The organism is Candidatus Aciduliprofundum sp. HYA1 (assembly GCF_056175085.1).
This window is the reverse complement of sequence record NZ_CM149694.1, coordinates 731,362-788,402: the sequence shown is the minus strand read 5'-3', so window position 1 is coordinate 788,402 and position 57,041 is coordinate 731,362. Positions and strand designations below refer to the sequence as shown.

Annotated in this window: 61 protein-coding genes (2 of these 61 only partly in view); 27 read left to right on the top strand and 34 right to left on the bottom strand. The window is 44.8% G+C overall.

All coding sequences use genetic code 11. The features are described from left to right. Positions 1–1,159 carry the 5' portion of a serine hydroxymethyltransferase gene (glyA, locus tag AC0S1O_RS04320; protein ID WP_475394467.1) on the bottom strand. It extends 146 nt beyond the left edge of the window, so the window shows 1,159 of its 1,305 coding nt (coding positions 1–1,159); its start codon is at positions 1,157–1,159; the stop codon falls past the left edge of the window. A gap of 29 nt (positions 1,160–1,188) precedes the next feature. Beyond that, a complete protein-coding gene (locus AC0S1O_RS04315; protein ID WP_475393113.1) occupies positions 1,189–1,698 on the bottom strand; it encodes a type 1 glutamine amidotransferase domain-containing protein in 510 nt (169 codons plus the stop codon). A 51-nt stretch (positions 1,699–1,749) separates the two neighbouring features. Here AC0S1O_RS04315 and AC0S1O_RS04310 point away from each other — a divergent pair, with 51 nt between their 5' ends. Then, entirely contained in the window at positions 1,750–3,684 is a 1,935-nt protein-coding gene (locus AC0S1O_RS04310; protein WP_475393112.1) for a molybdopterin-dependent oxidoreductase, read from the top strand. Here the strand turns inward: AC0S1O_RS04310 and AC0S1O_RS04305 are convergent. Next, a complete protein-coding gene (locus tag AC0S1O_RS04305) occupies positions 3,681–5,252 on the bottom strand; it encodes a B12-binding domain-containing radical SAM protein (RefSeq protein ID WP_475393111.1) in 1,572 nt (523 codons plus the stop codon). The genes AC0S1O_RS04310 and AC0S1O_RS04305 overlap by 4 nt on opposite strands. Further along, positions 5,253–5,717: a GbsR/MarR family transcriptional regulator gene (locus AC0S1O_RS04300; protein WP_475393110.1), complete on the bottom strand. Its 465-nt coding sequence runs from the start codon at positions 5,715–5,717 to the stop codon at positions 5,253–5,255. 89 nt (positions 5,718–5,806) lie between these two features. Here AC0S1O_RS04300 and AC0S1O_RS04295 point away from each other — a divergent pair, with 89 nt between their 5' ends. Next, positions 5,807–6,328 carry a 50S ribosomal protein L16 gene (locus tag AC0S1O_RS04295; protein WP_475393109.1) on the top strand — a complete coding sequence of 174 codons (522 nt, stop codon included), beginning with the start codon at positions 5,807–5,809 and terminating at the stop codon, positions 6,326–6,328. On the opposite strand, the gene AC0S1O_RS04290 is transcribed toward AC0S1O_RS04295, so the two are convergent. Further along, positions 6,321–6,908, bottom strand: coding sequence for a DUF835 domain-containing protein (locus tag AC0S1O_RS04290; RefSeq protein ID WP_475393108.1), 588 nt, complete (start codon positions 6,906–6,908; stop codon positions 6,321–6,323). The two genes, AC0S1O_RS04295 and AC0S1O_RS04290, sit on opposite strands and share 8 nt — an antisense overlap. A 34-nt stretch (positions 6,909–6,942) precedes the next feature. Beyond that, the gene (locus AC0S1O_RS04285) at positions 6,943–8,013 is read right to left on the bottom strand and encodes an RsmB/NOP family class I SAM-dependent RNA methyltransferase (protein WP_475393107.1); all 1,071 of its coding nucleotides are present in this window, start codon (positions 8,011–8,013) and stop codon (positions 6,943–6,945) included. Positions 8,014–8,122: 109 nt separating this feature from the next. Here AC0S1O_RS04285 and AC0S1O_RS04280 point away from each other — a divergent pair, with 109 nt between their 5' ends. Genes AC0S1O_RS04280 through rpsJ form a run of 5 tightly spaced genes read left to right on the top strand, consistent with a single transcriptional unit; the run spans position 8,123 to position 13,009 of the window. Continuing rightward, on the top strand, positions 8,123–8,551 hold the full coding sequence (locus tag AC0S1O_RS04280) for a 30S ribosomal protein S12 (RefSeq protein WP_015283478.1): 429 nt from the start codon (positions 8,123–8,125) through the stop codon (positions 8,549–8,551). Positions 8,552–8,556: 5 nt separating this feature from the next. Then, positions 8,557–9,120, top strand: coding sequence for a 30S ribosomal protein S7 (locus tag AC0S1O_RS04275; RefSeq protein WP_475393106.1), 564 nt, complete (start codon positions 8,557–8,559; stop codon positions 9,118–9,120). Positions 9,121–9,131: 11 nt separating this feature from the next. Then, positions 9,132–11,336: an elongation factor EF-2 gene (locus tag AC0S1O_RS04270; RefSeq protein WP_475393105.1), complete on the top strand. Its 2,205-nt coding sequence runs from the start codon at positions 9,132–9,134 to the stop codon at positions 11,334–11,336. A gap of 57 nt (positions 11,337–11,393) precedes the next feature. After that, positions 11,394–12,668, top strand: coding sequence for a translation elongation factor EF-1 subunit alpha (tuf, locus tag AC0S1O_RS04265; protein ID WP_475393104.1), 1,275 nt, complete (start codon positions 11,394–11,396; stop codon positions 12,666–12,668). Between the two features lie 26 nt (positions 12,669–12,694). Beyond that, on the top strand, positions 12,695–13,009 hold the full coding sequence (rpsJ, locus tag AC0S1O_RS04260; RefSeq protein WP_475393103.1) for a 30S ribosomal protein S10: 315 nt from the start codon (positions 12,695–12,697) through the stop codon (positions 13,007–13,009). On the opposite strand, the gene AC0S1O_RS04255 is transcribed toward rpsJ, so the two are convergent. The 16 genes from AC0S1O_RS04255 to AC0S1O_RS04180 form a co-directional block, all read right to left on the bottom strand. Then, the gene (locus AC0S1O_RS04255) at positions 13,006–13,803 is read right to left on the bottom strand and encodes a DNA integrity scanning protein DisA nucleotide-binding domain protein (RefSeq protein ID WP_475393102.1); all 798 of its coding nucleotides are present in this window, start codon (positions 13,801–13,803) and stop codon (positions 13,006–13,008) included. The two genes, rpsJ and AC0S1O_RS04255, sit on opposite strands and share 4 nt — an antisense overlap. Before the next feature lie 24 nt (positions 13,804–13,827). After that, a complete protein-coding gene (locus AC0S1O_RS04250; protein WP_475393101.1) occupies positions 13,828–14,439 on the bottom strand; it encodes a translin family protein in 612 nt (203 codons plus the stop codon). A gap of 26 nt (positions 14,440–14,465) precedes the next feature. After that, positions 14,466–14,837: a Mov34/MPN/PAD-1 family protein gene (locus AC0S1O_RS04245; protein ID WP_475393100.1), complete on the bottom strand. Its 372-nt coding sequence runs from the start codon at positions 14,835–14,837 to the stop codon at positions 14,466–14,468. After that, positions 14,834–15,622 (bottom strand): NAD(+) kinase, encoded by a 789-nt coding sequence (locus AC0S1O_RS04240; protein WP_475393099.1) that lies wholly within the window; start codon positions 15,620–15,622, stop codon positions 14,834–14,836. The genes AC0S1O_RS04245 and AC0S1O_RS04240 overlap by 4 nt, the downstream gene beginning before the upstream one ends. Then, the gene (locus AC0S1O_RS04235; protein ID WP_475393098.1) at positions 15,619–16,398 is read right to left on the bottom strand and encodes an inositol monophosphatase family protein; all 780 of its coding nucleotides are present in this window, start codon (positions 16,396–16,398) and stop codon (positions 15,619–15,621) included. Before AC0S1O_RS04235 ends, AC0S1O_RS04240 begins: the two co-directional genes overlap by 4 nt. Positions 16,399–16,434: 36 nt before the next feature. Beyond that, on the bottom strand, positions 16,435–17,703 hold the full coding sequence (locus AC0S1O_RS04230; RefSeq protein WP_475393097.1) for a Ni/Fe hydrogenase subunit alpha: 1,269 nt from the start codon (positions 17,701–17,703) through the stop codon (positions 16,435–16,437). Next, a complete protein-coding gene (locus AC0S1O_RS04225) occupies positions 17,685–18,431 on the bottom strand; it encodes an NADH-quinone oxidoreductase subunit B family protein (RefSeq protein WP_475393096.1) in 747 nt (248 codons plus the stop codon). The genes AC0S1O_RS04230 and AC0S1O_RS04225 overlap by 19 nt, the downstream gene beginning before the upstream one ends. Further along, the gene (locus AC0S1O_RS04220) at positions 18,428–19,288 is read right to left on the bottom strand and encodes an FAD/NAD(P)-binding protein (RefSeq protein ID WP_475393095.1); all 861 of its coding nucleotides are present in this window, start codon (positions 19,286–19,288) and stop codon (positions 18,428–18,430) included. Before AC0S1O_RS04220 ends, AC0S1O_RS04225 begins: the two co-directional genes overlap by 4 nt. Further along, entirely contained in the window at positions 19,237–20,259 is a 1,023-nt protein-coding gene (locus tag AC0S1O_RS04215; RefSeq protein ID WP_475393094.1) for a 4Fe-4S dicluster domain-containing protein, read from the bottom strand. Before AC0S1O_RS04215 ends, AC0S1O_RS04220 begins: the two co-directional genes overlap by 52 nt. Before the next feature lie 132 nt (positions 20,260–20,391). Further along, complete coding sequence (gene gltA, locus AC0S1O_RS04210; RefSeq protein WP_475393093.1) at positions 20,392–21,822, bottom strand: NADPH-dependent glutamate synthase; 1,431 nt, start codon at positions 21,820–21,822, stop codon at positions 20,392–20,394. Next, on the bottom strand, positions 21,823–22,653 hold the full coding sequence (locus AC0S1O_RS04205; RefSeq protein WP_475393092.1) for a sulfide/dihydroorotate dehydrogenase-like FAD/NAD-binding protein: 831 nt from the start codon (positions 22,651–22,653) through the stop codon (positions 21,823–21,825). A gap of 80 nt (positions 22,654–22,733) precedes the next feature. Next, entirely contained in the window at positions 22,734–24,077 is a 1,344-nt protein-coding gene (locus AC0S1O_RS04200; protein WP_475393091.1) for an FAD-dependent oxidoreductase, read from the bottom strand. Positions 24,078–24,095: 18 nt separating this feature from the next. Further along, positions 24,096–25,247, bottom strand: a complete 1,152-nt coding sequence (locus tag AC0S1O_RS04195; protein ID WP_475393090.1) for an NAD(P)/FAD-dependent oxidoreductase — start codon at positions 25,245–25,247, stop codon at positions 24,096–24,098. Next, positions 25,237–25,518 carry a (2Fe-2S)-binding protein gene (locus AC0S1O_RS04190; protein ID WP_475393089.1) on the bottom strand — a complete coding sequence of 94 codons (282 nt, stop codon included), beginning with the start codon at positions 25,516–25,518 and terminating at the stop codon, positions 25,237–25,239. The genes AC0S1O_RS04195 and AC0S1O_RS04190 overlap by 11 nt, the downstream gene beginning before the upstream one ends. Beyond that, positions 25,515–26,018, bottom strand: coding sequence for a 4Fe-4S dicluster domain-containing protein (locus AC0S1O_RS04185; RefSeq protein WP_475393088.1), 504 nt, complete (start codon positions 26,016–26,018; stop codon positions 25,515–25,517). Before AC0S1O_RS04185 ends, AC0S1O_RS04190 begins: the two co-directional genes overlap by 4 nt. Next, on the bottom strand, positions 26,011–27,447 hold the full coding sequence (locus AC0S1O_RS04180; protein ID WP_475393087.1) for an FAD-dependent oxidoreductase: 1,437 nt from the start codon (positions 27,445–27,447) through the stop codon (positions 26,011–26,013). The genes AC0S1O_RS04185 and AC0S1O_RS04180 overlap by 8 nt, the downstream gene beginning before the upstream one ends. A gap of 115 nt (positions 27,448–27,562) precedes the next feature. Between AC0S1O_RS04180 and AC0S1O_RS04175 the strand changes: the two genes are divergently transcribed. Then, the gene (locus AC0S1O_RS04175; RefSeq protein ID WP_475393086.1) at positions 27,563–27,805 is read left to right on the top strand and encodes a PRC-barrel domain-containing protein; all 243 of its coding nucleotides are present in this window, start codon (positions 27,563–27,565) and stop codon (positions 27,803–27,805) included. On the opposite strand, the gene AC0S1O_RS04170 is transcribed toward AC0S1O_RS04175, so the two are convergent. Then, positions 27,806–29,482, bottom strand: a complete 1,677-nt coding sequence (locus AC0S1O_RS04170) for a glutamate--tRNA ligase (protein WP_475393085.1) — start codon at positions 29,480–29,482, stop codon at positions 27,806–27,808. Between the two features lie 86 nt (positions 29,483–29,568). Here AC0S1O_RS04170 and AC0S1O_RS04165 point away from each other — a divergent pair, with 86 nt between their 5' ends. Beyond that, entirely contained in the window at positions 29,569–30,180 is a 612-nt protein-coding gene (locus AC0S1O_RS04165; RefSeq protein ID WP_475393084.1) for a hypothetical protein, read from the top strand. Then, complete coding sequence (locus tag AC0S1O_RS04160; RefSeq protein ID WP_475393083.1) at positions 30,177–30,314, top strand: hypothetical protein; 138 nt, start codon at positions 30,177–30,179, stop codon at positions 30,312–30,314. The genes AC0S1O_RS04165 and AC0S1O_RS04160 overlap by 4 nt, the downstream gene beginning before the upstream one ends. A 6-nt stretch (positions 30,315–30,320) precedes the next feature. Here the strand turns inward: AC0S1O_RS04160 and AC0S1O_RS04155 are convergent, their stop codons facing one another. Beyond that, entirely contained in the window at positions 30,321–31,274 is a 954-nt protein-coding gene (locus AC0S1O_RS04155) for an NOG1 family protein (protein WP_475393082.1), read from the bottom strand. A gap of 69 nt (positions 31,275–31,343) precedes the next feature. Between AC0S1O_RS04155 and metG the strand changes: the two genes are divergently transcribed. Both metG and AC0S1O_RS04145 read left to right on the top strand, forming a co-directional pair. Continuing rightward, positions 31,344–33,548 (top strand): methionine--tRNA ligase, encoded by a 2,205-nt coding sequence (metG, locus tag AC0S1O_RS04150; RefSeq protein WP_475393081.1) that lies wholly within the window; start codon positions 31,344–31,346, stop codon positions 33,546–33,548. Beyond that, positions 33,545–34,195, top strand: a complete 651-nt coding sequence (locus tag AC0S1O_RS04145; protein WP_475393080.1) for a PHP domain-containing protein — start codon at positions 33,545–33,547, stop codon at positions 34,193–34,195. Before metG ends, AC0S1O_RS04145 begins: the two co-directional genes overlap by 4 nt. Here the strand turns inward: AC0S1O_RS04145 and AC0S1O_RS04140 are convergent. Continuing rightward, complete coding sequence (locus AC0S1O_RS04140) at positions 34,192–34,524, bottom strand: roadblock/LC7 domain-containing protein (protein ID WP_475393079.1); 333 nt, start codon at positions 34,522–34,524, stop codon at positions 34,192–34,194. The genes AC0S1O_RS04145 and AC0S1O_RS04140 overlap by 4 nt on opposite strands. Before the next feature lie 97 nt (positions 34,525–34,621). Between AC0S1O_RS04140 and AC0S1O_RS04135 the strand changes: the two genes are divergently transcribed. Beyond that, on the top strand, positions 34,622–35,626 hold the full coding sequence (locus AC0S1O_RS04135; protein WP_475393078.1) for a calcium/sodium antiporter: 1,005 nt from the start codon (positions 34,622–34,624) through the stop codon (positions 35,624–35,626). Here AC0S1O_RS04135 and AC0S1O_RS04130 read toward each other — a convergent pair. After that, positions 35,617–36,138 (bottom strand): PDDEXK family nuclease, encoded by a 522-nt coding sequence (locus AC0S1O_RS04130; protein ID WP_475393077.1) that lies wholly within the window; start codon positions 36,136–36,138, stop codon positions 35,617–35,619. The two genes, AC0S1O_RS04135 and AC0S1O_RS04130, sit on opposite strands and share 10 nt — an antisense overlap. Positions 36,139–36,219: 81 nt before the next feature. Here AC0S1O_RS04130 and AC0S1O_RS04125 point away from each other — a divergent pair, with 81 nt between their 5' ends. Beyond that, a complete protein-coding gene (locus AC0S1O_RS04125; protein WP_475393076.1) occupies positions 36,220–36,726 on the top strand; it encodes a CBS domain-containing protein in 507 nt (168 codons plus the stop codon). Position 36,727: 1 nt separating this feature from the next. Here AC0S1O_RS04125 and AC0S1O_RS04120 read toward each other — a convergent pair whose 3' ends face one another. Beyond that, entirely contained in the window at positions 36,728–37,858 is a 1,131-nt protein-coding gene (locus tag AC0S1O_RS04120) for a tetratricopeptide repeat protein (protein ID WP_475393075.1), read from the bottom strand. A gap of 88 nt (positions 37,859–37,946) precedes the next feature. On the opposite strand from AC0S1O_RS04120, the gene AC0S1O_RS04115 reads away from it, so the two are divergent. From AC0S1O_RS04115 to AC0S1O_RS04105, 3 genes are read left to right on the top strand one after another with little or no spacing between them, the layout of a single operon-like run. Continuing rightward, complete coding sequence (locus AC0S1O_RS04115; RefSeq protein ID WP_475393074.1) at positions 37,947–38,687, top strand: glycerophosphodiester phosphodiesterase family protein; 741 nt, start codon at positions 37,947–37,949, stop codon at positions 38,685–38,687. Positions 38,688–38,726: 39 nt separating this feature from the next. Further along, positions 38,727–39,545 carry a bifunctional 5,10-methylenetetrahydrofolate dehydrogenase/5,10-methenyltetrahydrofolate cyclohydrolase gene (locus tag AC0S1O_RS04110; RefSeq protein WP_475393073.1) on the top strand — a complete coding sequence of 273 codons (819 nt, stop codon included), beginning with the start codon at positions 38,727–38,729 and terminating at the stop codon, positions 39,543–39,545. Beyond that, the gene (locus AC0S1O_RS04105; protein ID WP_475393072.1) at positions 39,542–40,465 is read left to right on the top strand and encodes a DNA methyltransferase; all 924 of its coding nucleotides are present in this window, start codon (positions 39,542–39,544) and stop codon (positions 40,463–40,465) included. Before AC0S1O_RS04110 ends, AC0S1O_RS04105 begins: the two co-directional genes overlap by 4 nt. A gap of 221 nt (positions 40,466–40,686) precedes the next feature. Here AC0S1O_RS04105 and AC0S1O_RS04100 read toward each other — a convergent pair whose 3' ends face one another. Both AC0S1O_RS04100 and AC0S1O_RS04095 read right to left on the bottom strand, forming a co-directional pair. After that, entirely contained in the window at positions 40,687–41,079 is a 393-nt protein-coding gene (locus tag AC0S1O_RS04100) for a hypothetical protein (RefSeq protein WP_475393071.1), read from the bottom strand. A 10-nt stretch (positions 41,080–41,089) separates the two neighbouring features. Continuing rightward, entirely contained in the window at positions 41,090–41,527 is a 438-nt protein-coding gene (locus tag AC0S1O_RS04095) for a winged helix-turn-helix domain-containing protein (protein ID WP_475393070.1), read from the bottom strand. 137 nt (positions 41,528–41,664) lie between these two features. Here AC0S1O_RS04095 and AC0S1O_RS04090 point away from each other — a divergent pair, with 137 nt between their 5' ends. From AC0S1O_RS04090 to AC0S1O_RS04075, 4 genes are read left to right on the top strand one after another with little or no spacing between them, the layout of a single operon-like run. Next, positions 41,665–42,192, top strand: a complete 528-nt coding sequence (locus AC0S1O_RS04090) for a zinc ribbon domain-containing protein (RefSeq protein WP_475393069.1) — start codon at positions 41,665–41,667, stop codon at positions 42,190–42,192. Then, positions 42,185–43,006, top strand: coding sequence for an NOP5/NOP56 family protein (locus AC0S1O_RS04085; RefSeq protein WP_475394466.1), 822 nt, complete (start codon positions 42,185–42,187; stop codon positions 43,004–43,006). The genes AC0S1O_RS04090 and AC0S1O_RS04085 overlap by 8 nt, the downstream gene beginning before the upstream one ends. Then, the gene (locus AC0S1O_RS04080; RefSeq protein ID WP_475393068.1) at positions 42,975–43,337 is read left to right on the top strand and encodes a molybdenum cofactor biosynthesis protein MoaE; all 363 of its coding nucleotides are present in this window, start codon (positions 42,975–42,977) and stop codon (positions 43,335–43,337) included. The genes AC0S1O_RS04085 and AC0S1O_RS04080 overlap by 32 nt, the downstream gene beginning before the upstream one ends. A 37-nt stretch (positions 43,338–43,374) precedes the next feature. Further along, positions 43,375–43,779, top strand: coding sequence for an OsmC family protein (locus AC0S1O_RS04075; RefSeq protein WP_475393067.1), 405 nt, complete (start codon positions 43,375–43,377; stop codon positions 43,777–43,779). 1 nt (position 43,780) lies between these two features. Here AC0S1O_RS04075 and thiE read toward each other — a convergent pair whose 3' ends face one another. Then, entirely contained in the window at positions 43,781–44,410 is a 630-nt protein-coding gene (gene thiE, locus AC0S1O_RS04070; RefSeq protein ID WP_475393066.1) for a thiamine phosphate synthase, read from the bottom strand. A gap of 49 nt (positions 44,411–44,459) precedes the next feature. On the opposite strand from thiE, the gene AC0S1O_RS04065 reads away from it, so the two are divergent. Both AC0S1O_RS04065 and AC0S1O_RS04060 read left to right on the top strand, forming a co-directional pair. Next, positions 44,460–45,110, top strand: a complete 651-nt coding sequence (locus tag AC0S1O_RS04065; protein ID WP_475393065.1) for a HesA/MoeB/ThiF family protein — start codon at positions 44,460–44,462, stop codon at positions 45,108–45,110. Beyond that, positions 45,107–45,340: a MoaD/ThiS family protein gene (locus AC0S1O_RS04060; RefSeq protein ID WP_475393064.1), complete on the top strand. Its 234-nt coding sequence runs from the start codon at positions 45,107–45,109 to the stop codon at positions 45,338–45,340. Before AC0S1O_RS04065 ends, AC0S1O_RS04060 begins: the two co-directional genes overlap by 4 nt. Here the strand turns inward: AC0S1O_RS04060 and AC0S1O_RS04055 are convergent. From AC0S1O_RS04055 to AC0S1O_RS04040, 4 genes are all read right to left on the bottom strand, one after another. Then, the gene (locus AC0S1O_RS04055) at positions 45,337–46,413 is read right to left on the bottom strand and encodes a M24 family metallopeptidase (RefSeq protein ID WP_475393063.1); all 1,077 of its coding nucleotides are present in this window, start codon (positions 46,411–46,413) and stop codon (positions 45,337–45,339) included. The two genes, AC0S1O_RS04060 and AC0S1O_RS04055, sit on opposite strands and share 4 nt — an antisense overlap. A 311-nt stretch (positions 46,414–46,724) precedes the next feature. Beyond that, positions 46,725–49,931 carry an outer membrane protein assembly factor BamB family protein gene (locus tag AC0S1O_RS04050; protein WP_475393062.1) on the bottom strand — a complete coding sequence of 1,069 codons (3,207 nt, stop codon included), beginning with the start codon at positions 49,929–49,931 and terminating at the stop codon, positions 46,725–46,727. A 53-nt stretch (positions 49,932–49,984) separates the two neighbouring features. Beyond that, a complete protein-coding gene (locus AC0S1O_RS04045; RefSeq protein WP_475393061.1) occupies positions 49,985–53,596 on the bottom strand; it encodes a right-handed parallel beta-helix repeat-containing protein in 3,612 nt (1,203 codons plus the stop codon). Positions 53,597–53,783: 187 nt separating this feature from the next. Beyond that, positions 53,784–55,100: a DUF438 domain-containing protein gene (locus AC0S1O_RS04040; RefSeq protein WP_475393060.1), complete on the bottom strand. Its 1,317-nt coding sequence runs from the start codon at positions 55,098–55,100 to the stop codon at positions 53,784–53,786. A gap of 109 nt (positions 55,101–55,209) precedes the next feature. Between AC0S1O_RS04040 and AC0S1O_RS04035 the strand changes: the two genes are divergently transcribed. The 4 genes from AC0S1O_RS04035 to AC0S1O_RS04020 all read left to right on the top strand — a co-directional run. Beyond that, complete coding sequence (locus tag AC0S1O_RS04035; protein ID WP_475393059.1) at positions 55,210–55,956, top strand: sulfite exporter TauE/SafE family protein; 747 nt, start codon at positions 55,210–55,212, stop codon at positions 55,954–55,956. 57 nt (positions 55,957–56,013) lie between these two features. Beyond that, the gene (locus AC0S1O_RS04030; RefSeq protein WP_475393058.1) at positions 56,014–56,313 is read left to right on the top strand and encodes a metal-sulfur cluster assembly factor; all 300 of its coding nucleotides are present in this window, start codon (positions 56,014–56,016) and stop codon (positions 56,311–56,313) included. A 38-nt stretch (positions 56,314–56,351) separates the two neighbouring features. Next, positions 56,352–56,933 (top strand): type-4 uracil-DNA glycosylase, encoded by a 582-nt coding sequence (gene udg / locus AC0S1O_RS04025; protein WP_475393057.1) that lies wholly within the window; start codon positions 56,352–56,354, stop codon positions 56,931–56,933. A gap of 62 nt (positions 56,934–56,995) precedes the next feature. Continuing rightward, on the top strand, positions 56,996–57,041 hold the 5' portion of the coding sequence (locus AC0S1O_RS04020; RefSeq protein WP_475393056.1) for a PAS domain S-box protein. It continues 4,658 nt past the right edge of the window; only the first 46 of its 4,704 coding nucleotides appear in the window; it begins with the start codon at positions 56,996–56,998; its stop codon lies off the right edge, out of view.

The window sequence follows — 57,041 nt, the reverse complement described above, 5'->3', positions numbered from 1 at the left end:
CTACGTATTTCATCTCACCTTCCTTCATTCCTATGCGCGTGAGTTCCTGCACACCCAGGCGTATTCCACTGGGATTCCTCGGCTTCTTGGGATCATCGTAGGGCAGAAGGTTGTAATTGCAGATTATGTTGGCCCTTTCCAAATCTTCGGCAACCTTGCGCCCTCCACCCTGGGCCACAACATCCACAAGCACAGTGTGGCTCTTTGTGAACCCATTCTTCTCTCCAAGAACCTTGAAGCCAAGTTCGTAAAGTTCCTGAGCAAGGGTTTGAGCATTTCTCACAACTTGTTCTGCATACCTCTTTCCAAACTCAATATGCTCTGCAAGTGTTATTGCCAAGGCAGCCATGTGGTGGAGATGATGATTGCTTATCACACCGGGAAACACGCCCCGCTGTATTTTCTTCCAGAACTTATCGCGCTTCTCCTCATCCCCCGGAGGATTTGCAAGTATCATTCCCCTCTGCGGTCCAGGCAGAGTTTTATGGGTACTTCCAGTCATCACATGGGCTCCCTCGTGGAGGGGATCCTGAAATTGCCCACCCGCTATGAGGCCAAGGACATGGGCACCATCGTACCAAACTGTTGTACCCGCCTCCTGAAAGGCGTCCTGCAATTCCTTTAGGGGTGCGGGGAAGAGGAAGACGCTCATGCCAAACAGGGCCAACTTGGGCTTTACAATCTTGATCAACTTTGCGCTGAGATCAACGTCGATGTTCATCTCCTCAACATCAAATGGATACTCGATCTTCGTAACTCCACGCATCCCAACGGCACCGAATTTAGCACTGCTTATATGGGCTCCACCCTGCAGGGGTGGGCCTGTGATAACGTCGCCGGGCTTTGTGAGGGCAAATAAAACCGCCTGATTCGCATTGGTTCCACTTATGGGCCTGACATCTGCATATGGCACATTGAAAAGTTTCTTGGCAAGCTCGGTTGTAAGCTCCTCAATCTGATCCACATATATGTTGCCCTGGTAATACCGCTTTCCGGGAAGACCCTCGGCGTACCTGTTGTGTAGATCTGAGATCAGAAATTCCATGGCCATGGGACTTATCAGATTCTCAGAGGCTATCATTGGCAATGAATCTCGGAACCATTCAGTATGCCTTTTCACTAACTCCCTAATCTTCATTGCATCATCCAAAGAGCTCATATCATTCACCCATCGGACATGGCAAGGATTTATAATAACTTTTTATCCCTGAGCAGAGAAACGAAACTCTTCATCCATTCTGCCAGATCTCCAGGGTGTCTGGCAGATACCAGATTTCCATCCACGGATACGCCGTCCACAAACTCTCCCCCTGCCGCTATTAGATCGTCCTTAACTCCGTACCAGCAGGCAATTTTTCTCCCCTTCACCACGCCTGCAGATATGAGAACCTGGACACCATGGCATATTATTGCAACGGGCTTCTTCTCTGCGAAGAAATGCCTGGTAATCTCAACGGCCCTGCCCTGCAACCTCACCCTCTCTGGAGATTTGCCTCCGGGAATTATGAGAATAGCAAATTCCTCTGGCTTAACATCCTCGTAATGCATATCTGCCTTTAGAGTGTATCCATGCTTTCCCCTGAGTTCGGATTGCGAAGAGGCCACCCTGACATCAATGCCCTCCTCTCTCAGGCGATGATAGGGATAGAAGAGTTCAAGATCCTCAAAATCGTTTTCCGCAAGGATCAGCGCCTTCATAATTTCAAAATTATCTTGCAATATTTAACCTTTGCAGTGGGATAATTATTTATGCCCCAGAGCATACTGCATTGTGTGGAGAGACACAACGTGTGTATGCGAGATTGCTACGATACCTGTTCCCTTTTAACAGAGTTCAAAGATGGAAAAATAAAAGTAAGGGCAAATCCTGCAAACAAGGTAACATACAACTTTCTATGTCCAAAGGGGGCCCTGCTGCCAAAGTGGTTTCACAGTGGGGAGAGGTTGAAGAGCCCTCTTGAAAGGGCAGGTGCCAAGCCCAGCGAAGATTTCAGGAGGATTTCCTGGGAAGAAGCAGTTTCAAAAATTGCAAGGAAAATGAAGGATGTGCAAAGAAACCACGGGAGCAGAGCCATTCTCCTCTACTATTATTACGGAGACAGGGGCCTCATAAATGCAAATTTTCCACACAGATTATTCAATTACCTAAATGCGAGCATTGTGGATGATGTGATCTGCGATCGGGCTGGAGAGGAGGCCCTGAAGGATATCTACGGCACCGCCCAGGGTATGGATCCAGAGTACTTGAAAAACGAGAAACTCATAGTTTACTGGGGCATAAATGCAGCGTGGACAAATATGCATGGGTTCTTCCTCGCCAAGAGGTTGGGACTGGAGATCTGGAGCGTGGATGTGGTGCGCAGCGCCACGGCGAAAAGGGCAGATAAATTCTTCATGCTCAGACCAGAGACGGATGTGCTCTTTGCCCTGGGAGTTGAAAAGATAATGGTTGAGGAGGGACTCTACGATGAGAAATTTGTGAGGGAAAACACCATAGGATTTGATAGGTTCAGGGAATATCTGGAAAAAATGGACATGGCCCGTATCTCAAGGGAGACGGGAATCCCATCCAGGAAGATAAGGGAATTTGCGGAGGAATATGCAGAAAAAAGGGGCATTGTACACATAGGATACGGGTTCCAGAGAAATCAAAATGGAGGCGAGGCGGTTCGCGCCATATCCATCTTACCCGCCCTTGTGGGAAAGAAAAGAGGATTCATATACAGCAACAGAATCTTGCCCAGAGAGTATGTGCGTGGAGAGTTTTTAAGAAGGAAAAAGGGATACAAAATAACCCAACTTGAACTGGCTGATTACATAGATGAGGGAAAAATAAAATTCATATTCATATATGGTGCAAATCCTCTTGCGACACTTCCAGAGCAGAAAAAATTGAGAGAGGCCATACTCAAAAACGATGTGTTCATAGCACTTCACGATATATTCTTCACGGATACAGCAAGGTTCTCCGATATTGTGCTTCCTGCAAATACCTTCTTTGAAAGGTTTGATATTGCAGACTCATACTACCACAGATACATTGCAATAAATGAAAAGGTCATTGATTCCCATGGGAAAAGCAATGTGGAGGTGGCAAAACTCATAGCGAGAGAGGTGGGCGCAGAGGAACCTTACCTCTACGAGGATGAGGAGGAAATAGCCAAAAAAGTGCTTCGTGCTCTTGGAGTGGATTTTGAAAAACTCAAAAGGAAAAAGGTTATGAAAATAAAGATGCACTCCTACGACCCCGTTACGGGTAGTGGAAGGATAGAAATACTCTCAGAAAGAGCCCTGAAAAGGGGCCTGTCCGCATTTCCCAGATTTGAAAAATTGAATATGAATGGCTTGAAACTCATCACACCCACCTATCTATTCACCATATCCTCCCAGTACCACAACACCTACGGGTACGCGGATGAGAATCTTTACATCAACCCGAAGGATGCCGAAGAAAGGAGAATAAAAAATGGGGATGCCGTGAGAATTTTCAACGAATACGGAGAGGTGAGAACAAGGGCGTTGGTAAGCGAGGATATTCAAAAAGGTACGGTGCTTCTATACAAGGCATTCTGGCCCTCCATACTCGGATGGAATGCCAATTACCTCACAACCGCCAGGGGAAATGAAAAGTATGGAAATGCAACTGTGCTTCACAGCGTATGGGTGGAAGTGGAAAAAATTTAAATTTCAATTTCCTCAATTTTTAGATCCATTGGCTCCAGGGGTTTATCCACATCTATCCCATGCTTCAGTGCCCATTTCCTTATGCTATGCACGAGCATTCTTGAGCCGAACTTGGCCAGGGGAGAGAATAGCAGGAAGGCAGGATTTCCCTTGGTTACCCTTTTCAATCCATGATCAACCTCCCAGGCCAGATGCCTCCAGGCATGGTATATGTGCAGAACCCTTCCAGGTGTGAGATTCTCCGTTACATCAAATCCTTCCTCTCCCTTCAGGGCAGCCATTGGAACAAAGGCCAGAGGTGTTACCGTGAAATGCGCCTGCTCGCCCAGCTTTTCTCTGAGTTTCTTTTCCATTGTAATTATGAGCCTTGCCGTGTCAATCTCATCCTCCTCCGTTTCCCAGGGAAGACCCACTATGCTTGTGTAGGCAGGAAACCAGAAAAATTTGTTAAATGCGTATGTTCCATTAAGCAGAACCCATGGCCACTCCTCCGGCGTGAAGGGTTTCATCTTGTTATTTGCAATCTTCTTTATAAGTTGGGGAGATGCAGTTTCAAATCCCACCTGTATGCCAACCCATCTATTCGGTCCCGCGTGATTCAGCTCTGCAATCCTCTTCAAGATTCTGGGGGCAGCCAGGGCTCCCGCAGCGGTGCCATGCGTTGGGTTTGCATACTCAACTCTCCTTAGAACCTCTTCAAACAAACCTATGACTGCATCCTCATTTGGGTAAAAATTCCTGCGGTCCTCAACCATGTAGTTGAATATATCCTCACTGTGCAACCATGCTGTTTTTTGCCCGGCCCTGACATTCACCTCCAGTTCGTCAAGGATCTTCTCAAGCGGATAAAATCTGGCAGTCCTCAAATTTGGAGAACAGAACCTGCATCCACGGCCACAACCACGCATGACCTCTATCATTCCCTTGAATGAGGGATTTACTATGTTGGGTATCTCTTCCAATTTTGGCCAGGTTTTTATTGTTATTATCTTCTCAGCATTTCCCGACTCAATATCTCTGAAAATATCCGCAATTACGTGCTCCGTCTCTCCAATCACCACGTGATCAACACCCAGTTCTTCCGTCAACTTGGGCCTTGCTTCAAGTTGCCAGGCACCGGGGCCACCCACCTCTATCTTAAATTTAAGGCCCTTCCTTTCACGATAATCTCTAATTCTCCTCAAAAGAGATATGAATTTGAACTTTGTGTATGATGTGAGTTTGCCTCCATCCGTGAACATCATCGTCACTGGCCCAAGTCCGTATGGGTCCATGGTGTTTATCCCCACAATCGTGGTTTTCTCATCTATGAACTTCTCAACATGGCGGGGATGCGCCACAACAACATCCTCGGGAGAGAAACCATCACGGAGAAGAGATGCCTCAACCTTGCGAAGTCCATAGGGGGCAAAGGTCAGTCTACCATTATCGTCCGGAACCTGCGTATCCAGTAGATTGTAAATCGGCTTGGGTACACGCTCAATGGGCGCACATCCCAAGAAATCCAATAGCGGTATGTGCCTGTAGGTGCTTGTTAGGGTTTCATCTGCTGTGAGCACTATCCTCATTCACACCACCTCCGAGTAATCCTCCAAGAGTTCAATGAGGGTTCCCAAATACTCAGCAGCCCTCTCCAGTTTTTTATCCAGTTCCCTTAAGATTCTCTCCTCCTCTCCCTTAAGTCCACCAATCTTTTCCTTCACCAGCCTCATAACCCTTGGAAGGTCATGATTGTATATGTCCTCCATCAGGCGAAGAAATACGGAGAGCACGTTGCTTTCAGACCTGTAGAGATACTTCTTCCCCTCCTTCTTTCTCACTATGAGGTGCAACCGCATCAATCTGTGCAAACTTCCAGTAACACCGGATACACTGTACCCAAGATTTTCTGCAATTTCCTGCACATCCATATCCCTGTCTCTGATTAGCAGTTCGGCAAGCACATTGGCATCGACCTCCCTTATGCCCGCCTTGTCAAATATCTTGGCCAGGGATTCTCGAACACTCCTCATGGCATTACTCTCAACTTTCACAAATTCGTGAAAGTTGTGAAATATATAAATCTTTTCCCCTGGCAAAAATATAAATAGGAATTCCCTAATCACGCCTAAAGGTGATATAAATGGTGAGAAAACCGGGGAGAATGTATCACAACATCGACGGTCCCGCTTACACAAGAAGGGAGTACATGGGAGGAGTTCCCAATCCAAAAATAGTTCATTTTGAAATGGGGAATGTGGACGCCAAGAACGATTTTACCCTTGAGGTTAATCTTGTGATAAATGAGGCGTGCCAGATCAGGCACACCGCTCTGGAGGCAGCCCGTATAATTGCCAACAAGTATCTGGGCAAGATCGGTACTGCCAATTATTATCTCTGGATCCGTGTTTATCCCCATCATGTGCTCAGAGAGCACAAAATGGCAACGGGAGCGGGTGCTGATCGTATATCCTCCGGTATGAGCCTCGCATTCGGTAAGCCTGTTGGAACGGCTGCAAGGGTTCGCGAAGGGCAAGTGATAATGACTGCCAGGGTAAACCCGCAGCATCTTGAAAGGGCGAAAAAGGCACTTAAGGAAGCATCCTACAAACTGCCTGCTCCCTGCAGCATTGTTGTGAGAGAATACAAAGGAGTGGCTAAATAGACCTCTTCAATGGAATCTCGTTTATTATCTCTTTTTTAAACAGAGCCTTATCCTGAGGGTTCAGGGTTTCCATATCTATGGATACTATCAAAATACCCTTTTTCTCACTCACCGCATCCCTCAATCTTTGAAGAAGGTGAAGCACCTTCAAGAAGGAGGTGTTGGTGATCATGGTCTCTATGCCCTCAATGACCACAACACCCCTCTCCTGCTCCTTGATAAAGTTGACCACAAGAGATTGAATCTTCGTTAAATCCGCCGGGCTAACGTGATTCTCACCCTTTATGCTGCTCAACCAGATAATCTTGGCATTGCCCATTTCGTGAAAATCAAGGTTTTCTGGATTCTCCCTTGTTATATAAAGTCCGGAGAGACCCCTTTCAATCACCTGCACGAAAATCCTGCGGGCATGCCCCGGCACCTTTTCGTTGATGTAGTACGCATGGCCAGCCCTGATCTCAAAGGACCCCTTCTTCCTCCTTCTCCCGTACTTCCTAACTATGCGCTCCACATCCTTGCGCAGGGAGGCATCGTCCTTTTTCAGCGCGGCTCTGAGTTCTCTGATAATATCATCGTACATAGAATCAAATCTCAACGCACCTATAAATAAATTGCTACTCCCTGCGCAGGATCGCCATGTAGAACACATCTCCCGCCAGGATGTACGCTCCAAATTGACCCGGTTTGAAATATTTCCCCTCAAAAATTCCTTTTTCAACCCTGAACCCCTCATTTTCATTCAAAAATCCAAAAATCACGTCCTCCGTCTCCTGGGGTGTGTATGAGCACACAACGTAAACGAGATAACCCCCGCTCTGCACAAAATCTTTGGCCTCTTTCAATATGCTCACCTGCAGATGGGAGAATCTATCAAACTCCCCCTGATACTTTGCCTCGGGATTTCTCGCAGCAGCACCAACTCCACTGCATGGCGCGTCCACGAGAACCACGGAGAATTGCCCCTCAACGCCGTCGAAGAATACCCTCACATTCATACCCCATCCAGATGTCCTCTTTTCCAGCGATTTCAATTTTCTCTTGTCTATGTCATAGGCATAGTACCTCCTCTCCGGAAAGAGGGCATGCATCGCCAGAGTTTTTCCCCCGCTACCTGCACAGTAATCAAGAATGTCATTTCCCAGGGATGCTGCTATTTTAGCGACCATCTGACTGGATGCATCCTGCACTATGGCCAGACCTTCCTTAACGAGGGAGGAGTATCTGGCAGCAGAACTCGTGATCACAGCACTTTCCGGCACGTAGGGCTCTGCCTCAAACCCCTCCTCCTTCAGTTTCTCAATGGCCTTCTCCCTTGAAATCCTTGGTAAATTAATGCACAGGGTCGTTTCAGGCTCCCTGTTTATTATTCTGAGGAATTCATCGGGTGTGACTGAAGCAAGTTCCGGAGAGAGTGAGTGCCTCACGTGTTTGGGTGCATCCACATCAATGTTCCTGCGGTAGAGGGCTATGTAATTCTCTGGGGTCCTATCCAGGTTCATCCTATCAAGGAGAAAATCGTAGTAGAGAATGTAGCGAACGATGGTGTGAACAATTTTTGCAACTTCCTCCCTCTCTTCAAAGCTCAATCCTGAGCGGGGGAGGATGTCCCGCATGGCCCGTGCCATGTTTCCCTTACGAAGGTACTTTGAAATGACCCTTGCAGCGATGCGATCAATCCTGTTCACGCCTGGAAGAATGAGCCATGGGGTAAAAATTTTGCTCAGGTTTCAAAGGCGTTGAGATAAATTTTTTATATAGGCATCCGTTTAGGTGCCATACTCAAGGTGATGCAAAATGGCCAATGGATTATACACAGCAAGAAAACTGGAAGAAGATCGCAAAAAGTTCCGATGGAGCGATAGATACTACAAGCGCAGGGTCCTGAGGCTTAAGGAGAAGAGTGACCCACTTGAGGGTAGTCCACAGGCCCGCGGGATTGTGATTGAGAAGGTGGGTATTGAGGCAAAGCAGCCCAACTCCGCCATAAGGAAATGCGTTAAGGTCCAGCTAATCAAGAACGGTCGCGTTGTAACTGCATTCGCTCCCGGTAACGGAGCAATCAATTTTATAGACGAGCACGACGAGGTTGTTATAGAGGGAATTGGAGGGAGACTGGGACGTTCAAAGGGAGATATTCCCGGAGTGCGTTACAAGGTAATCAAGGTAAACGGCATATCACTGCTTGAACTTGTGCGCGGTCGCAAGGAGAAACCTGTGAGGTGATTTGAATGGATTTTCTCATTTTTGGTAAGTACGATCCAAGGGAGGTTGTTGTTAAGGACCCCGGTCTGGCAAGGTACATAAATCTGGATGCGAGGCTCGTTCTCCACACCCATGGGAGGCATGTGAAGAGGCATCTTGGAAAGGCAAGTGTCAACATTGTGGAGAGACTCATAAACAATCTGATGCGCACAGAGAAGTACACGGGAAAGAAGATGAGCGCATACAACGTTGTAAAGAGAACATTCGAAATCATAGAAAAAAGAACAAAGCAAAACCCGGTACAGGTACTTGTGGATGCAATTCAAAATGCCGCACCCAGGGAGGAGGTCACGAGACTCAAGATGGCCGGTATTGCAGTGCCAAAGGCCGTTGATGTTGCACCCTCCAGAAGATTGGATATTGCCCTGCGCAACATAGCGCTCGGCGCTGTGAATTCCACATTTAAAAATTCAAAAAGTATTGAAGAGTGCCTTGCCGATGAGATAATCAAAGCAGCAAGGAATGATGTGAGCAGTTTCGCCGTCTCAAAGAAGGAGGAAATTGAGCGCGTTGCTGCCTCTGCAAGATAAAGGTGGTATGAATGGGAAGGAAGGAAGACAATATTAAGAAGGCAATGCAGATAATGCGAAATGTTGAACTGATACGCAACATAGGCACCGTGGCCCACATTGACCACGGAAAGACCACGCTCAGCGACAACCTTATAGCAGGAGCAGGAATGATGAGCGAGGAACTGGCCGGAAAGCAACTCGTGCTTGATTTTGATGAGCAGGAACAGGCAAGGGGAATCACCATAAATACGGCGGCTGCAAGCATGGTCCACAAATATGAGGGGAAAGAGTACCTCATAAATCTTCTGGATACCCCGGGACACGTTGATTTTGGCGGTGATGTTACCCGAGCAATGCGAGCCGTTGATGGTGTCATTTTGGTTGTCTGCGCCGTTGAAGGCGTGATGCCACAAACGGAAACCGTGCTTAGGCAGGCCCTCAAAGAGCGCGTCAGGCCTGTGCTTTTCATAAACAAGGTTGACAGACTTATCAATGAGTTGAAACTTGACGGCCAGCAGATGATGGCGAGATTTGAAAAGATAATAAGAGAGGTGAATAAACTCATAAGAAGGTATGCCCCCGAGGAGTTCAAGGATAGATGGATGGTTCGTGTTGAGGATGGCACCGTGGCGTTCGGCTCAGCATATCACAACTGGGCCATAAGCGTGCCTTTCATGAAGAAGACGGGCATATCATTCAAGGATGTCTTTGATCACCTCGAGAAGGGTGAAACAAAGGAACTGGCGAAAAAGGCACCTCTCCATCGCATAGTGCTCGATATGGTCATTCAGCACCTTCCAAATCCAAAGGAGGCCCAAAAATACAGGATTCCAAAGATATGGAAGGGTGATATAAATACGCCACTTGGTCAGGCCATGATCAACTGCGATCCCAAGGGACCCGTGGGTATGATGATCACCAAGATAGTTATGGACCCACATGCGGGAGAGGTGGCTGTGGGTCGTCTGTTCAGTGGTACCCTGAGGAAGGGGCAGGAGCTGTATATAGCAGGTATGGGAAATCGCAAATACCGCATCCAGCAGCTCTCTATGATGGTTGGTCCGGATAGAATACCCGTGGATGAACTTGATGCGGGAAACATTCCTGCAATTATAGGGCTTAAGGATGCAATTGCAGGCTCAACAGTTTCAAGCATTCCCGATGTGGAGCCCTTTGAGCCCATGAAGCATTACAGCGAGCCCGTGGTGACCGTGGCCATAGAGGCCAAGCACACAAAGGATCTTCCACGTCTTATAGATGTTCTCCGCTCCATATCCAAGGCAGATCCAAGTTTGAGGGTTGAGATAAATCAGGAAACTGGAGAGCATCTGCTCAGCGGTATGGGTGAGCTGCATCTGGAGGTTACAATTTACCGCATTACCCATGAGTACAAGGTGGAGGTCATAACCTCACCTCCCATTGTGGTTTATCGTGAAACCGTTGATCATAAAGGTGGACCCTTCGAAGGAAAGAGCCCCAACAAACACAACAAATTCTACATTGAAGTTGAACCCCTTGAGGAGAGCGTGGTCCAGGCCATCGTTGATGGGGAGATTGAAGAGATGGACAGGATAAAGAACAGGAAGGACCTTGCCAAGAAACTTGAAGAACTGGGAATGAACAGGGACGAGGCAAAGAAGGTTGAGGCGATTCGGGGTCCAAATATACTGCTTGATATGACCTGGGGCGTGCAGTATCTAAATGAGACCATGGAACTTGTGAAACAGGCTTTCTTTGAAGCGGTTGATAGGGGCCCACTTGCAAACGAGAAGGTTTACGGACTCAAGGTCAAACTGGTGGATGCAAAACTGCACGAGGATAGCATACACCGCGGTCCAGCACAGGTCATACCTGCGGTGAGAAACGCAATTTACGGTGCAATGTGTCAGGGCAATCGCGTGCTTCTTGAGCCCATCCAGAAGATCTACATCAACGTGCCCATGGAACTCGTGGGAGCGGTTACCAGGGAGATCCAGCAGAGACGTGGAGTTATAGTGGACATGGAGCAGGAGGAATACCAGACCATAATACATGCAAAGGCTCCTGTGGCTGAGATGTTTGGCTTCGCCTCCGCAATAAGAAGTGCAACCGGAGGAAGAGTTCTGTGGAGCACTGAAAATGCTGGATACGAGCGCGTGCCAAGGGATCTACAACCACAGATAGTGAGACAGATACGTGAGAGGAAGGGCCTCAAGCCCGAACCCTACGATGAGAAGTATTACGCTGAGTTGTGAGGAAAAGGATTTATATATAATGCATATATGGGAGAAAAGAAAAAGGAGGTATGAAAAATGGCAAGCAACAAACCCCACATGAATATCGTGTTCATCGGACACGTTGACCACGGTAAATCCACAACAGTGGGCAGGCTGCTCTACGAGCACGGAGAGATAGATCAGAGGGTCATTGATCAGTACAGGCAGGAGGCAGAGAAACTCGGTAAGGCCACATTCGAATTCGCCTTCGTTATGGACAGATTGAAGGAGGAGAGAGAAAGGGGTCTTACCATTGATGTTGCACACAGGAAGTTCGAAACCGATAAGTACTACTTCACGATCATAGACGCTCCCGGTCACAGGGACTTCGTCAAGAATATGATTACGGGCACCTCACAGGCAGATGCCGCTGTACTTATTGTGGCCGCTCCAGAGGGTGTGATGGAGCAGACCAAGGAGCACATATTCCTTGCAAGGACACTGGGCGTGCCCCAGATGATAGTGGCGATAAACAAGATGGATGCCACAAAGCCACCCTACGACGAGAAGAGATTCAATGAGGTTAAGGCAGAAGTAGAGAAACTCCTGGCCGCAGTGGGCTGGAAGGATGTGCCAGTGGTGCCAATATCTGCCTACAAGGGAGATAACATAATGAAGAAGAGCGAGAACATGCCCTGGTGGAAAGGCCCCACACTTCTTGAACTGCTCAATCAGTTGAAGGTTCCTCCAAAGCCCACAGATAAGCCGCTCCGCATACCGGTGCAGGATGTTTACAGCATAACGGGCATAGGTACCGTGCCTGTTGGGCGCGTTGAAACCGGTGTGCTGAAGGTTGGAGACAAGGTAACATTTATGCCGGCAAACAAGAGCGGCGAGGTGAAGAGCATTGAGATGCACCATGAGCCAATGAAGGAGGCCTATCCTGGAGACAACATAGGATTCAACGTTCGCGGTATAGGTAAGAAGGACATCAAGAGAGGAGATGTGTGCGGTCATACGAGCAATCCTCCCACGGTGGCAAAGAGTTTCACCGCACAGATTGTGGTTCTCAACCATCCAAGCGTTATCGCACCTGGTTACACGCCAGTGTTCCACGCCCATACTGCACAGGTGGCCTGCAGATTTGAGGAACTCATAAAGACCCTTGATCCCCGTACAGGTCAAACAAAGCAGGATCATCCAGACTTCCTGAAGACGGGAGACATCGCCGTGGTCAAGATAGTGCCAACAAGGCCCATGGTTATAGAGCCCGTTAAGGAGATTCCACAACTCGGCCGCTTTGCAGTAAGAGATATGGGACAGACCGTCGCCGCAGGCCAGTGCATAGAAGTGGAGAAGAAAACCTTCTAATCCCTTTTTAATTTTTGGTGAGATATATGGCAGTATATAGGGCCAGAATAAGGCTAAGCGGCACAGACCACAAAAAGGTAGATGAAGTTTGCAATCAGATTAAGAAAATCGCGGAAAGAACAGGCGTGGAGTTGCACGGGCCAATACCCCTTCCCACAAAGAGGCTGGTGGTACCCATAAGGAAGGCTCCCGATGGTGAAGGTAGCGAGACGTGGGAGCGCTGGGAAATGCGCGTGCATAAGAGACTTATAGACATAGATGCCGATGAACGCGCTCTTAGACAACTCATGCGCATCCAGATCCCCGATGGGATACATATAGAGATTGAATTAAAATCCTAAAAATTGTTCAACTCGTATATCATTTTTCCATCCCTGTAAACCCTTATTGTGCCCTCGCTTGATACTGCAAAACTTATTGCCTTTGTTAATTTTGTTATGGACCTTGCTGCCAGATGCCTGCCACCGTACCCATCAAGAATCCACTCGTCCAAAACCAGATTTTTCACGTATGCACCTGCAGATACAACATATCCCCTATCGTCAACGATTGTTGCCCCATCCATTATGGCAAACTCCCGCAAAGTGTCAAAATTCTCTTCATTGAGCAAATTTCTGAGATTTTTATCTATTCCTCTCATCGGATTGGCTATCTTCTGCACAACATACTGCATTACATTACTTGTATCACCGATAATGAAGAGAGCACCTGCTGGAGAGCCCTCCCGGCCCTTCTTAACAATCTGCATCGATAGTTTGAGCACATTTTCAACAATATCCCTTTCAAGACGATCGGATAGAGCATCCATAAGGGAGAGCATTTTCAATTTGCTCATATCGAAGAAGAGGCGATGACTCTCACCCTCCTTCTCAAAAACGAAGAGCACACGATCCTTTGAGGTGATCAGGGAGGAATTGAAAAGGTACAGGATGGTATCCTTAATTATATTTAGAGTTTCAATGTCGGGGAAAAAAGAATAATCGGAAAACACATTTTTAACATTCTTTTTAAGCAGGAATTGCACCGTTGGTCTCCTGTTCTTGGGATATACGAGAATAAGATCAGCATTTTCAAACTCCTCCGCAACACGCTCAGGATCATCTCCCATAACCACTATCTTTGTAGGTTCCTGCACATACTATCAAAATATTGCAGATATTTAATTTTTCTTATGTTCTATCTTCCTGGCAATGCGGTTCGTCATAAGCGCAATTGTTATCTCACTCCTCGTTTTCTCAATAAGAGATCTGGCAGTGTCCTGCTTCGGTTTGAGAGGAACAAGCCCAGAAGGATAATTGAAACGCATAAGCATCTCGTAAATGCTCTCCATCAGAGAAAGATATTTTTCAGCCCTAGGAAAATTCTCATTTCTTAAGGATTCCAACACCTCACGACGCAGCTCTCCAACAACATCCCCCATCCCCATAATGTAGGCCTCAGGATTCACTCCAAGTTCCCTGTGACTTGGTATTGGCTCATCCCTCAGAATGGCCCGAAACACCATGGCCTCACAGTACTCCTGAAGTGCATTTTGCACAAATCCTGAATAAAGAAGATCGGGATACTGATTCACAAGGAGGCTTTTGAGATGCCACACCTCTTCCTTCAGTTTTCTCACAATTTCATCCACATTCTCACCGCGATGCATCATAATTATTGATTGAGAGGAAAGCCTTATTATTACCCTGGCAGATTTTATCCCAATCTCCCTCACAGAATCCTTATCGTCAAGTTCCTCTTCAATCAGATCTCCAATTTCCTCAAGATTCATAAACTCCCAAATTTCATCATAATATTTCAAATTATTTTCACCTCAATTTCCTCCCCCATCCTGTTGTATGCCTTCCAGGAGGAAAGGGTGAATGGGTAGGCCACTATTATATGAACATCCCCAGTACGAGAGAACATATCCAGATCCGCCTGAGACGGCAGAGGTACACCTGAAGGATGAGAGTGCACGGAGCCAACTATGGTGAAGTCAATAGGTTTCATAAGGAGATTGTAGAGCACACTCCTTCCTCCGGAAATTGTCCCGGGAAGCAGAATTATCTCGTAGATTATTTTGTGCTTTGCCCGGAGAAAAGCGCCAAACTCGTTGGGATAGGAAGATTTTGAAGATTCCATTATGAGTTGTAGAACCTCCTTCTTTATTTTCCACAAGGGAATCACCCGAGTAGAGTTTCCCGAATTCTGCGTATTGGAGAGTTTCTGAACCTGACAAATTCAGCATATTTTTCGGATTTTTCAATTTCTATAAGATCATCGTCACCTATCTCAACACTGTACTGCCCATCAAGAACGAGCAGATTTGTTCGCCCATCCTTGAGTTTCACCTTTATTTTTCCGGCTGGAAGTACAAATGAGCGGGGATACCTCTTGAATGGCGCTATTGGTGTGAGAACTATGTCCTCAAGTTTTGGATACATTATTGGTCCCCCTGCGCTGAGGGCATAGGATGTGGATCCAGTGGGAGTTGCAACTATCAGGCCGTCGGCCCTGAATTCGTCCAGAAGTTCATCCTCATAAAACACAGAATAACCCCTCAACTTTGCAATTTCAGATGTATGGATAACAACCTCGTTGGTGCAATCGTAGAGACGCTTTCCGTTCAATTTAACCATTATCCTCATTCTCCTGTCCACGAAGTACTCGCCCCTTTCGATCTTCTCCATGGCAAGATCAAACTCATCGGGTCCTATTTCCGTCAAAAATCCAAGAAGACCCATATTTATACCAAGAATCATTCCCCTGGCCCTCTGGAGAGCGAGAAGTATCGTCCCATCTCCTCCAACGGTGATTATAATATCCGCTTCAATTCTCTCCATGGGTATGCCCTCCACGCCCAGGGCATTTCCTGTATGGGTATCAACCTCCGGATGTATTTTATCATAGATTCTTCTAGCAACATCCACACATTCCTTCTTCTCAGGATTCGCTATGAGAGCAAATTTCATTTCAACACCCCCATAAGTTCGGGCTTGGCAAGGGCAATCACGTTTCTTCGATCCTCAACTCCAATATTCATTCTTAGCGGCTCCATATTAGTTGCATCCAAAACAAGCCCACCTGCCTCCCTGACAATAAGGTAGGCGGCTGCAATGTCAACTATGCGAAGCACACCAGAGCTTTTGAAATTATAAATAAAGGCATCCGCAATGCCCTCTGCCACAAGACACATCTCAAGGGCAGCAGAGCCCAAGCTGCGCACCCGCCGAACTTTCTTTGCAATTTCAAAAGACCTGGGATTGGCCCTGTTTCCGAGATAAATGGCAAAAAGGTTTGCATCACCCTTAACACGAATTCTCCTTGAATTTTTAAATGCACCTTCACCCCTTATGGCGTAAAACTCATCACCGGTTGGAACATTTTTCACCAATCCAACACTCACATCCTCAATTCCTCTTTCTGCAAGCGCAATGGAAACGGAGTAGTATGGCAATCCATGCTCTGCATTGTACGAGCCATCAAGGGGATCCACAATAAGCGTGCGTTCTTGTCCAAAATCCACATAACCTGCCTCCTCTGTGAAGATGTTGTAGGGCATATCCTCATCCCTAACCATGGTGATTATTGCATTTTCTGCCTCAACATCAACCCTGGACGAGGGCAACCCATAGGCCCCCGTTTTGACAATGTCTGCCGCATTGGAACCATATTCGTCAAGCACCTCAATTATTCTTTTTGCTGCCGCTGAGGCCAGTTTTTTTATATTTTTTATATCTTCACTCATCAGAGAGGCATGGTTCAACTTGTATTTGGTTTTTTATCACTGCTTTTTGGCCCTTAGCACATGCACGGAGCAGGATATACAGGGATCATAGGCCCTTATTATCTTTTCCGCTTCAAATTTTATATACTCGTCATTTTCTGATATGATGGTTTGAATGTAATCCCTCAAAGATCTCTCAATATTTTCTATGCTCATAGCAGTTGGAGTAATTATGTTTGCATAGGAGCACTTACCATTTCTTATCCTGTAATGGTGAATGAGCAAGCCCCGAGGAGCTTCAATAACACCAACACCCTCTCCATCCTTCACTGAAATTGAGACATTTTTAGGGAAATACTCATTCAAATTCTCAGCAATTTCCATACCCTCTAAGGCATAATGAACATTCTCAAGCGCTTGTGCCACATTTATAAAAGCCACCCTATCGGAAGGAAATCGTATCCCATACGCTTCTGCCAATTCCACTGCCTCCTCCCTAAGATGGGGATTGAGATTCAACCTCGCAAGAGATCCAACCATAAAATCCCTATCATCCAAAAATGAGTGCTTCGCAGATGAATAAGGTGAGTTTCTCTCAACAATATGCTTTGAATACTCTTCATCTCTGAAAACGATGCTCTTCGTTTTTATAAGACCATCATATAGAGGAATGTTTTTGCCATCATATAACGAGACATATTCATTTTCCCTAGCAAATGACGGATACTCCAGAGATAAGAAAATCTCTGCTGTTTCCAAGAGAAAAGGGTATATTTCCTTCATCTTCTTGTAATATAGTTCCAACGTTGTTTTTGTTATTTTCTTGGTGATCTTTCCAACACCAATTGTACAAGGTTGAACCGCCCTACCACCAATTAGGGAGGTCATATAATTAGTGGCTTCTTTTAAATTAAAAGCCCTTTTAACGAGGCTCATATCCCTACCTGCAAGTTCCATAATACTCTCAGCACCAAGGTAATCGGGCAAACTCAGAAAATATAAATGGAGTATGTGACTCTGAATTTGGGAACTTATAAGCAGAAGTTTCCTTAAATTTTCCAAATCCTGAGAAACCTCGATTCCCAGAGCCCTCTCAACAGCCTTAACACTTGCAATTTCATGGGCAACTGTACATATACCACATATTCTCCCCGATAATTCTGGAAGATACCTGTAACTCTTCCCTCTCATAAATGCTTCAAAGTACCTAGAACCTTCATGAACCCCAAATTTTACCTGAACATCATCATTATCTATTTCAATCGTCAGATTTGCATGTCCCTCTATTTTTGTGATTTCACCTATCTTTATTCTTCTTTTAACCATCCAATTACCTCCCTCAATTCCCCGTAGGAGAAGTTGGAATAAGCCTCGATTATATCATCCTTAGAAAATCCAAGATCAAGAAGAATTTTTATATGTCCCTTTAAATTAGAATCTTCATAGGTTCCACGACACCCCAAACATGGTGCACCGTTTGAGGGACATAGCGCACCGCAACCCGCCCTTGTAACTGGTCCCATACATAACCTACCTTCATCAAGTAAACATGCGTTTTCTCTAAGTGCACACTCCACACATACACTGTAACTCTTATTCTTAAAACGCTTCTCCATTAGCACAGAAGTTATCAATTCCCTCAACTCATCTATTGAAAAAGGACAACCGTAAAGTTTGAAATCCACATCTACATAGTAATCAAGAGGCTTTGGATCAATGGGGACCATGGGCGGAGAGCCATTGTATATTTGCAACGCCTCTTTTTTATACTTTGTATTTATTATTGCCGGCACACCTCCAATGGACGCACAGGACCCCAGGGATACGAGCACTTTGCACTCTTTTCGTATTTTAAGCAATTTGATTATCTCCTGAGAATTGGTAGGAGTGCCTTCCACAAACGCAATGTCCACGGGAAAACTATTAAATTCCTTTGCCAAGCGGAAGTTTTTAATATTCATATACTTAAGTATTTCGAGAATTTCTGATTCCATGTTAAGAAACTGCACAGCACAACCTTCACAGCAAGAGAGTGAGAATATTCCAATATTCAATCCAACACCCCCTGTACCTCATGGGGTTTTTCAATAAACCTTAAAGCCTTATGAAGAGGAAAAACTGGGCCATCACGACAAACGTAAACTCCTCCGACAGCGCAGTGACCACAAATTCCAATGCCACACTTCATATTTCTCTCCAAAGAGAGGTACATCTCACTTGGTGGAAAACCGAGCTCTATTAGAACCATGGAGGTATATTTCATCATTATAGGAGGTCCGCACATGAAAGTGATGGTATCGGATATATGTTTGATCTTATCACAGAGGGTTGTGACCACACCAACATGCCCATCCCAGCCAGGTTCTGGCTCATCAACTGTTAGAAGAAGATCCATCGCCCTTCTCCAGTGTTCAAATTTATATCTGTAGAGCATCAATGATGGTTTTCTGGCCCCATAAAGAAGTGTCACAGATCTGAATTTTTTCCTGTGAGTAATTACATATTCAATTACAGGCTTAAGTGGAGCAAGCCCAATACCTCCTGCCACAATAAGTATATTCTTTCCAAATGCCTTTTCGACAGGCCACCCTCTTCCAAATGGGCCTCTTATTCCGACTTCCTCACCCACCCGCATTTTATGAATTTTCTCAGTCACATTACCAACAGCTCTTATGGTTAGATCAATATGATTATTGTCTCCGCCAGATATCGATATTGGTGCCTCTCCATATCCAAACACACTCAATTCAACGAACTGTCCTGGTGAAAAATTTATGGGTGCATCAATGGTAAATGTCTTAGTATCGGGCGTTTCATCAACCACTTTTTTTATTGTGCTAATCAATGGAAGATATGGATTCAAGATATCAACCTCCTCAAAATATCCCTTATGTCTATACCTGCAGGACATACCTCAATACATCTACCACACCCTGTACAGGCATAGACTCCGTAACGCATAACTGGAAAAACGAATTTATCATATACCCTATATCTCACCCTAGCATGGCGCTCCTTTCTGAAATTCTCAGCAGAGGTTTTTGCATAGTTATATAGGTGACACGAATCCCACATCCTTACCCTTTCTCCTTCAGTACCATCAAAATTTGTTCTATCTACAACATCAAAACAATGACATGTGGGACATATGAAATTGCATTTTCCACAAGATATGCATTTTTTAGCAAGTTCTATCCAAATATCATCATCCACCTTCTTTTTAATTTCCTGAGCACATCTTTTTATTTCACAGAGATTTATTCTTGTCCTTTTTTCAATTTCCATCTCTATCTTCTTAATTTTCATTTTCTTTTTAAATTCATCTTCAATGGATGCATTTTCAAAAAATTCAAAATTTGTCAATCTCTCTCCTTCTGATGAACCAATATCCACGTAATAGTAATTTCCAATATCGGTCAACCACAAATCAAATCTATTGGGTATCATTCCACCAAAAGCCGTACAAAAACATGATTCCCTGGGATATTCGCACGAAACCCCAATTACTATCGTATCTCTCCTTCTATTGAAATAATAGGGATCCTCAAATTCTCCCTTCATATATCCATCAAGTATTTCAAGAGCCGAAACATCACAACCCCTCACTCCAAATATCACCTTTTTACTCCCAGAGATCTCCTTCAGCATATCCTTCAACACATAATGCCCATCTTTACTGAACCTGAAAAATACTTCATTGGGCGGGAAGAAAATTGGTTTTAAAGACACCGTGGTTCTGTTGGGACGCATCTCCACATCAGATGCCTTTTTAATCTCTGAGAAATAAGACATACCGTTTTCTACAGGAGCATAAACTATAAAATTGTCCAACAAGCATTCTATGAATTCTGAAATTTTGTTTTTAGCAATTTTTATGCCCATATTCGTCACCATTTTAACTAATTTAGTTAAGATTATTACTTTTTTCTTAATAAAACTTTCTAATTCTTTTACTCACCTAAAAATTCATTTAAAAGATAGGACCAAAAAAGAGTGAAAATCCAAACAAAAATATTAGAAGTTGTGAGGTTCTATTTCTTTGGGCCACTCTCCAGTTCTTATGTACTCATCTATGGCCTTGGCGGCTCTCTTTCCATCACCCATTGCAAGAACCACGGTGGCTTCACCGCGCACTGCATCTCCTCCTGCGAACACACCTGGCATCGTGGTTCTGTAGTTTTCATCCACAACCAGCGTGCCCCACCTTGTTGTTTTCAGCTCTGGGACCTCCTGATAGAGGATCTTATTTGGTTTCTGGCCAATGGCGAAAACCACAGCATCCACTTCCAGCCCAAACTCCGTTCCAGGTATGGGTTCAGGCCTTCTGCGTCCTGATGAATCCGGCTCTCCCAGGCGGTTCATTATGAGTTTCACAACCTTCACATTGCAATCCTCATCACCCATAAAGGCCACGGGGCTTACGAGGAACATGAATTTCACTCCCTCTTCCTCAGCGTGATGAATTTCCTCTTCCCTGGCTGTCATGTATTCCCTTGTTCTTCTGTAGAGTATATAAACCTCCTCGTAACCAACACGCAATGCACTTCTAGCCGCATCCATGGCCACATTTCCGGCGCCGATAACTGCAAGTTTCTTACCCTTACGGATTGGTGTATCGTACTCAGGGAACTTGAAGGCCTTCATAAGATTTATTCTCGTAAGGAACTCATTGGCGCTGTATATGCCCTTGCAGTTCACTCCTGGAATATTAAGGAATTTGGGAGTACCTGCACCTGTACCCAGGAACACTGCATCGTATTCCTTGGCAAGATCGTAAAGGCTCTTTGTCTTTCCTATCACAACGTTGGTCTCTATCTTCGCACCGAGCATTTTCAAATATTTGACCTCATAATGGACAATGTCCTTGGGCAATCTGAACTCGGGTATACCATAAATTAAAACACCTCCTGGCTCGTGCAGTGCTTCAAAAACCGTCACATCATAGCCCATCTTGATGAGATCAGAAGCGGCAGTTAATCCGGCTGGGCCTGAGCCAACTATGGCCACCCTCTTCCCGTTCTTTGGTGCTATCTCCGTCTCGGGCATTATTCCATGCTCCCTTGCATAATCGGCCACAAATCTCTCCAACTTGCCAATGTTTATCTTGTCGCCCAGTTTACCCATAACACAGTTCATCTCACACTGCTCCTCCTGCGGACATACACGGCCGGTTATACCAGGAAGGGAATTTGTTTGATGTATAACCTCAAGGGCACCCTTGATATCTTCCTCAAGAATCTTCTTTATGAATCCAGGAATGTTCACATTCACGGGACAGCCCTTTATGCAGGGGGCAAAATTATAAGGGCACTGAAGACAACGGGATGCCTCTTCCTTTGCAAGTTCAAATGTGTATCCAAGTGCAACCTCGTTGAAATTGTGAATCCTTGCCTTAGGATCCTGCTCAGGAACCTTTATTCTCTCCTTCTTTATCTGCCTCGCCATTTAATGCACCCCCTTAACATACCTATCCAGAGCCTCTCTCTCCTCCTTCTTGTACTCGGTGAGACGCATCAAGAGTTCATCAAAATCAACCTGATGCGCATCGAAATCCGGGCCATCCACACAGGCAAATTTGATCTCTCCACCCACAGTAACACGGCACGCACCACACATTCCTGTTCCATCAACCATTATTGGATTTAGGGAGGCATCCGTCTTTATACCGTATTCCTTTGTGATCTTGGCTATGAGTTTCATCATTATGACAGGTCCAACGGTGAAAACGTAATCTGCCCTGCCTCCATTTTCAAGATACTCCCTGAGAACATCCGTGGTAAAGCCCTTGCGAACGTAACTACCATCGTCCGTGGTGATCAGCAGTTCATCGCTTATCCTCTTGAACTCATCCTCAAGAATGACGTACTGCTTGTTTCTGAATCCTATTATGCTGACCACATGGTTTCCCGCCTCTTTCAGGGCACAGGTTACAGCATAGCCAATGGGTGCACCCACACCCCCACTAACTACAACGGCGGTACCGTAATTCTCTATGTGCGTGGGTTTTCCGAGGGGTCCAACAATGTCCATTATCTTGTCTCCAGGCTCGTAGGTTCCCAGTTCATATGTGGTCTTTCCAACCTCCTGAAACACGAGTTCTATGGTGCCATCCTCCTTATGCCATTTGAACAGGGTAAGGGGAATACGCTCCCCCCTCTCGTGCAATCTGAGCACTATGAACTGCCCGGCCCGGGCATTCTCAACAACCAGTGGAGCCTTGACACGAATCCACTTTATATTCGGAGCCAGTACCTTCTTATCCACTATCTCAAACATAGGGCATCGGAGGAGAATTGCAATAAGGGATTTAATAATTTCTTACATTTAGATTAACAAAAAATTTTAAAATATTTATGCTATCTTAAATTGCCCTCACAATAAATCTTTCTAAGCGCATCCTCTGCGGCTTTTAAAGTGGCTGGAGCAGTAGGAGCGGGAGTTAGTAAGGGATGTGTTCCTATCTGAAGAGTCATATACCTAGAGACTGTATATCCACTTTCTATTGCAAACCCTACCAAGTTTATCATTTCTCCTATAGTTTCACCTCCAGCTACTTGAGCTCCTAAGAAAAATCCACCATGCTTTGTGAATAGTAACTTAACTTTAACCTTATTACTGTTTGGAAGAGAGCCAGGATGCTTATCTATCACTTCACTTCTTCCCACAACATAATCAAAACCATCTCTCTTAGCCTGCTTTTCAATAAGACCTGCCGCTCCTAAAGCAAGATTCCCAACCTTCGTGGCAAAAATACTTAAAGTACCTTTAAACTGTTTAAAAGCTTTTATTTTATAAAGGTTTGCTCCTGCAATTCTAGCCTCTGCAGTGGCTACTGATGCTAACATCACTGGCTTAACCTCCCTTGTAAAAAAATCTCTTTTTTCAGCACAGTCACCAACAGCAAAAACATCAGGATGTGATGTCCTCATATATTCATTTACCACAATACCATTTCTACTTACCTTTAACCCCATTTTTTCAGCTAAATCAGTATTTGGTCTTGCACCAACACATAATATTGTGGTGTCTCCATCTATTTTCTTACCTGTCTCTAAAATCACACCATCTTCTTTTATCTCCACAACCTTTGAGTTAGTATATATCTCAACACCTATTCTCCTCAACTCATTTTCAGCCAACTCACAAAACTCATCATCAAAGGATGTGGAAAGCACATGAGGGAGCATTTCCACTATTGCAACCTTTTTTCCCAGTTTTCTTAAATCATCAGCAAACTCAATACCTATAAAACCTCCTCCAATTATCACTATACTCTCGCTTTTCTCAATTCTCTTCATTAATTTCTCCAGATATTCTGGCTCTTTTCTCACAAAAAAAACATTCTCCCTATCGATTCCCTTGATGGGTGGTTTTATGGGCTTTGATCCGGTAGCTAATACGAGTTTTTCAAAATGTATCTCTCCACAGGTTTTACCTGTTGCTAACTTTTTATCTATATCAATTTCCTCAATCTCATCCACAATTATTTTTATATCCCTATCAATCAAACCCTTATCTGATATTATATCTTTTTCAACACTTCTCAATGTACCAAAAATGTATGGTATTCCACATGGAACTACTTCTCTCTTTTCTTTCCTAACCAAGAGCACCTCTTTATCCGGGTAATTTTGTTTAGCAGTAATTGCTGTAACTATTCCTGCAGGTCCTCCACCAATTATCAATATATCTGTTTTCATAATACTCACCTCCATCACTTAACCCATCTGAATAGCCTTTCCTCTAAGTTCTCCACGCTTGAACCTATAAGGATCATAGAACCATAAAGGTTTATCCGTTTTCCCATACACTATATCCTCTGCCACCATCTCACCCATCGCAGGAGCCAGCATAAACCCATGCCCTGAAAATCCAGCAGAGAGATAATATTCATCCACTTCATTTATTCTTCCCACGGCAGCATTCCCATCAGGAGTCTCTGCATAATAGCCTCCCCAAATTCTTATTACATTCACATACTTTAAGGCCGGTATTATCTGAGAAAACCTATAACTTACCCCCCTTAAAAACTCATAGGTGGGTGTCATATCAAAAGTAGGACCATATTTCAATCCATAGCCTCCTATCATTCCCCCTTGCTCAGCCTCTTGAGTCATATAAACTCCACCATGTTTGAACGAGACTATCATCGGCTCTACTTGTCCCTGTTTAATGGGTTCTGTCTTTACTCCCTGATGTTTATAGGGTTCAATGGGAACTTCAATTCCCACCATTTTATTTATTAACTTTGCCCATCCATTTGCAGCATTTATAACTCTATTCGTTTTTATTACACCCCTATTAGTAACTACTCCCTTGATTCTTCCATTTTCAACTTTCACATTTTCCGCTTTAGTATATTCATATATCTTTACTCCCAATCTCTTAGCTGCATTTGCATAGGCAAATACAGCCTTAAAGGGATTTGCCTTCCCATCAGTATGATTCCAAGAAGCTGCCAGTATACCTTCTGTATTTAAAAGTGGCACAATTTCCCTTGCTTCCTCCGGAGTGATTATCCTTGAAGGCACTCCAAATTTATTTTGAAGTTCTACATTTTTCTTGAAATCCCTGACTTCCTCCTCATCATAAAGTAAGAAAAGATATCCTGTTTGCCTAAAATCAACGTCCATTCCAAGCTCTTCCTCCATATTAGACCATATTTCTACACTTCTTTTCATCATTCTTATATTTGCCTCATCTCCAAATTGCTGTCTTATCCCTGACCCACATCTAAACGTTGATCCCGATCCCAAATAGCTCTTTTCAAGAACCACTATATCCTCTTCCCCAAACTTTGCAAGATTATAAGCAATGCTTAATCCTATTATTCCTCCTCCAATTATTACGGTTTTAGCTTCACTCCTCATCTTCATCACCTACCAGAACTCCCATAGGGATGGGTCTAATTGGAATTCTCGTAGCGGGTATACCTATTTCATCATAGCTCTTTCCAGTTTTTCTCGCAATTATAGCTGCCACCAGGGGAATACATGTTCTACCTTGACATGGACCCATTCCAATTCTTGTAAGTCTCTTTATTTCTTCAATATCAGTTATGCCCTGATCTATCAGATCCTCTATATCCTTTTGAGTAACATCGTTGCATCTGCAAATTATGATCTTGCTTTTATCGCTCATTCAACCACCACCTTTATGGCCCGAACCTCCCAGGCAAGCTCCCTGGGCATCTCAACAGTTACAACAGACGTATCCCCAACGCTCTTCTCCCTCGGAATGACGAGAACAACCTTACCCTTACCTACTTCCTCACCCTTACGATTCAAAAGTATGACCTCATCGCCCCTTTTCGGCATGGGAAGCAGTTCGTGGGGCATGGTAACGCGGGCCTTATCTCCCCTGTAGTGAATCATGAAAAATGCAAGTCCCGGGCAGATCTGAACACAGAGAGAGCAGCCTATGCACTTATCATAATTCACCACCGGAACATCGTTGGGATTGTCCATCCTTATGGCATTCACAGGGCATATCTCCTTGCAGGGCGTGCATGGTATTCTCTGTGGGCATTCAGGCACCGCCACAGGATGCTTTCCCTCAAGTCTCTCTTCGCTTGGCAACTCAACATAATTCTTCAACTCTTCAAGGGTTAAATAACCCCTTTCAAGGTACTGCTCAGTCATTTATCATCACCTTCTTCAATCCCTCAAGAATGTGCTTTCCAAACGGTCCGCTGCGAAATTCTTCAAGATCCGCATGGGCCTTCTTTATCTCCTCATAAATTTTTGGAGATGCCTTACCAACAAGAAGCGCCGCAGATAGACCTGCAATCTTACCCTCAAGCATCGCCGTTGTGGCTTCTTCGATTCCCGAAGAGTCGCCAGCCACAAATATACCACGCACTGTGGTTTCCATACGATCATCGTGGCGCACAACATAGCCTCCAAGTTCCCTTGCATATGTTATCTGTGCTCCAGCCTGATGCAGAAGTTCAATGCTGGGTCTCAATCCCACAGATAGGGCTATAACATCCACATCGTAAACCTTCTCCGTACCGGGTATGGGCTGCCAGTGCTCATCAATCTGCGCTATGACGGCACGCTCAACCTTCTCGTTGCCCTCAGCACGGAGAATAGTGTGTCGCGTGTAAATGGGTATACCCAATCTTCGAACCTTGGCGGCATGAACAAAATATGCGCCGATCCGGGGCATGGCCTCCACAATGGCAACCACATCCACGCCCGCCTGCTTCAACTGGTAGGCGAGAATCACACCAACGTTGCCAGCACCCACAATGAGTACCCTCTTACCCGGCTCGATACCATAGGTGTTCATCAGGGTTTGAATAGCACCAGCACCGTAAACACCGGGCAAATCGTTGTTCTCAAAGGGGATCATCTTCTCCATGGCCCCGGTGGCAACGATAACTGCCCTACCGGAAAATTCCATGAGTTTCTTGTTATTCTTTATGGCAGCAACTAATTTGCGATCTCCTTCCTGAAATATGCCTATTGCGGAGGTCTCAAGATGTATGTCCACACCCTTCTCCCTTACCTCCTTTTCAAGAATCTCCGCGATCTTCACACCTCGCACTCCCGCAAACTGGGCACGTTTTCCAAAGAACTTGTGGGTCTGCTTCACCAGTTGCCCACCAAGAACAGGATTCTCATCCAGCAGGGATACCTTTGCCCCATTTTCGGCGGCCTTTATGGCTGCCATCAGTCCGGCGGGGCCCCCTCCAATTATCACAATATCCGCCTCATGCTTCTCAGCCTCCTTCCACCGAGGCGGCCTATAATCCCTGGGCAAAGGCTGTCTTCCACGCTGCCTTTCCACACGCATTCCATCCCTGACAAGGGTGATGCAGGTGCGCACATTAGGTATGCCATCAACCACCATAAGGCAAGAAGAGCATTTTCCTATGGCACAGAATAGCCCCCGGGGTCTGAGTTTTTCGGTACTGTAGTTAAGAACCCTTATCCCCGCAGCATGCAGGGCCTCTGCAATGGGCTCTCCCTCATAGGCCTCTATGGGCTGTCCTTCAAAATAAATCGTGACCTTTTTGCCCCTTCTTCTGCTAAAATCCAAAACTGGGTGCTCTTCGAGTCTCATCTGATCACCTATGGAATAGGGATAGAATCCACTTATTTAGTTTTTTGTTCTACTAAAAATGGGAGGTGAGAAGATTTAAATAATAGCAATCCAATACTCCTTGGGGATTAAAATGATGACGGAGGCAACTGAACTTATAGGTCTGGAAATCTACACGGATAAGGGTTATCTTCTCGGCACGATAAAGGACGTGCTCCTTGATGTGAACGACCAGGTGATATACGGACTATATGTGGAGAAGAGTAACCCGCTGCTTGTGGAGGATGGCGTTCCAGTGGTGGTGCCATACCGCTGGGTAAAGGCAGTGGGGGATGTTATTCTGCTGAAGAAGTTTCCATCATACATAAATGTGACATGATTACCTGTGGGCAAAATAGCCCACAATCTCTCCATTTTCTTCGTAAATCTTTGTGAATCCGAACCTTTCAAACTGCACGACCTCTTCTATTGAATTCTTCACATTCTTTTCTGCATAACCCTCCATAACCCTACCGTCTGGCATATAAACCCTGCAGCGTAGAGAATCTGCAGGTACCCAGTGTATGATCTTAGCGCCCTTCTTCACGATGCTCAGATCATTGCCCTCATATGCGAGGAATTTTCCCTCCTTTCTAACATTGCAGAGATCCTTAAGTCTGAAAATCTCTCCATCTTCAATCCTGCTCCAATCATCCTCGGTGAGGTAAATTTTGATCGGAGAGGTTAAATGGTAATGGCGAAATCCAAAATCCCTGCTGGGATGCAGCGGCGCCTTTCCTTGCAGAGCTTCAACCCCCTTGATCTCCACCCCAACGGGGTTCCAAACGAAGAAGTATCTCCTTGCCATGGGATCCACAATCTCGCGGTTGTAGGCGTAGAGCGTGTCCCAGGAGAACTCAATATCCACCTCCTTGAGGCCAACCTGAATCCAGTACTTTCGGATCGCTTCCGGACTTATACCCCTCTTTGCCAAGGCCCTCAGGGTCCCGAGGCGTGGGTCATCCCATCCAGAGAACTCTCCATTTTTTATTCCCTCCTTTATGAGGGAAGTCTTGAGAATGGTGTCACGCATGGTCACCCACCCATAGTGGATGTAAACGGGCTTCTTCCATCCAAAATAATCGTAGAGGTACATCTGCCTGTAGGTGTTGTTGAGATGATCCTTACCTCGGAGCACATGCGTGAGCGCAAGTTCATGGTCATCCACGGCCACGGAGAAGTTCATAAGAGGATACACGATGTACTTATTTCCTATGCGCGGGTGCTCCACATCCTTTACTATGCGAAACGCTGCCCAATCTCTAATGGCTGGATTCGGATGCTGCAGATCGGTCTTGACAACGTAAACTGCCTCGCCATCATCATACTCACCATTCAGCATCTTCTCCCATCTTTCAAGGTGCTCCTCCACAGGTAATTCTCTATCTGGAGTGGGCTTTCCCTCCGATTTCAATTTTCTCCATTCCTCCGCGGGCACCGTGGTTATGTACGCCTTTCCCATCTCAAGAAGTTTGCGGGCGTAATCATAATAGATTTCAAATCTATCGCTCTGAATAACGATTTCGTGGATTTTCACGCCCAGCCATTCAAGGTCTTCGGGAATCATATCGTACGCTTCCGGCAGTATGTTGTGGGGATTGGTGTCCTCTATGCGCAGAAAGAGCATGCCGCCGTATCTTTTCACATATTCATCATTCAAAATGGCCATTCTTGACTGGCCGAGATGCATGGGTCCAGAAGGGCTCGGGGCAAGGCGCATTCGCACCTCTCCACGAACATCTGGAAGATCCTCCAGCTCCTTCTTTTCCTCCTTTTTTCTTCTCTCAAGAAGCTCAGGGGCGATTCTCTCCAGCTCCCTGTGCTGCCTCTCCACTCCGTATGAATTCACCTCTTCCACTACCTTCTTGACCTCTTCTATAATCTCTTTAGCCCTGCTCCTTAGCGAGGGATTTTCGGCCATTATCTTACCCATCACTGCCTTGTAATTTGCCTTACCATCATGAAGAATAGCGTTCTGCAGAGCGTATTTGAGAATTGTGTTGCGAAGATCTTCCATAGGGCGGGATATGATGCAGAGCAAATAAATTTTTGGTGCTCATCACACGGGAAAATTATATACCATTAGACCATTATATTCGCAGTATGCTACATCAGATTGAAGTTACCGTTGGGAAGTACAGATATTCCCTATCAAGGGAGCTGAACGATCTGGATTATTTCGTGCTAAAATTCACGAGTATTTTGGAGAAATTGAAGATAAAGTACGCCGTAGTATCCGGATACGTGGCCATTCTCTTTGGCAGAAGCAGATTATCGGAGGACATTGACATCCTCATTCAACCTCTGCCCTATGATAGGTTCCTGAAACTCTGGGAAGAGACTGGGGAAGAATTCTGGTGCATAATAACGAATGATGCAAGGAGTGCCTACGAAAATTACCTGCTTAATGGAACAGCAGTAAGATTTGCGCTGAAAAATAAGGTGATCCCCAACATTGAGATAAAGTTCCCAAAAACAGAGCTTGAGATATGGGTCATTGAAAACCCCATAGAGGTGAATATTGAAAGTTTTCAACTTAGAATATCAAACATAGAGGTTCAGATCGCCTTCAAGCTTTATCTTGGGAGTGAGAAAGACATTGAGGATGCAAAGCACCTTTTCCTCTTCTTCTATGAAGCCCTGGATGATTCTCTCTTAGAAAAGTTCATAAAGATGATGGGCGTGGAGGACCTTGCAGGGAGGTACCTGAAATGAAAGTCCCCGAGGTGAATCTGAAGGAATTGGAAAGGATAAAAAGAGAGAACTTTGAGGAGAGATTAAAATTCATAGAGCTCTATGTTCTCTGGCTGAAGAAGAATAGGGTCAAAGTGGAGAAGATAGAGGAGTGATGGGTTTCAATCCCTTATTATTTCCAGAATTCTATGCACAAGGGCATCCAGGCCCTCGCCCGTTCTTGCTGATATCTTCAAATTCCCGGTCTCCCTCTCGTATATATCCTTCTTGTTCTCCACCACGATTACGGGCACGGAAAAACTCATGCGAACTTCCTTCAATAGATTCTCCTGCTCCTCAAGTTTGTATCCACAGGTCTCGGAAGGGTCAAGAATGAAAACGATGACATCAGCAAGATGCTCAAGGGCAAGGATGGCCTGCTTCTCTATTTTATTCCTCCTTTCTATGGGCCTGTCCAAAACACCTGGGGTGTCCACAATCTGTATTCTTCTATCCCCGATTTCCATATGGCCCACCACGATTCCCTTTGTGGTGAACGGATATGCCGCTATCTCCGGTTTTGCAGTGCTGAGTTTCTCCACGAGCATTGACTTGCCAACGTTGGGATAGCCAGCGATAACAACCGTAGCCATATCAGGATCCACATCGGGCAATTTCTTCATTATCTCCCTTACCTCGGCAAGATACCTCAATTTTGGGCCAATTTGCTTTAGTATGGAAGTTGCCCTCCCATAAAACTCCTTGCGAAACTTTATGGCCTCTTCCACCTTGCCAACACCCTTTATCTTGCGGGCGTATTTATCGGCGAAACCGTTGATTTTCTCAATAGCCCATACCAGAGAGGCCAGGGATTTCTTATATTCGTTCTTGTCCACGAGAAGATCTAGGAGAGTGCGATAAAATGGATGCATCTTGTTTATGTACGGAAATGCCTTTACATACCTCTGCAGCGAACTCACGGCAACATCCCTGGCAGTGTAAATCTTCGCAATACTCAGATTCTTGTGGAACCTGAGACGATTCTTTGATAGGGGGACCTCAACCTTCTTGGCACGGCGAAACATCTTGTCGATTATCTCCTCCGCTGTGAGCACTGTGGGTATGTCCCGGTACACAATATGGCATAGGGTTCAAGTATAAATAGCATATGGAAAAATTAAATATTTGAGAGGTTATACAGCCCTATGCGAATATTCATAGGAGTTGCCTGGCCCTACGCGAACGGTCCCGTTCATCTCGGGCACATTGTGGGGGCATATTTGCCCGCGGACATATTTGCAAGATACCAAAGAATGCAGGGTAATGAGGTGCTTATGGTTTCTGGAAGCGATCAGCACGGCACTCCCATTACCCTAACGGCTGAGAAGGAGGGTGTGAGCCCGCAGGAGATAGCAGACAGGTACCACAAAATCAACTCAGAGGTTATGGAGAAAATGGGCATATCCTTTGATCTCTTCTTCCGCACATCCGATCCGGCCCACAAGGATGTGGTGAAGAGGTTCTTCCTCAGGCTTTACGAGAATGGCTATCTTTACAGAGACAAGATGCTCCTTCCCTACTGTCCCTCGTGCCACAGATTCCTTCCAGACAGGTATGTTGTGGGCACCTGCCCCTACTGCGGGTACGAGAACGCCCGGGGTGATCAGTGCGATAACTGCGGTCGCACCCTGGATCCCAAGGATTTGATAAATCCGAAGTGCGCAATATGCGGTTCCACGCCTGAGTTTCGCGAAACGGAGCACGTGTTTTTTGCACTTTCCAAACTGGAAAAAAGGTTACTCGGATGGCTCGCCGATAAAACTTATTGGAGAAGCAATGTGCTGAATTTCACCAGAAACTTCATAAAATCAGGGCTCAAGGACAGGGCCATAACCAGGGACATAGAATGGGGCGTGGAAGTCCCGCTTAAGGGATTTGAGAACAAGCGCATCTATGTATGGTTTGATGCCGTGATAGGATATCTATCCGCAAGCGTTGAGTGGGCCAGGCGCACGGGCAAAAGTTGGCGTGCCTTCTGGATGGACAAGGATGCGAGGCACTACTACTTCCTCGGTAAGGATAACATCCCGTTCCACACAATAATATGGCCCGCTATGCTCATGGCCCATGGAGAGCTGAACCTGCCCTACAACGTTGTGGCCAACGAGTATCTTCGTTTTTCAGGAGAGAAGTTCTCCAAGAGCCGCGGTATCGGTGTGTGGATGCCGGAACTTCTTGATGCATTCCATCCTGACATAATCAGGTTCTACGGCACAATGAATATGCCCGAAGGCCGCGACTCCGATTTCACCTGGGACGATTTCGTGCAGAAGGTCAATGAGGAGTTGATTGATAAATTTGCAAACTTCGTGCATCGTGCGTTGATCTTCGCGTACCGCAATTTTGGAGAGGTACCCCACAGGGGCGAGGTGGACGAGATTGACAGAGAGGCCATAAAGACCATAATGCAGACAATGAAAAATATGCAGAAGTACCTTGAAAATGTTGAACTCAAGAAAGCGTTTAAAGAGTGGATGAACCTGGCCAGATTCGGAAATGTGTACTTTGACCGCAAGGCACCCTGGGCCCTGTGCAAGGAAAATAAAGAGAGATGTGCCACAGCCATAAACATCTCATTGCAGATCGTCCAGGCCCTGGCGATTCTCGGTGCACCTTTCTTGCCGTTCACCGCTGAGAGAGTATGGAAATTTTTGGGCAATGAGGACTCCATATTTGAGCACAGATATGTGGAGGCCATAAAGAACCTGCAGGAGGGAAGAAAATTGAGTAAGCCAGAAGTGCTATTTGAGAAGATAAAGAGGGAAGAGGAGAGATACGAGAAGTGGGAGCAGATTGACCTGAGGGTTGCCCTGGTTGAAAGTGTGGAGGACCATCCAAATGCAGATAAACTCTACGTGCTACGAATAGATCTGGGCGATGAGAAGAGAACATTGATTGCGGGATTGAAGAGATTCTACAAGAAGGAGGAACTTCTGGGAAAGAAACTCGTAGTGGTGTGCAATCTTGAGCCCGCAAATTTCAGAGGAATAAGAAGTGAGGGCATGCTTCTGGCGGGAGAGGATGAGGAAACTGTGGGCTTTTTGACGCCTCAGGGAGATGTGGAGCACGGAGCAAGGGTGCAGGCAAACGGTGTGCATTCAGCTCCCAAGGGAATTTTGAAGTTCAAGAAGTTCCAGAAGATGAAGATGGAAGTGGTGGACATCATAAAGAGGGATGGGAAGATCGTGGCCGTGGGAAAGGAAGAATATATCATAGATTACAGACCCGCAGAGAACTGGGCAGGAAAGCAAGGCGTGGTTTTCCACGACAAAAAGCCGCTCATCCTGCATGTGGGTGATGTACCCATAGCTCCCGTGAGGTATGTTAAGCCCGGGGGAAAAATAAGATGAGGGTGGATATGCACACCCACTCCATCTACTCTCCCGATGGAAAGGTACCCATAAAAGAGATGCTGAAAATAGCGAAAAAGGTTGGGCTGGGAGGCATAGCCATAACTGACCACAACGAGATAAGGGGTGCGATTGAGGCAAAGAAGATTGGGATCTTGCCCGTTATTCGCGGAATTGAGATTTCCACCTCAGAGGGGCATGTGCTCGCCTACGGGCTGGATTGCAAGATTCCGAGGGATATGGGCATTGGAGAAACAATAGACAGGATCCACGATTGCGGGGGCATAGCCGTGGCAGCCCACCCATACCGCTTCTGGTCAGGGATCGGAGAGGAGAATGCGAGAAATTTCGGTTTTGATGCCATTGAAATCTTCAACGGAAGGTGCAAAAGGAAATCAAACGAAAGAGCAAAAAATCTGGTGCGGGAGTTGGGAAAGCCGTACACTGCAGGAAGCGATGCCCATTTTCCGGATGAGATAGGTAAGGCAGGCATAATCGTGGACGCCCTGGATGAGGAGGATGTTATCGAGGCCATACTGAAGAAAAGGGTGAAAATATTTGGAAGTTCAAGAAGTGCGTCGGAAACTATTAGGTATGTTAAAAAGGCAGTTGGCGAGTGGATAGGCAGGGGATTCAGGAGAATTTAGATCAGATTATCAAATTCCCTTACTATTTCATTCAAATTCTCATAAACATCCTCGCTGGCAAGTATAACAAGCACACCCTTCTTACCTGCAGGTATCACGATAAACTTTTTTCCATCCTCAAAATGGGCAACCACCCTCTTAACCAAACCCACTCCCACGGAGGCTGTTTCTGCCGCCCCGAGGATTATAGCACTCATTGCGGAGAAGGTATCCGATTCTTCAAAATTATCTCCATCAATAAACATACCTGTTCTGCTTATAAGTGCCACCTTCTCAACGCCCCCCATGCTCCTTATTTCATCAAGAAGCTCCTTTCTTGTACGTACCATTGAGATGCCATATACTCCTAGATATAAATATTTTTCTGAGAAATTTGCGCTCGGAGAGTATCAAATTTAATATACATCGTGGAATTTAAGGTATCAAATGAAAAATGCAGGAGCACTGGTGTACCTATCCATCATTCTCCTCTCGGTACCTGCCTACCTTGTTATGCGTGGCAATTTACATTCTCTACCGATTTTGACGATAAATTTCATAATTGGTATATACCTGCTTGTTAAGGGAAGCGACTATTTTGTTGAAGGTGCTGCCAGCATAGCCGCCCACAAAAATGTGAGCGAGCACACAATTGGGTTAACCCTGGTGGCCCTGGCAACCTCTCTACCCGAATTCGCGGTTTCAACACTTGCATCCTATACAGGACATCCCGTAACATCCTGGGGAAACGCCGTGGGAAGCAACATAGCCAATATAGGTCTCGTGCTCGGCCTGGCCGCAATCATGATGCCCCTATCCCTTTCAAGGCACATAAAGAAGGATGCAGGTATTCTGGTACTTGTCACGGGCATCCTTGCCTTCCTAATACTCCTATTTCACGCCCTTCTCTGGTGGATGGGAGTTCTGTTCATCATAATCTACGCACTCTACATCTGGGAAATAAAAGGGCGCAAGGAGGAGATCGAGGAGGTACCGATTGAACATTCATGGCTTTGGTCATGGGTCCACGTGCTCACCGGTGCCGCTGGAATAGTGTGGGGCGCAGAGGTGGTCATAAAATCGGCAGTGAACATCGCAATTGTGATGCACATACCTGAGATAATAATAGCAATCACCGCAATCGCAATAGGCACCTCCCTTCCAGAAATGGCAACAAGCATCGCAGCATCCTTAAAGAAAAAGTACGGAATAGCCGTGGGAAACGTTATTGGGAGCAATATTTTCAACACCCTGATAGTTCTGGGAGGATCCGCAATTCTAAATCCAATAAGAGTACCAAACTCGGATATCACAAACAATCTGATTTTCCTTGGAATATTCACCATCGCCGCAGCGCTCATGTGCATGAAGAAGAGGATAAGAAGATGGGAGGGTGCAATTCTCATTCTTCTCTACGCAGTGTTCTTCTCATTTCTCATACTCTATCCCTGATTCACATAGGATAGAAACTTGCTGAGGGGCATGCCTTCGTCCCACCTGAGAACAAAATTACCCTCCCGGGTTAATGGAATAGTTGGCACAGTTTCGGATAGCAACTTTATCCTGCCTGTGAGTCCACCAACGGGGAGAGAGAACAGGCGCCATGGATCACCCCTGAAACCCTTGAGCCGGTAGGCATATATACCAAGTATTCTGGCTCTTTCGCATTCCCTAAGAAATTCCTCCGCCTGTTCCTGGGCCCTCGCACTTGAGTGGGTGAACACTATTTTTCGGGATGAGGCAGATTTTACCTCTATGGGAAAGGAATAATCATCCCTTATGGCTATGAGATCCACACCCAGGGAGCCGGCAGCACGAATTACCATGAATGGCCTCTCCATGGAACTTTTATACCATCTGAACTCCTCCTCGCTCAGAGATTTGCTGAATTTGAATATGTACTTACCATCGCCTGAGAGTATGCCCTTCAACTCACGCTCGTATATGGAGCCTTTTTTACCCAAGGAATCACCCCTACCCCATCTGCAAAATGATTAAAAGGTTTTTCACCATAACTTTATATATGTGTTTTGCGATGATTGCCCATGAACGATCACAGGGATCTCCAGTACGTTTTGAAAAATTTCTATCGCGTTCCTGTGGAACATATTATGACCAAGGACCTCTGGAACATGCCCATGCTCCCAAAGGATGCATCAATTGAGGATGTACTATCCATCATGTCCGCCAGAAGACATGTTTGGATAATGGAAAAAAAGGGAAGCACCAAGGTTGTGGGGGTCATAACTGAAAAGGACCTGCTCAACATAATGGCACCAAAGAGGATACAGCCCTACGTGATAGGGGGCATAGACCTTTCCTCACTTCTTCTCGGAAATGTTAGAAAAGCGGAGGATTTGATGTGCAAAAAACTCATAGTTGCTCACCCAAAGGATAAGATCGAAGACGTGCTTGATAAGATGCGCTCTTATAGGCTCAGAAGATTGCCCGTGATCGATGAACATGGAAACCTCATTGGGGAGATAACCATAAAGAGCCTCATAATCCAGTTCAGAAAGGTGCTAAAGTGGTACAGAATAACCAAGGATTGATTCACTTTCCATTATTCAACATTGAATAGTTCTCCTTGGCCTGTGTTCCATTCGGATTCACTTCCATTGCCTTCTCCAGGTACCTTCTCGCCTCCTCTATTTTCCCCTTGCGCATAAGGCACCTACCGAGATTGTTGAGGGCAAGATAGCAGTCAGGGTTCCTCCTGAGTATGGATTTATAAACATCCATGGCTTTGTTTATCTCGCCCTTCCTGTAATAGAGGTTGCCAAGATTCGTTCTGTACTCATCGCTTTCCCTGATTTTTAGCGCCTCCCTTATGTATTTTTCGCTTTCATCAAATCTCTTCATATGCATAAGTGCGACTCCCATGCCGTTGAACACTGACGAATATATTTGGCCCTTCTTGTGCAGGGATTTGAACACGGAATATGCCCTCTCCCAGTTACCCTTCCTCAACTCCTCGTATCCCCTTTCAATCTCCCTGCTCACCCAATCCTGCTTCTTCAGGGCATAGAGGGAGGCGAATAGGAAGATGGAGAACAGAATGGTGGAAATCACTATTATCGCCATGTCGTACATCCCGTAGGAACCGTTGCTCTTTATCCTTAAAACCTCATGGTACGGTGGAAGCAGGAAAAAGGCAAGGGAGAGCGCTATGTAACCCAGGTACGATTCTATGGCTATTCCACGCCTTAGGGAAATTATTAGCCCACCAACAATCAATCCAGCGGATATGACAATTATCGCAGTATCAAATGAGGAAACTGCCATATTCAACATGGCTTCAATTGGCGGAAGGAGGACCAATATTGCAAATCCCAGAAATACGAGAAAAATACCCCAGCGATTTCCAATGCCCTCCGCCCTGCTGAAAATAAGAAGTAGGAGGGCTGCGAGTATTAAAATCCCTCCTGCAAACCAGTTGAAAAATAAAACAACAGCGCCTATAACAATCACCGCAACTGCGGGCCAGAAGTATATGCCTCTGCCCCCGACAAAGAAGGAGTAAAAGAAGGTCATGCCCAGAGATATCAGACCCAGGATGAGAATTGTCTGAGATGAAAACAGGAATAAAGCCGTATCGGGGGGAACATTTGAAAAGTATATTGCCCATCCTATCGCAACCGTGAGGGTATCAAGGACCAACAAAGCAAGTAAATTTCGATCCATACGAAAATGGATTGCAGAATCATTATTTAAATTTTCGCCAGCACGCAAAAATTTAAGGATACCAGATACATTCACCTTCGGTGAAAATATGAGCATATGGGACTCTGAAAAAATTCTGATACTGGGCCACAGGGGATTCAAAAAGAAATACCCGGAGAACACCGTGCTTTCCTTTTTGGAGGCCGTGATGCATGGGGCAGATGGAATCGAACTGGATGTTTGGCTCACAAAGGATGAAAAAGTGGTCATAGGGCATGATGAAGATTTCAAAAGGGTTGCAGATGTCGCAAGAAAGATCAAAGACAGCACCCTTGCAGAACTGAAAAAAATAGATCTGGGAATGGGACAGAACGTGCCAACCCTGGGTGAGATATTCGATTCAATGCCTGAAAAAACGTTGATAAACGTTGAGATAAAGGATATTGACACCGTTGAAAAGGTCCTTGCGCTCATAGAAGAATATGGAGTTGAGGATAGAGTTATGGTCTCCTCCTTCAACGTTGATGCGCTGAGAAAAGTCAGAGAGATGAATGAAGAAATAACCCTGGGGTTGCTCATTGAGGACGAGAAGATCCTACCGAGGGTCCCTCAACTTGCAAGGGAACTGAATCTTTACTCTGTAAACATACCCATAGATGCACTGGAAATATTCACCCTGGATCAATTCAAGCAGGCAATCCTGCAATTCAAGGCACTGGGACTTCACATAGTTCTCTGGGCAGACAGGGATGCTCTCTTCTACCAGGACAACAATATTCTGAAAATAGCTCCCCTCGTGGACATCGTGATCACGGACGATGTGGAAAGAATGAGATCCTTGCTTTCATAGTTCAAAAAATTTTAATCCTTTCAATGTTTAAAGGCACCTATGATCATAGAGTGCAAATCCATAGCCAAGGAGATTAGAGAGAGAGCGAAGGAGGAGGCAGGAGGCAAGAAACTATGGCTCCACAACATAGTCGTGGGTGATGATGAGGCCTCGCTTGTATATGCAAGATCAAACCTGAAACTTCTCCGCAAACTTGGGTTTGGTGGGAAGATTCACCATTTGCAGGGTGCCTCCGAGAAGGATGTCCTGTCCCTAATTGAAGATCTGAACAGAGAGGAAAATGTGCACGGGATCATGGTAAATTTTCCCCTTCCCATGGGAATCAGCGATATGAAGGTAAGAAACGCAATTTCACCGATTAAGGATGTGGATGGAATAAACCCGGTAAACTACGGGAAACTCCTGCTGAGGGAGGAGGTACTTGTGCCAAACACCCCCCGGGCGGTTATCAGGATCCTTGAAAAAATCACAGAACTCCGAGGCAAGGATGTCCTCATAATAAACAGAACTCCAGTGGTAGGCAAGCCCCTTGCCCTCATGCTCCTCAACAGGGACGCAACACCCACCATTGCCCATTCAAAAACAAAGGACCTAAAGGAGAAGGCAAGAAACGCCGATGTGGTGGTAGTTGCCGTTGGAAAGCCAAAATTCCTGAAGGAGAATATGGTGAAAAAAGATGCCATTGTGATTGATGTGGGCATAAATGTTGTTAATGGAAAAATCGTTGGAGATGCGGATTTTGATGCCCTGAAGGATAAGGCCCACATAACCCCCGTGCCGGGAGGTGTGGGCACAGTGACCAATGCCTGCCTGGTAGAAAACTTGGTTAAGGCGGCGAAACTGCAGGGAGCAATATGAATCTTATATTAGAGTTCTGGGGAGATAGAGAGGACCTTCCCATGGCCGAGTTCAGGGGAATAATGGAAGGTGAGAGAAAAAATTACAGAATATTAGAGGTGGATTATCCTATAGGGGTGGTGGATACGGAGGATTTTTTCCCTCTGCATCGTGCAGGGCTATTGAGGAGGGTATCAAAACACATTTACTCAGGCAAGGAGATTCCAAATTTGGAGATGCAGTTGGAGAGCTACGCCATAAGGGTCAGGGGAGGTAGAAGTGAAGAGATCATACCCGTCCTTGCCAGGGGGATAAAAGGAAGGGTGAATCTCAAAAATCCGAAAAACTTGGTCATGGTTTACAGGGGCAAAAAATTGCACGTTGGACTGGAAATAATGCACCTTGAAAGCAATAATTTTGAATCAAGGAGAAGTAAAAATCTTCCCATTTCCTATCCCATCACAATGCATCCTCGCCTGGCAAGGTTCATGGTGAACCTGGCAAGGGTGAAGAAGGGAGATAAAATTCTCGATCCCTTTTGCGGAACTGGAAGCATTCTCATAGAGGCGGGCCTGATTGGCATGAAAATTTATGGCTCGGATATAGAGATGAAGATGATAGAGGCTGCGAGAACGAACCTGAAAAAATTCAGAATTGAGGCAAAATTGGAGATCAGGGATGTGGGAGATATTGAAGGACATTACGATGCCATCGTTACCGATCCGCCCTATGGAAGATCCTCATCCACGGGAGGAGAGAGAATATACGAACTTTACAGCAGGGCTTTTGAGGCTTTTTCCAATGTCACCAGTAGGGTTGTTATTGCCCTTCCAGATGAGAGGGCCATAAAAATTGGAAAGAGGCACTTTGATTTAAAAGAGTTATATCCTTACCGGGTTCATAAATCTCTTACCAGATATTTCGCATATTTCCATACTTAAAAAATTTGCGAATTTTTAAAACCTTTATATCCTTTGTTAGGGATTTGGCCATTCTGCGAGGAACACCTTCTTTTCTTAACGTTCTAAAAAATATCATTTTATACCTTCTCACCTGAAGATGATACCTGAAGTAACTTAATAAAATAGAGATGATTAAGAGTGGCAAGTACGCCAAAAGGTATAGAATTTCCGATTTTTCCATCCTTGATCCCTCTGATTATTCACTCCTTTTCCTTATCGATTTCCTCCATAGTTTCTTTTATTGTCTTATCTACAATTTCTTCAACATCTACCCCCTCTTTAGAATATCCTGCCCATTTCTTCCAGTTACCCTCAGAGAACATTTTTTTCAGGAGACCCACTATATCCCTGCTCTCCATGAATTCTCTGGTAAGCTGAAATGCCTGATTCTTATCCATACCTGCATCAATCATGGACCTGTAGAAATTGGCCACCTGCCTGCCAAAATCTTCTGCACTCTGCGAGGAATACAAGGCATCAACTATGCCTCTTATTATCGCAGGCACTGTGTTCTGAAGCGTTTCCATGACTTCTTTAAACTCTCTAATATCCTCTTCATTTTCCACATTATCTTTTTTCTTCTCTTCGCCCATATTTATCACCTCATTTCTCTTTATGTTTATCACCCTTTATATTAATGCCGAGCACTTTTAACCACTTCTTAATTGCATATTCGGATACAGAATATAACTTCTCATTCTTTCTCTCCTCACACTCCACTATCCCAAGTTCTAAAAGCTCGGCGAGTTTCTCCCTGACAACACGACGAGAAGCCTTGCCACGGGATTTCCTCAACTCATCTGCAATTCTGGATGTATTCAACTCCCCATAGGAGAACAGGATTTCTATTATATCCCGTGAAATCGGATCCTTAACTTCAGGAAAAATTATGGAGGGGCTGATTTTACCGTATTCCATATAAATATTTATCAATCGCATATAAGAGGCAAGAATGTGTCTCACGTATTGAAAATATTCGTTATCCAGATACCGAGATATGAGTTCCTCAATTTTTTCTATTCTTTTCCCAATATCATCCACAGCCCTTCTATGGTGGTCTCCATATTTATAGGTTTTGAGCAGGAATACCAATTTTAAATTCACAATTCATTAAAGGCAAAACCAAACACCTTTTTACCAGTGGAAAATGTTAAATCCCCGCACCTCATAAGGCGATTATGAAGTACTGCCCAAACTGCGGTGCCAAGCTCAGCGACAATGCAAATTTCTGTCCATTCTGCGGTGCAAAACTTGAGGATTATGTGGTTTTTGAGAAGCCAAAGATAGAGATTTCCGAGGACATGACCTGCAGGCACTGCGGCAAGGGTAAACTCATGCTTGTGGATGCAGAGAGCGATATTCCCCTTTACATGTGTCCCCACTGCGGCTGGTACTACGGAGATTTCCTGGGCACTGGAAGGGCCATATACTACGATTCCCTGCACCTGAAAATAGGGAGGATAATAAAGGCAGAGATAAGAATGCGCGGGCATCTTAGAGTTACCATCAAGAAGGGAAAGAGCCTTGACGACGAGGGCCTTACAGAGATGGCAAGGTACCTCCACGAAGATTTGAAAGAGTATGATATAGGCACAATAAGAGATGCCCTTGTTTACCTGATAGAGGAGGGTGTGGTGAGAAGTTACATTGAAGAACTCAACGAAGAATTTCTCTGGTTTGGGGTGAGGCTCATTGATAGTGATTAAATGGTACGGAGCGTTCAAAATTGAAGGTGGAAAAACAGTTTCCAAAATTCTTTTCCCCAGGGACAAAAGGGCTGAAATTCTTAGAAGAATCAGGATGGGTGATCTCTCAGATATAAAGGAACTGGGCGATGGAGAAATAAAGTTTGTGGGCGAGATAAAATCAAGGAGCGAGATGATAGATACGGCCATAGAACTGGCAAGGATGGAGATGAAGAACTCCCTGGGTGAGGATTACATACTCATAGAGATGCTCAACACCTACGACGATATAGTGTCAACCCTCAATCTGTTAACCGAGCGGCTCATTGAATGGGATAAGATAAGAGAGATAAAGGGAGAAGATCAAGAGGTTGCCGATATTCTGAAGGAAGAAGTAAAGAGAATGGAAATCCTGAGAGACGAAATTTCAAAAAATATTGATTCCCTTGCAAATTCCCTATGCCCAAATATCTCCTCTCTCGTGGGTACAATAACGGCTGCAAGGCTCATAGCCTCTGCGGGAGGACTAGGAAGGTTAGCAAAACTACCGGCAAGTACAATTCAGGTTTTGGGTGCCGAGGAGGCCTTTTTCAGGCACCTCAAATCAGGTGCAAAATGCCCCAAGCATGGAATAATATTTCGCGTGCCCATGGTGAGAAACTCGCCAAAAAAAATGAGGGGTAAAATATCCAGAACTCTGGCATCCAAGATCGCCATAGCTGCCCGGGTAGATTACTACGGTGGTAAATTCATTGGAGATGTGCTCAAAAAAGAGCTGCAGGAACGCGTGGAGGAGATAAAGAATGATTCTCATAGGAAACAAAGGAGAAGATGAAATTCTAAATCTCGCAGGAAAACGGATGGGGAGCGTTGTGGCCTATTTTGGATACGTGCGCGAATTTGCCCACGGAAAAATGGTACACGGTATGACTGCGGAGAAAACCCAAGAAACTGAGAGGATCATGAGAAAAATTGAGGAGGAAATAAGAACAAAATTTCCCATAGAGAATGTGGTGCTGTACCACAGCATCGGAGACCTGCGAGTGGGAGAACTTCTGGCTGCCGTAGTCGTATCATCCGTGCACAGGAAGGAAGGTTTCGAGGCCTGCAGATACGGAATAGATAGAATAAAGGAACTTGAACCTGTAAGGCGGGAGGAGTTCTGAGCGTGGTAATTATTTAATATCCATTGCATTTTAACCCATGGCAAATGAGATGCGTGTTAGGGTTCATAACGATTTGCTTATAACCGCAGAAGATGAGAAAAACGCTCTTATCCTCTCTGGCAATGAAAAGGCGATGACTCCCATGAAGGCCCTCCTTGCAAGCCTCGGTGGTTGTACGGGAATTGACGTTCTTATGATTCTTCAAAAGATGCGCGAGAAAGTTAAGGAAGTGAACGTGTACATTGACTACGAAAGAGCAAGGGATTACCCAAAAATTTACACAAAAATCCACATAAAATACGTTATTGTTGGAGATGTGAGAGAGGAGAGCGTTGAGAAGGCCATAAAACTGTCAGAAGAGAAGTACTGCTCCATAAGTGCAATGCTTTCAAAGAGCACGGAAATTACGAGAAGTTACGAAATAATAGGAGATATTGAATAAATCAGATCCTATCCTCTATAATTCTTCTGAACTCCCTCGCGGCCCTCTCAATATCCTTGGCACCCATAATGGCCGATACAATGGCCACCCCCTGAACACCTCTATCAAGCACTTCGGACAAGTTCTCAAGGTTTATGCCTCCTATGGCCACCACAGGAACGTTGACGCTCTTAACAATCTTATAAAGTCCGTCAAGACCAATGTACCTGGCATTCTCCTTTGTCCTTGTTGGAAATACACTACCGGCTCCTATGTAATCGGCACCCATTTTTTCCACCTGAATGGCCTCTTCAACCGTTGAGGCGGATGCCCCTATTATAAGATCTTCAGCGATTCTCCGTGCAACTTCAACGGGCATATCCTCTCTGCCAAGATGCACCCCATCTGCCCCGATGGCTAGGGCGACATCCACACGATCATTCACAATGAAAAGAGCATCGTATTCATCTGTCAGTTTCCTTATTTTTCTCCCAACCTCGATCATCCTTCTCGTGGTGGCATTTTTCATTCTCAACTGTATAGCCGTGGCCCCACCTTCCAGGGCCATCTCTGTGCCCTTTACCTCATCCACAAAACGGGCATCGGTGATGACGTATAATTTCAATTTGTCCTTCCACTGCACAATGCTCATTCAAGGCGATTATGAAAAACATTAATTAATAATTTCCCTATGGAGCATCATGGAGGATAGGTACTCCCGGCAGAGAGCTCTAATCTCCCAAGAAGATTTGAGAAAGGCAAGCGTCCTAATTGCGGGCGTTGGGGGTCTTGGAGGTTTCTCATCCATGAATCTCGCCTTGGCGGGTGTGGGAAAAATAATACTCGTGGATCATGACAATGTTGAGGAGAGCAACCTGAACAGACAGGTTTTATACCACGAGGGGGATGTGGGGAAGAAAAAGGTGTATGTGGCTGCAAGAAGGTTGAAAGAATTGAATCCTCAGGTTGAGATCGTTCCTTTAGATGGGAAAATAGAGAATGTGAAAATATCCCATAGGGTGGATATCGTGGTGGACGGCCTTGATAATATCGAATCCAGATTAATTGCCCAGGAATTCGCATTATCCCACAATGTGCCATTTGTTTTCGGTGCTGTGGAGGGGTACATGGGCATGCTCACCTTCATAGATTCCTCCACAAAAAGGCTTGAGGATTTCATTTCAAAATTTCCACGGAAAGAGGTGCAGGTTCTCGCTGCAACCGCCTCTTTCACAGCTTCACTTCAGGCCCTAGAGGTCATAAAATACCTCTCAGGCAAGGGTGATCTCCTTCGCAACCGGCTGCTTATCTACGATGCCCTCAGCACCAATTTTCTGGAGGTGAAATTATGAAGATTCTTGTTCGCTATTTTGGCAGATTCGCTGCGGAAATTGGGAAATTTTCTGAGGAAATTGAGATTTCCGATAATGCTACCGTGAGTGATTTAATTGAGAGCCTAAAGAAAAAATATCCCGTGCTGAAAAATGAGATAATTGAGGTATCCATAAACGGAAGGTACGCAAGAGAGAGTGATCCCCTTGATAATGAGGTATCCATATACCCGCCCATAAGCGGTGGCTAGGTTACCTTTTCCACTCCATCTTTTCCAACTATATACGTGTCCTCCTTCTTAATGGCTCCCTCTGGGAGCATGAGGGGCGGATGCACTATTGCAAGGGCCATGCCCTCCTGAACCTTCCAGAATCGATGCCCAACGATTATTGTGGTTATGGGCGGCTCCTCTATGAGCAATCCCACACCATGAGTGTATCCCTTGATGTACTGCTCATCAAATCTCTCGTGGCGATAAATCTCCTGAATCTTCTTCTCCACATGGTTGAATGCAACTCCAGGCCTTGTGGATTCCACAGCAATCTTATAGCTCAATTCCTTGACTTCAAGGGCCCTCTTTACCTCTCTTCCCGGCTCGCCAATGATGAATGTCCTTGCCATATTTGCATAATAATTGTTGTAATCCGCGCCAATTACAACCGTAACCACGGAATCCCTCTTCACATATAGATCCCGAAATGGTTCCGCATGAACCCGGGGAGTGGTGGAAACATATACCTTGGGGTCCTCGCTCCCTTCCTGCATAAGGGTATGCGAAATCTCCGAGGCAATTTGCAACTCGCTCATTCCGGGCTTTATTGTTTCTTCCGCAATCTGCATGCCTTTTGATGCAATCTTCCCCGCCTTTCTTATGTTATCCTGCTCCCACTCATCTTTTATCATACGAAGCTGGAATGTCAGGTCAAGAATATCCACGATTTCCACTTCTGGATTGAGGCGCTGAAATACCTTGAGAAAGAGAAGATACGCATCCCTCTCCACCGAGAATTCCAGACCTACACGTTTGAAACCATTGCTTTTTATCCAGGAAACCACCGAGGCCATCAGGGTTTCCACATCCTGATACTCCACAACCTCGCTGATCCATGAGCGATTTCTGAATTCCTCCGCCTCACCCTCCACAACGAAAACTATAGGATCTCCTTCCGCAGGAACAAGCAGGGAGGGCCGGAGCCACCTCGTGCCCGTGAAGTACGTGAATGTGGATAAGGCACGTATCACCGCACCGTCTATATCATTCTCTCTCAGCAGTGCCTGAAATTTGCAAAGTCGCGATTTGAACATGTCGGGATTTCCTCTCATTGCATCTTCATTGTGTCCACAGATTTAAGGGTTTCTGGACATAATTGTTTAACCATGTTTTATTTTGTTCCAAACTTTAGTTGATGTCATATCTACAGTGAGCATAAACAATCATCATAGGGGGCATCATTTTCATTTTTCCATTTTCTTTCTCCACCATATAGATGTCATCCCATATGAGAATGAGGTCAGCCCTCAAGTTCAGGTATTACCGCGCAAGTAATGTTCCTGTTGGTTAAGTATATGGGGCCATATTTAGTAAAAGTTTAACTCTTAACATGGCCAATTTAAAAATAAAAATGGATGAAAATTTATTTTCCTCTTTTTCTCCACGTGGCGATTCCAAGAACTGCAAAAATTGTGACCAACATAATCACTGAGGACCCAAACTCCGGCACCTCTCCACCAGGTATTGCCTGAACTTCGTTGCTCCTCGGCGATTCTCCCACAGAGTTCACGGCGGTTACATAGTAAGTGTATGTGACCCCACTCTCCACATCCGTGTCATTGTACCATAACTGAGATGCAGGCACTATTGCCAGCAGCGTGCCATTGCGGTAGATGCGATACTCCGTGATCGGCATTGCACCGTCAAACGACGGATTGGTCCATGTTAGATTCACATAATCATTGCCCACTGTGAAATTAAAATAGAGTGGCTCGGATGGTTTACCTGGCTTTTGCCACCTCAAAAATGGATAAGTTTTTCCATCATAGATATTCCATATTTTGTTAAAGTCCCAGCCTGCAGAGGTGAATGTCGTTTTGTTCTTCATTTCAATCGTCGTCTTCCCAACGCCTCCAGCACTGCTACTCTGCCCGCTCGTGTTCACATCCCAGAAGCTAGCAATTACTGTGCCACCGTCGTATCCTATCAATCCCCCAACATTAGATGAGCCATCAACTTTCCCAGTAGAATATGTGTATTTCACTGTTCCATAGTTCAATCCAACCAGACCACCCACATAGTTGCTTCCAGCCACATTACCAGTGGCGTAGCTGTTGTGTACACTTCCCCAGTTCCCTCCAACCAAGCCACCCACAGAACCACTTCCACTCAAGTTGCCCATGGCATAGCTGTTGGTCACTATTCCCTCGTTCTTTCCAATCAGGCCACCCATAAAACAGCATCCACTCAAGCTACCTGTGGCATAACTGTTGCTCACCGCTCCCTTGTTCCATCCAACCAGGCCGCCCACATTCCCGCCTCCGCTCACGCTACCCGCGGCGTAACTGTTGCTCACCTTTCCATCGCTCTCTCCAACCAAGCCGCCCACACCAGAATTATATCCTGTTGCACTCAAGCTGCCAGTAACGTAGCTGTTGATCACTACTCCCCCGTTCTTTCCGACCAGGCCGCCCACCCAGTTCCTTCCGCGCACGGTCGCATTAATCAATCCCACATTCTCCACCACTGCATTGCTGGATATATTACCGAACAGCCCAACATAATCCTGCGAGGAGCGGTTTATCCACAGATTCCTTATTACATGTCCCTGTCCGTCAAATGTACCTTCAAATGGATTTGTATAATTGCCAATCGGTATAAATCCAGCGCCTCCATTCCAGCCCTTCGTGAGGGAGCCATCAATGTCGTTCGCAAGCACATAGTATGCACCTAGATCCTCACTCATATTCTGTAACTCATAGATATTATGAATCCATATTATGCTCACTATGTTGCTCTTTCCACTCTCACCAGCTCCATTCACCGCTGTAACATAGTAATAGACGCATCTAACCTCATTCCCCACACTTGTGTCATTGTACCAGAGTTGAGTTGCCGGCACCGTCGCTATAAGCGTCCCATTGCGGTAGATGCGATACCCTGTTACCTCAATCCCACTATTAGGTGCTTCCCAAGTGAGATTTACGTAGCCATCTCCCACCTTCACCTTGAGATTATTGGGAGGTAACGGTGAATAATGTGGTTTGCCTATCGCATATAGATACCCATCGTCAGATCCTACGTATATGGTTCCATCACTTCCTATTGCGGGGGATGAACTTACATAGCCCTCTGTGTGGTATCTCCACTTTAATGTTCCACTTGGATATATCGCATATATGTATCCATCATTAGATCCCACGTATATGGTTCCATCATCTCCTATCGCAGGAGAAGACCATATTGATCCATCTGTATAGTATCTCCATTTAAGAGTACCATCTGGGTTGATTGCATACAAATACTGGTCATCAGATCCTACGTATATGGTTCCGTCATTTCCTATTGCTGGTGATGATTGCACCATATCCCCCATAAGATATTTCCACTTCAACGTTCCATTTGGATATATCGCATATAGATATCCATTACAAGATCCAAAATATATGGTTCCACCACTTCCTATCGCCGGTGAGCTATCCACGAATAGACCACTTGCAAAATATTTCCATTTTATTGTTCCATTTGGATATATAGCATATAGGTACCCCCCAGTGAACCCAAGATCCGTGGTTATATATACGGTTCCATCATTCCCAATTGCTGGAGATGACTCAATGGAATATGCTTCTAAATGATGTTTCCATTTCAATGTGCCATTTGGATATAGAGCATAGAAATATCCATCCTCAGATCCAAAATATATGGTACCGTCATTCCCTATCACCGGAGAAGATATCACATAGTCTCCCGTTTGGTATTTCCATTTCAATGTGCCATTTGGATATAGAGCGCTTAAATATCCCATCTCATATCCATTACCAGAGCCAACATATATGGTTCCATCATTTCCTATTGTTGGTGATGAAACCACTACGCCAAAATACCAAGTTTGGTATTTCCATTTCAATGTGCCATTTGGATATAGAGCATATAGGTATTTACCTGATGACCCTACGTATATGGTTCCATCACTCCCTATCGCCGGTGAAGAACTCACTGCTTTATCTGTATTAAATCTCCATACAAGTTTTCCTATATTATTGCTGGTATCATAATAACTCCTACCCGTATGAAGGAAATCATGATGGAAAGATGCCCATATATCATATGTGGGAACAACATGCACCATATTGCTACGGAATGATTCACCACTACTATTCACAGCAGTGATGTAATAGGAATAGTACTTGTTATTAGTAACATTCGTGTCATTATACCATAATTGAGTGGCACTCACACTGGATATCAACACACCATCGCGATATATGTTATAGCCTTTTATATTCATCACATCTTCCTTTAAAGGAGGTTTCCAGGTTAAATTCACATACCCATTCCCCCCAAATCCCTTCAGATTCCGGGGTGAGGTTGGGGTTATCACATCAAGTTCTATTATTAGTGATTCACTTTTTTCACCCTCCCCTGCTGAACTCACCGCCGTTACATAATATGTGTAAGATTCACCCAAACTCACATTTGTATCATTATACCACAGTTGTGATGCATAAACGGTATCATAAAGTGACTTATCACGATAAATCTTGTATTCTATTATGGATGATGAGCCATTATCCAAAGGAGGCTTCCATGTTATATTTATGTACCTATATCCCTTTGAATACTTCACCTCTAAAGGTGGTAGTGGAACTATAAGACTTTCATTCTTTAAAGGATAATAATCTACTGCCCCCCATCAATCTTGTACGGCCAGTCCACTATCCCATCATGATTCTGATCGTTGGTATCATTGTTATTCGCCCAGTCGTTCCAGTAATTACCGTATCCTGTGGTTGAGTTCCAGTAATTATCGGAACCTTCGTCCAAAGCTTGTGTTGGCAAATATGAATTATATGTGTTCCCAACAAGATTATGTGAGAATATGTTCCCATAAATCTTATTTTTAGAAGATTCATAAATGCGCAATCCGTATCCACTATTGTTAACTATTTTATTGTTGTATATAACATTACCTCCTGAATTCACAAGAGCTATTCCCCGAAAATTATTTTGTATTGAGTTATTCACTATACTATTAAAACTTCCCCATACAAATAAACCATCGTCATGACGAGGACATACCCATGTCAGGTTATTAAATCCATTATTTATAAAAATATTATTCCGTATTAAATTGAAACTACCTTCTATAGATGCTCCGTCAATAGTGTTATTCCTAAAGATGTTATTTTTTATAATACTATATGATAGATCCAGTACCACTCCACCATAGAAATTAAATGAGAATTTATTGTTTTCAATATAAATATAGATAGAGGCAACCAGACTATAGACTCCTCCATAGCCTGTATGCTCAAAAACACTATTCCTTATTGAAATGTCCCTAGATAACTCAACATCAACACCAACCCAATTAGCATATTTTACGGACACATTAAATAAAGATATGTGTGAGGAACAACCAATTATAATCCCTATGGACACATTCTCTATGGTTATATTTCTTATTTTCAGATAAGAAACATTTCCAACAATTATTTCCCCAGCATTTTTTGGTTCTACGGTTGAATTATGCATGTTTCCATTATTATAATAATAAACAGGTTTTCCATTAACTGTATTGTTTTTTGAGATCGTCTGAGAGCCATACATATATTTATCATCTCTTGAACCTGCCCAAAGGAATATGCCTCCAGATCCCATCTTATTGTTCCATAATGTGGCCTCACTACCATCAATACCTATATCATACCCTTTTGAGCTATTTATTACATTATTCGCTATTAAATTATTACTTCCAGCTATTATATAAATGCCATTGGCACCTGAATTTAGAATTACATTATCCCGTATAATTTCATTTGAAAAACCAAATCTAACAATACCGTCTCCTCCATTATTTATTATCTTATTATTTATAATCGGATTGTGACCACTATCGAATGGAATAATATTTCCGGAAACTGCAATTCCGGACCCTTTGTTATTAAAAATCGTGTTATTTTGTATAAGAGAATAAGAGCTTGTGTCGGCAATCCCTCCTCCATTGTATGAGCAATTATTATTTTTTATGGTTATATTTGTGGATTCCAATTCATATTCATCCATGTAATCACCAATCCCGTACCCGACGATATTATGAGTAAGCTTGTTATTTAATAGTCGAATATTGTGAGAAGTAACAAGAGTAACTCCATTTTTCTTAGAGAACTCCACAGTAATGTTTGTTATATCTATATTTTTACTGTGAGATATATATACTCCATTCTTTACGTATTCCATAACAGAATTTTCTATCTTAATATAGGATTTTGTATTCAAAATATTAATTCCATCATCCTCCTCTTTATATATAAACAAATTAGAAATCACATAGGGATTATCCTTTGTTCCATCTCCGGGCCATCCATATCTTTCGACCTGGGCCCTCAGATCATCATCACCATTTATGTATATGGGCCTCGAAGTGTAATACGCCTGGAAACTTATCTCGTAGACCTTGGATGTGTCGTTCTCAGATATACCAGTGACATTTATCACGGAACTATCACCCAACTCAACATTTTGGGGAGTATCTAGAGATAAATTCACACTCACAGTGGTACCTGGAGCCAGTACAATCTTTTCAGGCACACTAACATTCCAGCCATTGGTGGCTGAGGCACTGAGCATTATTGCATCCGTCTTATTTCCAGCATTGCCCACGATTATGCTCACATTATTCCTATCTGGATACCTGTGGATGATCCCGTTCTCTAATTTTATGTATAAGTATGGATAATACTCCCCGGGAATCAACTTACCCGATTCCAGAACTGCAGGAGTTGTCGCTGGCACATCGGGTGATTCTGGAGATTCCTGCCATAAAAATTTATAACCGTAGGGATAATATTCAATCCTCAAAGAACTTACCACACTGCTTCCACTCCCTGAATTTTCCGTACCTATTTTCAGATAGAATCTATACTGATAACTGGAATTTTTCCACTCATTGTAAAACTCGGTTATATCAACAGCCATGAATTCAGGAAACGAGTAATTCCCTCCATCTAAAAACATCTTTCTGTAGTTTGTGGAATTTTCAGAACCCAAAGTTATGTTTATGGATTCATCCCTCGGGCCAGGGTGGCTGAATTTCCAGGTGGCAAGAAGCTTTGGATTGTATGGTTTATCAGAAATGGGCACAAGAACATACGCGTAGGGCCAGCCCTGGGATACCTTGTCCTCTAGAGCCTTGTAGGTGATCCAGTAAAATCCATGATCGCCCCAATCGGAACCCCACGAATTCACGACCCTAAACGCTCCCACATCTCCATCATCCGTGATGCTATCATCGTATCCAACAATTGTCTGAGCATGATTCATGTGATTAGAATTATATTCTTCTGATGAAATTATGTAATTTCCATCTGAAAATCCATTGCCAAATTGCCATGCATCTATACCAAATGTTATCAGGTATCCCTCTTGCAGCAGGGTCTTGAGAGTCTCTATTCCACTATCATTTCCAAAATAAACAGTATAGTAATCTGCAATCCTGTGCTTGGGCGCATCCCTCCACGCACTCTCGTTGCCCCAGGAAATGTAGTCATCAGGATCATAACTCATATTTGAAAGCGTGGCATCACCCACATCTTGAATTATCTCAATGTTTCCCTCAAAAGTACTTCCTCCATCATATCCACCATTCACCTTATTATATGTCCAGGCAGGGCTCATCAGATGTGTGGGAGAATCATCGGTCCAGTTGTAAATTCTCCTCTGTAAAAAACCATTCTGATAGTAACTCACTGCCCAGGCAGTACAGGATCCTTGTTCACCTTGATCTCCCACGGGTGGAAAATGCGGATCCAGATCCCATCTCACACTACCTCTCCCAGATATTCTTTCTCTAACCCCAACGATCATTTTCTGCCCAATAAACTTTTTCAAGTCTTCTTTAGAGGGCAATTTCAATCCGGTGGCATGGCCATCTATTATGGGATAACTTCCATTTGATGAGTTATACTGCAATCTGTATCCATGCGGATCAGATAGTACCTTCACATCATTTTTATGAAAATTAAGAGCAGTAAAGTTCATAACCGTTTGATTCCGATTATCATTGCTCTTCTCTCTCACCATGGATTCCATCTTCTTGATATCCTGTAGGCCTATTTTTCGTATTTTAAATGTCTGTGAGAATGATAGATTTGGAATCTTCTCAGCATTTACATCCTTGGAAAAGGAATGCGTACCATTGGAGGCATTTTCAACCAAAAACACAAAACTTCCAGAGAGCATTACCACAAAGAGTAGCACCACAGCCAGTTTCTTAGTCACCCTCACCTTCATGCATCCACCTTCTGAAATTTTAAAGGTAAATAACCAAACATTATCTTGCACAGAATATATAAACTTTTGGATTTGTACCTGTATATGTTGCTAGCTCAGTATTAAAATTATTAAAATTAAAGAGAGTACAGCAACAGAAATTATCTGAGATATCTTTCGTTTAGAATAAGCGTACGAAAATGCACACTCACGACCAGTCCAGCAATCTCTTCTCACCCTCAATCCTCCTTATTTCAGTTATATCCTGAGTGAATTCAAGGGTACCAAGGTACTTGCCTTCAGAATCGCGAACGGCGAAATACTGAATAAGGATTTTCCTTCCACGCATATCAATCCAGAACTCCGCTTTATCCCTCTCTCCTCTTTTGAACGCCTGAAGAATCTTATTCACTATGTGCACGCTTTTTGGTGGATGACATAACTGCACCGGCCGTCCGAGGATGCTCCTGGTGCGGGTAAATATCCTTTCTCCTCCTGAAAAGAAACGCACACGGTCTTCAGCGTCAATGAATGTGACATCAGCTGGCATAACGGCGAGCATTGCCGAGATCTCCTCTGGGAGCATGTACCCATCTTCCAGTTCCACATCACCCTCACGAATTAACCTTTTCTTATCTGCTCTTAGATTCAGTGTGCCCATGTTCTTTTTCATTTCATCCAAGAGATGCTGTGGAAGCGACATCAATTGCTCGGCGGTTATCTCATTCTCCACCTCGTATGGCATCACTGCCTCAACTCCCGGATCCCAGGCGGGAGGCCTGACCTTGTAATAGCCTATCTCATCATCCTGCATCCTTATCCCCTTGAACTCGCCATCGCTCAGAAGGACCTTAAGTGTGGGGTAAAGAATGTTGTTCTCTCTAAATACCATGTCTATAAGGCGAGATGCCAGATCCTGCGCAATCTCCGCAATGTTTTCATAGTTTCTATTCCCCATCTCCCTTATGAGTTTGTTCATTTCTCCACGGATTTCATCGTGCTTTCTCCACAGCACGGCAGGCACTGCCGTGAGCCCCCTTCTTTCAAGATACGGAAATATGATCATCTCCTCACGATTGTAATGGGTGTATCCCACGGATTTAAGGGCTCGCAGTATCCATTCGAGCGTCCTGAGGGTATTTTCCCTCGCCCTTCCCTCCAGATTTTTTAGAGAAGAGGCATAGAGATTTAGAATCTCAGCATCTTTTATTATCTCCGTATTCTCCTCGTACAAGGTGCGCAGAGGATGCCCCTCTGGAAACTTTATTATCTCCTTCTCAGCACCGCTCACGCTCTCGCGGAATATTTCTACATGTATGTCGCACATTCTCGCAATATCGCGGGAAGATATGCCCTCTTTAACGAGTTCCTGTTCAATGAGAGGAATCTCCAGAGGAGAAATTGAGCGAAGAACATCCTTGAATTCCTCCTTCACCTTCTTTTCGTTCTCTCCACTATGCAATTTTTTTAGCATTTCCTTGAGTTTTTCCTTCTTTAGCTCTCTATTATCCAGCAATTCTGACATTTTGATCACCTCGCCACGACATCTTGTACTCATTTTTAAACCTTTCTGGACATATTTGTTTAATTCACTCCTGAAAATCTATTTACGGAGCAAGCATTTGGGTGGAACAATGGATGTAACTTTGGCAGCTCTTGTTGCAGGAATAATCTCGGGTATTGCCCTCGGACTCACGGGAGGCGGTGGCTCGGTTCTGGGTGTACCGCTGCTTGTGTATATGGTTGGCATGGGAATGCACCTTGCAATAGGCACGTCGCTCATCGCCGTGGGTGTGGCTGCCCTGGTGAGTTCTCTACACCATATGAAAGAGGGGCATGTCATCTTCAGAACGGCATTGCTTATGAGTGCAGCGAGCATACCGGGCGTGTATGCCGGAAGTTACCTTAATAGATTGGTCAGCGGAAACGTACTTCTAATTCTATTCGCAATCCTCATGATTGCCATAGGAATAAACATGCTCAGAACGGCCAAGGTGCACCACGAGGGTGAGCATCGAACTGAGGTATGGCTCATTCTTACCCTGGGTGCAGTTGTTGGCCTCCTATCCGGATTTCTCGGGGTTGGGGGAGGGTTTCTAATAGTACCAGCCCTCCTGTGGGGTGCAAATATGAAAATGCACGATGCGGTGGGGACTTCCCTGTTTATAATATTCATAAACGGGGTGGCGGGAATGCTGAGTTACCATATTCAGGGAAGGCCCGTGAATTATTACGTGACCCTGATATTTGTGATTGGTGGCCTCATAGGAGGAGTGGCAGGCTCAAAGATCGCACTGTCATTGTCCACAAGGGCACTGAAATACTCTTTCTCGGTCCTTGTATTCATCCTGGCGGCCTACATACTCGCAAACACAATATGACAAGAGTGAACATATTTGTCCAGAAATGCTTTAATATGATTCATCCATTTTGGCATTATGGTATCCGAGCAAGAGGTTTGGAACGCACTGAAGGAAGTTGTTGATCCCGAGATAGGGGCAAATCTGGTTGATCTCGGGCTTATCTACGAGGTTCGCGTGGATAACGGCAAGGATGTTTACGTTAAGATGACCCTTACCGTGCCGGGATGCCCGCTTATGAACGTGCTTCCCGCACAGGTGGAGGAGAGATTGAAACACCTTGAAGGTGTGGGGAAGATAACTGTGCAACTCACATTCGACCCGCCATGGAGCCCCGACAGGATGAGCAAGGAACTGCGCGAGATCTACGGCTGGTGATTGCAAAGTTTTAATACGCATTTTACAATCCTATTTTGATGCAGAGCACCCTGGACAGTTTTGGAGATTCTCTTGAAAAAATAGAGGCGGAGATAAGAGAGTGCAATAAATGTCCCCTTCACAAAACGAGGAAACACGCAGTTCCAGGTGAGGGGGGATTCAAGAAACGCATAATGTTCGTGGGTGAGGCGCCTGGAAGAAGGGAGGACGAGGTGGGAAGGCCCTTCGTGGGTGCCGCCGGGAAATTCCTGGACGAACTTCTAAGGAGCGTGGGACTCGATAGGGGTGATGTGTACATAACAAACATAGTGAAGTGCAGGCCCCCAAACAACAGGGATCCCACGGATCTTGAGATAAAAATGTGCGGGCCATATCTGGACAGGCAAATTGCAATTATGAAGCCGAGAATCATATGTCCCCTGGGCAGGTTTGCCACAAGGTACATACTTGAAAGATTCGGGTTTGAAATGCAGCCCATATCCAGAATTCAGGGAAAACTGTTTGAAGGAAGGGTTCTCATACTTCCCATGTACCATCCGGCTGCTGCCCTCTACCATCAGGAATTGAAAAAGGATCTTTACAGGAGTTTTCAAATATTGAAGGATGTACTGGAGCCATAACAGATTATCCACGAAGAGAAAGATACAAAAAATTTAATAACATCCTTGCACAATCCACAACTATGAAATGCGATCAACTTGCCGATGCCGTTAAGGTCGGCATCGTGA

Bases quoted from the DNA above. Each gene is read 5' to 3' on its own strand.
- AC0S1O_RS04315 (WP_475393113.1), bottom strand. From the start codon at position 1,698: ATGAAGGCGCTGATCCTTGCGGAAAACGATTTTGAGGATCTTGAACTC.
- AC0S1O_RS04310 (WP_475393112.1), top strand. From the start codon at position 1,750: ATGCCCCAGAGCATACTGCATTGTGTGGAGAGACACAACGTGTGTATG.
- AC0S1O_RS04305 (WP_475393111.1), bottom strand. From the start codon at position 5,252: ATGAGGATAGTGCTCACAGCAGATGAAACCCTAACAAGCACCTACAGG.
- AC0S1O_RS04295 (WP_475393109.1), top strand. From the start codon at position 5,807: ATGGTGAGAAAACCGGGGAGAATGTATCACAACATCGACGGTCCCGCT.
- AC0S1O_RS04290 (WP_475393108.1), bottom strand. From the start codon at position 6,908: ATGTACGATGATATTATCAGAGAACTCAGAGCCGCGCTGAAAAAGGAC.
- AC0S1O_RS04280 (WP_015283478.1), top strand. From the start codon at position 8,123: ATGGCCAATGGATTATACACAGCAAGAAAACTGGAAGAAGATCGCAAA.
- AC0S1O_RS04275 (WP_475393106.1), top strand. From the start codon at position 8,557: ATGGATTTTCTCATTTTTGGTAAGTACGATCCAAGGGAGGTTGTTGTT.
- AC0S1O_RS04270 (WP_475393105.1), top strand. From the start codon at position 9,132: ATGGGAAGGAAGGAAGACAATATTAAGAAGGCAATGCAGATAATGCGA.
- tuf (WP_475393104.1), top strand. From the start codon at position 11,394: ATGGCAAGCAACAAACCCCACATGAATATCGTGTTCATCGGACACGTT.
- rpsJ (WP_475393103.1), top strand. From the start codon at position 12,695: ATGGCAGTATATAGGGCCAGAATAAGGCTAAGCGGCACAGACCACAAA.
- AC0S1O_RS04250 (WP_475393101.1), bottom strand. From the start codon at position 14,439: ATGAATCTTGAGGAAATTGGAGATCTGATTGAAGAGGAACTTGACGAT.
- AC0S1O_RS04240 (WP_475393099.1), bottom strand. From the start codon at position 15,622: ATGAAATTTGCTCTCATAGCGAATCCTGAGAAGAAGGAATGTGTGGAT.
- AC0S1O_RS04235 (WP_475393098.1), bottom strand. From the start codon at position 16,398: ATGAGTGAAGATATAAAAAATATAAAAAAACTGGCCTCAGCGGCAGCA.
- AC0S1O_RS04230 (WP_475393097.1), bottom strand. From the start codon at position 17,703: ATGGTTAAAAGAAGAATAAAGATAGGTGAAATCACAAAAATAGAGGGA.
- AC0S1O_RS04220 (WP_475393095.1), bottom strand. From the start codon at position 19,288: ATGTCCTGCAGGTATAGACATAAGGGATATTTTGAGGAGGTTGATATC.
- AC0S1O_RS04215 (WP_475393094.1), bottom strand. From the start codon at position 20,259: ATGGGCATAAAAATTGCTAAAAACAAAATTTCAGAATTCATAGAATGC.
- gltA (WP_475393093.1), bottom strand. From the start codon at position 21,822: ATGGCGAGGCAGATAAAGAAGGAGAGAATAAAGGTTCCTGAGCAGGAT.
- AC0S1O_RS04205 (WP_475393092.1), bottom strand. From the start codon at position 22,653: ATGTTTGAGATAGTGGATAAGAAGGTACTGGCTCCGAATATAAAGTGG.
- AC0S1O_RS04200 (WP_475393091.1), bottom strand. From the start codon at position 24,077: ATGAAAACAGATATATTGATAATTGGTGGAGGACCTGCAGGAATAGTT.
- AC0S1O_RS04195 (WP_475393090.1), bottom strand. From the start codon at position 25,247: ATGAGGAGTGAAGCTAAAACCGTAATAATTGGAGGAGGAATAATAGGA.
- AC0S1O_RS04190 (WP_475393089.1), bottom strand. From the start codon at position 25,518: ATGAGCGATAAAAGCAAGATCATAATTTGCAGATGCAACGATGTTACT.
- AC0S1O_RS04185 (WP_475393088.1), bottom strand. From the start codon at position 26,018: ATGACTGAGCAGTACCTTGAAAGGGGTTATTTAACCCTTGAAGAGTTG.
- AC0S1O_RS04180 (WP_475393087.1), bottom strand. From the start codon at position 27,447: ATGAGACTCGAAGAGCACCCAGTTTTGGATTTTAGCAGAAGAAGGGGC.
- AC0S1O_RS04175 (WP_475393086.1), top strand. From the start codon at position 27,563: ATGACGGAGGCAACTGAACTTATAGGTCTGGAAATCTACACGGATAAG.
- AC0S1O_RS04170 (WP_475393085.1), bottom strand. From the start codon at position 29,482: ATGGAAGATCTTCGCAACACAATTCTCAAATACGCTCTGCAGAACGCT.
- AC0S1O_RS04165 (WP_475393084.1), top strand. From the start codon at position 29,569: ATGCTACATCAGATTGAAGTTACCGTTGGGAAGTACAGATATTCCCTA.
- AC0S1O_RS04160 (WP_475393083.1), top strand. From the start codon at position 30,177: ATGAAAGTCCCCGAGGTGAATCTGAAGGAATTGGAAAGGATAAAAAGA.
- metG (WP_475393081.1), top strand. From the start codon at position 31,344: ATGCGAATATTCATAGGAGTTGCCTGGCCCTACGCGAACGGTCCCGTT.
- AC0S1O_RS04145 (WP_475393080.1), top strand. From the start codon at position 33,545: ATGAGGGTGGATATGCACACCCACTCCATCTACTCTCCCGATGGAAAG.
- AC0S1O_RS04140 (WP_475393079.1), bottom strand. From the start codon at position 34,524: ATGGTACGTACAAGAAAGGAGCTTCTTGATGAAATAAGGAGCATGGGG.
- AC0S1O_RS04135 (WP_475393078.1), top strand. From the start codon at position 34,622: ATGAAAAATGCAGGAGCACTGGTGTACCTATCCATCATTCTCCTCTCG.
- AC0S1O_RS04125 (WP_475393076.1), top strand. From the start codon at position 36,220: ATGAACGATCACAGGGATCTCCAGTACGTTTTGAAAAATTTCTATCGC.
- AC0S1O_RS04120 (WP_475393075.1), bottom strand. From the start codon at position 37,858: ATGGATCGAAATTTACTTGCTTTGTTGGTCCTTGATACCCTCACGGTT.
- AC0S1O_RS04115 (WP_475393074.1), top strand. From the start codon at position 37,947: ATGAGCATATGGGACTCTGAAAAAATTCTGATACTGGGCCACAGGGGA.
- AC0S1O_RS04110 (WP_475393073.1), top strand. From the start codon at position 38,727: ATGATCATAGAGTGCAAATCCATAGCCAAGGAGATTAGAGAGAGAGCG.
- AC0S1O_RS04105 (WP_475393072.1), top strand. From the start codon at position 39,542: ATGAATCTTATATTAGAGTTCTGGGGAGATAGAGAGGACCTTCCCATG.
- AC0S1O_RS04100 (WP_475393071.1), bottom strand. From the start codon at position 41,079: ATGGGCGAAGAGAAGAAAAAAGATAATGTGGAAAATGAAGAGGATATT.
- AC0S1O_RS04090 (WP_475393069.1), top strand. From the start codon at position 41,665: ATGAAGTACTGCCCAAACTGCGGTGCCAAGCTCAGCGACAATGCAAAT.
- AC0S1O_RS04080 (WP_475393068.1), top strand. From the start codon at position 42,975: ATGATTCTCATAGGAAACAAAGGAGAAGATGAAATTCTAAATCTCGCA.
- AC0S1O_RS04075 (WP_475393067.1), top strand. From the start codon at position 43,375: ATGGCAAATGAGATGCGTGTTAGGGTTCATAACGATTTGCTTATAACC.
- thiE (WP_475393066.1), bottom strand. From the start codon at position 44,410: ATGAGCATTGTGCAGTGGAAGGACAAATTGAAATTATACGTCATCACC.
- AC0S1O_RS04065 (WP_475393065.1), top strand. From the start codon at position 44,460: ATGGAGGATAGGTACTCCCGGCAGAGAGCTCTAATCTCCCAAGAAGAT.
- AC0S1O_RS04060 (WP_475393064.1), top strand. From the start codon at position 45,107: ATGAAGATTCTTGTTCGCTATTTTGGCAGATTCGCTGCGGAAATTGGG.
- AC0S1O_RS04055 (WP_475393063.1), bottom strand. From the start codon at position 46,413: ATGAGAGGAAATCCCGACATGTTCAAATCGCGACTTTGCAAATTTCAG.
- AC0S1O_RS04045 (WP_475393061.1), bottom strand. From the start codon at position 53,596: ATGAAGGTGAGGGTGACTAAGAAACTGGCTGTGGTGCTACTCTTTGTG.
- AC0S1O_RS04040 (WP_475393060.1), bottom strand. From the start codon at position 55,100: ATGTCAGAATTGCTGGATAATAGAGAGCTAAAGAAGGAAAAACTCAAG.
- AC0S1O_RS04035 (WP_475393059.1), top strand. From the start codon at position 55,210: ATGGATGTAACTTTGGCAGCTCTTGTTGCAGGAATAATCTCGGGTATT.
- AC0S1O_RS04030 (WP_475393058.1), top strand. From the start codon at position 56,014: ATGGTATCCGAGCAAGAGGTTTGGAACGCACTGAAGGAAGTTGTTGAT.
- udg (WP_475393057.1), top strand. From the start codon at position 56,352: ATGCAGAGCACCCTGGACAGTTTTGGAGATTCTCTTGAAAAAATAGAG.